The sequence below is a fragment of the Pseudomonas sp. NFACC16-2 genome (assembly GCF_900119205.1).
In the GTDB taxonomy this organism is placed as follows: Bacteria; Pseudomonadota; Gammaproteobacteria; order Pseudomonadales; family Pseudomonadaceae; genus Aquipseudomonas; species Aquipseudomonas fluorescens_Q.
In genome coordinates this window covers 57,672-107,240 of record NZ_FPIX01000020.1, presented here as the reverse complement: position 1 = coordinate 107,240, position 49,569 = coordinate 57,672, and the positions used below count along the sequence as shown (strand labels likewise).

General features: G+C 62.1%; 41 protein-coding genes, 5 tRNA genes and 2 pseudogenes (1 of these 48 cut by a window edge). 13 read left to right on the top strand and 35 right to left on the bottom strand.

Annotated elements, in window-relative coordinates; translation table 11 throughout:
- The 8 genes from BT116_RS17430 to leuC all read right to left on the bottom strand — a co-directional run.
- Positions 1-266 (bottom strand): transposase domain-containing protein (locus BT116_RS17430; RefSeq protein ID WP_175497170.1); only part of this gene is annotated, 266 nt, incomplete at its 3' end.
- A gap of 117 nt (positions 267-383) precedes the next feature.
- Positions 384-2,978 (bottom strand): FimV/HubP family polar landmark protein, encoded by a 2,595-nt coding sequence (locus tag BT116_RS17425; protein ID WP_072345902.1) that lies wholly within the window; start codon positions 2,976-2,978, stop codon positions 384-386.
- 210 nt (positions 2,979-3,188) lie between these two features.
- Positions 3,189-4,199 (bottom strand): aspartate-semialdehyde dehydrogenase, encoded by a 1,011-nt coding sequence (locus BT116_RS17420; RefSeq protein ID WP_072345900.1) that lies wholly within the window; start codon positions 4,197-4,199, stop codon positions 3,189-3,191.
- A gap of 159 nt (positions 4,200-4,358) precedes the next feature.
- Positions 4,359-5,471 carry an aspartate-semialdehyde dehydrogenase gene (asd, locus tag BT116_RS17415; protein ID WP_063320313.1) on the bottom strand — a complete coding sequence of 371 codons (1,113 nt, stop codon included), beginning with the start codon at positions 5,469-5,471 and terminating at the stop codon, positions 4,359-4,361.
- Positions 5,472-5,525: 54 nt separating this feature from the next.
- Complete coding sequence (leuB, locus tag BT116_RS17410) at positions 5,526-6,608, bottom strand: 3-isopropylmalate dehydrogenase (protein WP_072345898.1); 1,083 nt, start codon at positions 6,606-6,608, stop codon at positions 5,526-5,528.
- A gap of 66 nt (positions 6,609-6,674) precedes the next feature.
- A complete protein-coding gene (locus BT116_RS17405) occupies positions 6,675-7,439 on the bottom strand; it encodes a class I SAM-dependent methyltransferase (RefSeq protein WP_072345895.1) in 765 nt (254 codons plus the stop codon).
- 138 nt (positions 7,440-7,577) lie between these two features.
- Positions 7,578-8,222: a 3-isopropylmalate dehydratase small subunit gene (gene leuD / locus BT116_RS17400; RefSeq protein ID WP_003203864.1), complete on the bottom strand. Its 645-nt coding sequence runs from the start codon at positions 8,220-8,222 to the stop codon at positions 7,578-7,580.
- 11 nt (positions 8,223-8,233) lie between these two features.
- Positions 8,234-9,652, bottom strand: a complete 1,419-nt coding sequence (leuC, locus tag BT116_RS17395; protein WP_072345893.1) for a 3-isopropylmalate dehydratase large subunit — start codon at positions 9,650-9,652, stop codon at positions 8,234-8,236.
- Between the two features lie 158 nt (positions 9,653-9,810).
- Between leuC and BT116_RS17390 the strand changes: the two genes are divergently transcribed.
- The gene (locus BT116_RS17390) at positions 9,811-10,701 is read left to right on the top strand and encodes a LysR family transcriptional regulator (protein ID WP_072345891.1); all 891 of its coding nucleotides are present in this window, start codon (positions 9,811-9,813) and stop codon (positions 10,699-10,701) included.
- A 69-nt stretch (positions 10,702-10,770) separates the two neighbouring features.
- Positions 10,771-14,049 (top strand): PAS domain S-box protein, encoded by a 3,279-nt coding sequence (locus tag BT116_RS17385; RefSeq protein ID WP_072345889.1) that lies wholly within the window; start codon positions 10,771-10,773, stop codon positions 14,047-14,049.
- A 239-nt stretch (positions 14,050-14,288) separates the two neighbouring features.
- Here the strand turns inward: BT116_RS17385 and BT116_RS17380 are convergent, their stop codons facing one another.
- The 11 genes from BT116_RS17380 to uvrB form a co-directional block, all read right to left on the bottom strand.
- Complete coding sequence (locus BT116_RS17380; RefSeq protein ID WP_072345887.1) at positions 14,289-14,741, bottom strand: Hsp20 family protein; 453 nt, start codon at positions 14,739-14,741, stop codon at positions 14,289-14,291.
- Positions 14,742-14,860: 119 nt separating this feature from the next.
- Entirely contained in the window at positions 14,861-15,820 is a 960-nt protein-coding gene (locus BT116_RS17375) for a tRNA dihydrouridine synthase (protein WP_072345884.1), read from the bottom strand.
- A 112-nt stretch (positions 15,821-15,932) separates the two neighbouring features.
- Positions 15,933-16,382, bottom strand: coding sequence for an acyl-CoA thioesterase (locus tag BT116_RS17370; protein ID WP_072345882.1), 450 nt, complete (start codon positions 16,380-16,382; stop codon positions 15,933-15,935).
- A 45-nt stretch (positions 16,383-16,427) separates the two neighbouring features.
- Entirely contained in the window at positions 16,428-17,261 is an 834-nt protein-coding gene (locus tag BT116_RS17365) for an alpha/beta fold hydrolase (protein ID WP_072345880.1), read from the bottom strand.
- A gap of 28 nt (positions 17,262-17,289) precedes the next feature.
- Positions 17,290-17,829, bottom strand: a complete 540-nt coding sequence (locus BT116_RS17360; RefSeq protein WP_072345879.1) for a TetR/AcrR family transcriptional regulator — start codon at positions 17,827-17,829, stop codon at positions 17,290-17,292.
- Positions 17,830-18,010: 181 nt separating this feature from the next.
- A tRNA-Glu gene (locus BT116_RS17355) sits at positions 18,011-18,086 on the bottom strand.
- Between the two features lie 74 nt (positions 18,087-18,160).
- Positions 18,161-18,236, bottom strand: a tRNA-Ala gene (locus tag BT116_RS17350).
- A 53-nt stretch (positions 18,237-18,289) separates the two neighbouring features.
- A tRNA-Glu gene (locus tag BT116_RS17345) sits at positions 18,290-18,365 on the bottom strand.
- 79 nt (positions 18,366-18,444) lie between these two features.
- Positions 18,445-18,520, bottom strand: a tRNA-Ala gene (locus tag BT116_RS17340).
- 146 nt (positions 18,521-18,666) lie between these two features.
- Positions 18,667-20,148: a glutamate--tRNA ligase gene (gene gltX, locus BT116_RS17335; protein ID WP_014337445.1), complete on the bottom strand. Its 1,482-nt coding sequence runs from the start codon at positions 20,146-20,148 to the stop codon at positions 18,667-18,669.
- Positions 20,149-20,372: 224 nt separating this feature from the next.
- The gene (gene uvrB, locus BT116_RS17330; RefSeq protein ID WP_072345878.1) at positions 20,373-22,388 is read right to left on the bottom strand and encodes an excinuclease ABC subunit UvrB; all 2,016 of its coding nucleotides are present in this window, start codon (positions 22,386-22,388) and stop codon (positions 20,373-20,375) included.
- Between the two features lie 331 nt (positions 22,389-22,719).
- Here uvrB and BT116_RS17325 point away from each other — a divergent pair, with 331 nt between their 5' ends.
- Positions 22,720-23,916: an amino acid aminotransferase gene (locus BT116_RS17325; protein WP_072345877.1), complete on the top strand. Its 1,197-nt coding sequence runs from the start codon at positions 22,720-22,722 to the stop codon at positions 23,914-23,916.
- Positions 23,917-24,181: 265 nt separating this feature from the next.
- On the opposite strand, the gene BT116_RS17320 is transcribed toward BT116_RS17325, so the two are convergent.
- Positions 24,182-24,409 (bottom strand): hypothetical protein, encoded by a 228-nt coding sequence (locus tag BT116_RS17320; RefSeq protein ID WP_018612405.1) that lies wholly within the window; start codon positions 24,407-24,409, stop codon positions 24,182-24,184.
- 235 nt (positions 24,410-24,644) lie between these two features.
- Between BT116_RS17320 and BT116_RS17315 the strand changes: the two genes are divergently transcribed.
- The 3 genes from BT116_RS17315 to BT116_RS17305 all read left to right on the top strand — a co-directional run bounded on the left by BT116_RS17315 (position 24,645) and on the right by BT116_RS17305 (position 25,435).
- Positions 24,645-24,720: transfer RNA gene (locus BT116_RS17315), tRNA-Asn, on the top strand.
- Positions 24,721-24,967: 247 nt separating this feature from the next.
- A complete protein-coding gene (locus BT116_RS17310; protein ID WP_003203896.1) occupies positions 24,968-25,162 on the top strand; it encodes a hypothetical protein in 195 nt (64 codons plus the stop codon).
- Positions 25,163-25,252: 90 nt separating this feature from the next.
- On the top strand, positions 25,253-25,435 hold the full coding sequence (locus tag BT116_RS17305) for a hypothetical protein (protein WP_003203898.1): 183 nt from the start codon (positions 25,253-25,255) through the stop codon (positions 25,433-25,435).
- On the opposite strand, the gene BT116_RS17300 is transcribed toward BT116_RS17305, so the two are convergent.
- Positions 25,432-26,493 carry an AI-2E family transporter gene (locus BT116_RS17300; RefSeq protein ID WP_072345876.1) on the bottom strand — a complete coding sequence of 354 codons (1,062 nt, stop codon included), beginning with the start codon at positions 26,491-26,493 and terminating at the stop codon, positions 25,432-25,434. The genes BT116_RS17305 and BT116_RS17300 overlap by 4 nt on opposite strands.
- 147 nt (positions 26,494-26,640) lie before the next feature.
- Here BT116_RS17300 and yegQ point away from each other — a divergent pair, with 147 nt between their 5' ends.
- Entirely contained in the window at positions 26,641-27,978 is a 1,338-nt protein-coding gene (gene yegQ / locus BT116_RS17295) for a prephenate-dependent tRNA uridine(34) hydroxylase TrhP (RefSeq protein WP_072345904.1), read from the top strand.
- A gap of 289 nt (positions 27,979-28,267) precedes the next feature.
- Here the strand turns inward: yegQ and BT116_RS31865 are convergent.
- From BT116_RS31865 to BT116_RS17265, 7 genes and pseudogenes are all read right to left on the bottom strand, one after another.
- A pseudogene (locus tag BT116_RS31865) lies at positions 28,268-28,861 on the bottom strand (methyl-accepting chemotaxis protein); the annotation flags it as partial.
- 312 nt (positions 28,862-29,173) lie between these two features.
- Positions 29,174-29,884 (bottom strand): annotated as a pseudogene (locus tag BT116_RS31860) (cache domain-containing protein); the annotation flags it as partial.
- A gap of 273 nt (positions 29,885-30,157) precedes the next feature.
- Entirely contained in the window at positions 30,158-31,474 is a 1,317-nt protein-coding gene (locus BT116_RS17285; RefSeq protein WP_170845956.1) for a Na+/H+ antiporter family protein, read from the bottom strand.
- 164 nt (positions 31,475-31,638) lie between these two features.
- The gene (locus BT116_RS17280; RefSeq protein WP_072345870.1) at positions 31,639-32,952 is read right to left on the bottom strand and encodes a sensor histidine kinase; all 1,314 of its coding nucleotides are present in this window, start codon (positions 32,950-32,952) and stop codon (positions 31,639-31,641) included.
- Positions 32,949-33,617, bottom strand: a complete 669-nt coding sequence (locus tag BT116_RS17275) for a response regulator transcription factor (protein WP_063320294.1) — start codon at positions 33,615-33,617, stop codon at positions 32,949-32,951. The genes BT116_RS17280 and BT116_RS17275 overlap by 4 nt, the downstream gene beginning before the upstream one ends.
- Positions 33,617-33,928, bottom strand: coding sequence for a PepSY domain-containing protein (locus BT116_RS17270; protein WP_063320293.1), 312 nt, complete (start codon positions 33,926-33,928; stop codon positions 33,617-33,619). Before BT116_RS17270 ends, BT116_RS17275 begins: the two co-directional genes overlap by 1 nt.
- Positions 33,928-34,236: a PepSY domain-containing protein gene (locus tag BT116_RS17265; RefSeq protein WP_072345867.1), complete on the bottom strand. Its 309-nt coding sequence runs from the start codon at positions 34,234-34,236 to the stop codon at positions 33,928-33,930. Before BT116_RS17265 ends, BT116_RS17270 begins: the two co-directional genes overlap by 1 nt.
- 143 nt (positions 34,237-34,379) lie before the next feature.
- Here BT116_RS17265 and BT116_RS17260 point away from each other — a divergent pair, with 143 nt between their 5' ends.
- From BT116_RS17260 to codA, 5 genes are all read left to right on the top strand, one after another.
- Complete coding sequence (locus BT116_RS17260) at positions 34,380-35,459, top strand: patatin-like phospholipase family protein (protein ID WP_072345865.1); 1,080 nt, start codon at positions 34,380-34,382, stop codon at positions 35,457-35,459.
- 84 nt (positions 35,460-35,543) lie between these two features.
- Positions 35,544-35,900 (top strand): 6-carboxytetrahydropterin synthase QueD, encoded by a 357-nt coding sequence (gene queD, locus BT116_RS17255; RefSeq protein ID WP_003203918.1) that lies wholly within the window; start codon positions 35,544-35,546, stop codon positions 35,898-35,900.
- Positions 35,901-36,115: 215 nt separating this feature from the next.
- Positions 36,116-36,946, top strand: coding sequence for an alpha/beta fold hydrolase (locus BT116_RS17250; RefSeq protein ID WP_072345863.1), 831 nt, complete (start codon positions 36,116-36,118; stop codon positions 36,944-36,946).
- A gap of 186 nt (positions 36,947-37,132) precedes the next feature.
- On the top strand, positions 37,133-38,404 hold the full coding sequence (codB, locus tag BT116_RS17245) for a cytosine permease (protein WP_072345861.1): 1,272 nt from the start codon (positions 37,133-37,135) through the stop codon (positions 38,402-38,404).
- A 12-nt stretch (positions 38,405-38,416) separates the two neighbouring features.
- Positions 38,417-39,664, top strand: coding sequence for a cytosine deaminase (gene codA / locus BT116_RS17240; RefSeq protein WP_072345859.1), 1,248 nt, complete (start codon positions 38,417-38,419; stop codon positions 39,662-39,664).
- A 49-nt stretch (positions 39,665-39,713) separates the two neighbouring features.
- On the opposite strand, the gene BT116_RS17235 is transcribed toward codA, so the two are convergent.
- On the bottom strand, positions 39,714-40,706 hold the full coding sequence (locus BT116_RS17235) for a diaminopimelate epimerase (RefSeq protein ID WP_072345857.1): 993 nt from the start codon (positions 40,704-40,706) through the stop codon (positions 39,714-39,716).
- A 179-nt stretch (positions 40,707-40,885) separates the two neighbouring features.
- Here BT116_RS17235 and BT116_RS17230 point away from each other — a divergent pair, with 179 nt between their 5' ends.
- Positions 40,886-42,037: an MFS transporter gene (locus tag BT116_RS17230; protein ID WP_072345855.1), complete on the top strand. Its 1,152-nt coding sequence runs from the start codon at positions 40,886-40,888 to the stop codon at positions 42,035-42,037.
- A 248-nt stretch (positions 42,038-42,285) separates the two neighbouring features.
- Here BT116_RS17230 and BT116_RS17225 read toward each other — a convergent pair whose 3' ends face one another.
- The 6 genes from BT116_RS17225 to BT116_RS17200 form a co-directional block, all read right to left on the bottom strand.
- The gene (locus BT116_RS17225) at positions 42,286-44,724 is read right to left on the bottom strand and encodes a TonB-dependent siderophore receptor (protein ID WP_072345852.1); all 2,439 of its coding nucleotides are present in this window, start codon (positions 44,722-44,724) and stop codon (positions 42,286-42,288) included.
- Between the two features lie 98 nt (positions 44,725-44,822).
- A complete protein-coding gene (locus BT116_RS17220) occupies positions 44,823-45,806 on the bottom strand; it encodes a FecR family protein (protein ID WP_072345850.1) in 984 nt (327 codons plus the stop codon).
- A 37-nt stretch (positions 45,807-45,843) separates the two neighbouring features.
- Positions 45,844-46,344, bottom strand: a complete 501-nt coding sequence (locus tag BT116_RS17215) for a sigma-70 family RNA polymerase sigma factor (RefSeq protein ID WP_072345848.1) — start codon at positions 46,342-46,344, stop codon at positions 45,844-45,846.
- A gap of 194 nt (positions 46,345-46,538) precedes the next feature.
- Entirely contained in the window at positions 46,539-46,979 is a 441-nt protein-coding gene (locus BT116_RS17210; RefSeq protein WP_072345846.1) for a carboxymuconolactone decarboxylase family protein, read from the bottom strand.
- 293 nt (positions 46,980-47,272) lie between these two features.
- Positions 47,273-48,715: a mechanosensitive ion channel family protein gene (locus BT116_RS17205; protein WP_072345844.1), complete on the bottom strand. Its 1,443-nt coding sequence runs from the start codon at positions 48,713-48,715 to the stop codon at positions 47,273-47,275.
- A 108-nt stretch (positions 48,716-48,823) separates the two neighbouring features.
- Positions 48,824-49,569 carry the 3' portion of a pirin family protein gene (locus BT116_RS17200; protein ID WP_072345842.1) on the bottom strand. Its footprint extends 121 nt past the window's final position, so the window shows 746 of its 867 coding nt (coding positions 122-867); its start codon lies off the right edge, out of view — the gene reads right to left on this strand; it ends in the stop codon at positions 48,824-48,826.

The following is a 49,569-nucleotide window of genomic DNA, read 5'->3' as shown; positions in this document are numbered from 1 at the left end:
GGGGCCACCAACGGGCGCTGGCCCGGCAACATGATGTTCATGCGACTGACCACATCCCAAGCAGACATGCGCCGGAAGAACGCCATGGAAATCACGCACCAGAGCATCATTTCCAGCGGCAAACGACGCTTGCGCAGCGTCGCCACACCGGCTTGTTCAAGCGCCTGTTCGACCAAAGAAGGATCGAGCAAGGCATCTAATCCCTCGATGGCGTTGGGGGTAGAGGCGATGTTGTGGGTCAGTTCCAGTGCCCGAGCGAGACGCATAAAAAAATCCGATGCCAGTACAGGCATCGGATTTTGATTTCTTGCGGCCAAAGGTCAAGCGAGAAGGCTTAACTGACTGGCATTAGCCTCACCGGCTGCCGTTTTTGTATAACTGATTCACGCCAGGCGCGACAACATCTCCTGCGCTTCGCTCTTCTGGGTGGCGTCGCCTTCGCTGAGGACTTCGCCGAGGATGTCGCGGGCGCCGTCGTTGTCGCCCATGTCGATGTAGGCCTGGGCCAGATCGAGCTTGGTCGCCACTTCGTCGGTACCGCTAAGGAAGTCGAAGTCCGGTTCGTCTTCGGCGCCGACCAAGGCATCTTCGGCGGTAAACGTCGGCTGGCCCAGGCTGTCGGACAGGCGTTCCAGCTCGGCGTTCACATCGTCCAGCTCGGACTCGAAGGCATCCTTGGGCGCATCGTGCGCGTCCATTTCGTCAGACAGGGACAGATCGAAATCCGCTGGCAGTTCGAGATCGTCGGCAGGGATGTCGGCCAAGGCTGGCGTTTCAGTCGCAGGCAGATCCAGACCCTTGAGGTCGTCGTCCAGGTCCAGCAGGAAGTCTTCATCGTCGAGCGCCGCAACCGGCGTCGGCGCCTCGGCACCCAGGTCCAGGTCGAATTCCGACAGGTCGTCCAGGCTTTCGTTGGCTTCAGTCTGCTGCTTGAGCACCGACTCGAAACTCAGGTCGTCATCTTCCGGGAACGCGTCCAGCTCAGCGACAGGCTCTGGCGTCGGCGCAACCGGGGTCGTTTCCAGGTCATCCAGGCTCAGGTCGAAGGCGCTATCCAACTCCTCGTCGGTCGGCGTCTTGTCCTCCAGCAGGTCCTTGACGTACTGCGCGTCCAGCTCTGCTGCCACTGTCGCGGCGGCCAAGCCTGCGGCGGTGGCGACCACCATGGCCGGGAAACGGCTTTTCAGCTGTTCGACCTGGGCGAAATTCTCGCCATTGGCTACCAATTGGCGTTCTTGGGCAACGAAAGCGTCGCGGTCGCCCTGCTGACCGTAGACTTCCATCAGCTTCAGGCGCAGGTCGCTGCGCTGAGGCTCGGCCTTGATGCCTTGCTCAAGCAAGTCGGCGGCCTGGTTCAAGCGACCGCGGTCGATATGGGACTGGGCCAGGGGCAGCACGTCATCGGAGCGCTCGGCAGCCGGAGCCACCAATGGCGCCGCGATAGGCGGTGTGACCACCACAGGCGCGACCACCGGAGCCGGCGTGGGCACTGGCGCAGGGGCAGGCGCGGGTTTTGGCTCGAGTTTCACGCTTGGCGGTGGAACATCAATGCCCTCGAAGCTGCTCGGGGGCAGATCGAGCTCCGGGGAGAAGTCAGCCTCCTCCTCAAGGGCTCGAGCCATGCGCAAATGTTTTTCCGCTTCCTGTTGAGCCTTGCGGCGACGGGCGAGCAACAACAGCAGCAACAGCAGCAGCACTGCGCCGCCGCCAATCAATCCCAGCAGGATCGGATTGGTCAGCAGGTCGTTGTATTTTTGCTCGTTGGACGCGACAGGCGTCGGCTCGACCGGAGCGGCAGGCGGCGTCGCTTCCGGGGCCGCCTCTGGCGCCGGTGCAGCCGTCGGGGCCTGTGCCGCCGGCGCAGGGGTCAACTCTGCGGACATTGCAGGAGGTGCCTCGCCAGCAGGAGGAACGGCGGCACCTTCGGCCTGCATCTTGGCCAGTTGGTTGTTCTTCAGCTCGATCAGGCGCTGCAGTTTGTCCAGTTGGCTCTGCAGATCTGCCATGCGGCTTTTCAGTTCTTCGTTATCCCGGCGAGCCGAGTCGAGGCTTTCCTGGGTGACTGCAAGCTTGTTGCTAAGCGCCTGGGCATCGCCGGCAGCGCCTTTGCCCTTGCCGCCCGCCTTCGCCGAGTCGGCCGACACCAGGCTCAAGTTGTCGCGGCCGGCAGCCTGAGCCGGCGCGCCTTCGCCACGGCCACGCTTGGTGGCATCCAACTGCTGCTTGCCAGCACCCGCCACGCCACGGCGACCCGAGCGCCAGGCGGCATTCTGCGCAGCCACTTCGGCGATGGCCTGGGGTTGCGGCAGTGCAGTGCTTTGCACCGGGTCCGGCAGGCGCAAGACCTGACCGGTCTTGAGCAGGTTGATGTTGCCGTTGATGAATGCGTTCGGGTTCAACGCCTGGATCGCAAGCATGGTTTGCTGGACCGATCCACCATTACGCACCTTGGCGGCAATTTCCCACAGGGTATCGCGCGGCGTGGTGGTGTATTGGGAAGGCTTGGTGGCCCCGGTGACCGGCGTGGCCACGACCTGGGGCGGTTTCGCCCGGGCAGCGTCAGCGGCCTGTGGCGAGAATTTGGAAGGATCGAGCAATACGCTGTAGTCGCGCAGCAGACGGCCGTTGGGCCACATCACCTGCACCAGGAACTTGACCATCGGTTCAGACAGCGGCCGGCTGGACGTTACCCGCAGGACACTCTTGCCATTGGCGTTGATCACCGGGGTGAAGCTCAGGTCGTTGAGAAAGGCCTGGCGGTCGACGCCGGCCTTGGCGAAGTCATCGGGCGAGGCCAGGCTCGGCACGACTTCGGCAGCGGTCAGTTGCTGGACGTCGAGCAACTCGATCTCGGCGACCAGAGGCTGGTTCGGCGTCGACTTCAGGGTCAATTCCCCGAGCCCGAGCGCTTGCGCCATACCGGAGGACAGCGCCGAGGCGGCCGCTATTGCTAACACCAGTTTGCGAACTTGAACCATAGCCTCTTCCTTTGTTTGAACATTCCTCGGCCAGCGAGAAGGTATTGATGCCGCTGCCGTAAGGCATTGCGCGCAGCCCCGATGCGACGGTGCGCGCGATCATTTCACTCATGCCCCGGGAAAGTCCCCCAGAGGGATGTTCGCCTTCAGCACTCCGGCCAAGCATAGCGCCCAGCTAGAATCATTCGACAAATTGATGCCAAGTATCTTTTACAGCAAGTCTTTTATCAACAACTCAGCCACCTGCACGGCATTGAGTGCCGCGCCCTTGCGCACGTTATCTGACGTCAGCCACATATTTAGTTCCGCCGGATCGTCGATCCCACCGCGCACACGACCAACGTAGACCACATCCTGCCCCACCGCATCGCCCACCGCTGTCGGATAATCGCCTGCATCCACCAGCTCGATACCGGGTGCCGCTTCCAACGCCGCGTTGACCTTGGCCAGGTCGACGGGACTCGCAGACTGCACAGTCACGCTAAAGCTATCGCCAAAAAACACCGGGGCTTGAATGCAAGTTACGGAAATCTTTAACAAAGGTTGATTCAGCAGCTGGCGCAACTCGCGGACCAGGCGCCTTTCCAGCTGCGTATGACCCTGCTCGTCCGGGGTACCGACCTGGGCCAGCAGGTTGAACGCCATCTGTCGATCAAAGAATTTCGGCTCCAGCGGACGGGCGTTGAGCAGCTCGGCGGTCTGGCGCGCCAATTCGCTCACCGCCACGCGGCCCTGGGCCGACACAGCCAGGCTGGCGGTCAGGCTGATGCGCTGCAAGTCCAGGCATTCGCGCAGCGGCGCCAGCACCACCGCCAAGGCCGTAGCCGAAGCGCTGGGGCTGCTGACCTGCAACGGCTTGCTCAAACCGGCGAGCATCTGGGCGTTGGCTTCCGGCACGATCTGCGGCGCCTGCTCGGGCGGCAGGGCCCCGGACAGGTCGATCAGGGCACAGCCAGCCGCCGTGGCCCGCGGGGCGAAACTCAGGGTCACTGCCGGACCGGCGGCGAAGAACACCATTTGGACCTTGCTGAAGTCGAACTCATCGACCTCACGCACCCGCACGTTTTTGCCGCGGAACAGCACCGAGCTGCCTGCCGATTCGCCGCTGGCCAGCAGGTGCAGGTCGCCGACCGGAAAGTCCCGCTCTTCGAGAATCTGCACGAGGGTTTCGCCGACAGTACCGGTGGCGCCGATCACGGCAATATCAAAGGACTGGCTCATGGGTCTACCTCAGGTAAAACGTGGGGAGCGGCACTTTACCGGGTGGTTGGCGGGCAAGCAATTGAACACAAGAGAACCTGTGGCACTCACCCGACCGAGATAAAAAAAAAAAAACCCGCACCTCTCACAAGGCACGGGTTCTTTCACAGCAGCAATCGATCAACGCTCGAGCAGGATCCGCAGCATGCGACGCAGCGGTTCGGCCGCGCCCCACAGCAGTTGGTCGCCGACGGTGAAGGCACCAACGAACTGCGAACCCATGTTCAGTTTGCGCAGACGGCCAACCGGTACGTTCAGGGTGCCGGTGACCTTGGTCGGGCTCAGCTCCTGCATGCTGATTTCGCGGTTGTTCGGTACCAGCTTGACCCAAGGGTTGTGCTGGCTGATCAGCCCTTCGATGTCGGCGATCGGCACGTCTTTGTTCAGCTTGATGGTCAGCGCCTGGCTGTGGCAGCGCATGGCGCCGATGCGCACGCAGATGCCGTCCACCGGGATCGGGCTCTTGAAGCGACCCAGGATCTTGTTGGTTTCGGCCTGGGCCTTCCACTCTTCGCGGCTCTGGCCGTTAGGCAGCTCCTTGTCGATCCACGGGATCAGGCTGCCGGCCAGCGGTACGCCGAAGTTCTCGGTCGGGTAGGCATCGCTGCGCATCGCCTCGGCGACCTTGCGGTCGATGTCGAGGATGGCGCTGGCCGGGTTGGCCAGGTCATCGGCGACGGCAGCGTGGGTGGCGCCCATCTGCTTGATCAGCTCGCGCATGTTCTGCGCGCCGGCACCGGACGCCGCCTGGTAGGTCATGGCGCTCATCCATTCCACCAGACCCGCTTCGAACAGGCCGCCCAGGCCCATCAGCATCAGGCTGACGGTGCAGTTGCCGCCGATGTAGTTCTTGGTGCCCGCGTCCAGCTGCTGGTCGATGACCTTGCGGTTCACCGGGTCGAGGATGATCACCGCGTCGTCCTGCATGCGCAGGCTGGAAGCGGCGTCGATCCAGTAGCCCTGCCAGCCGGCTTCACGCAGCTTGGGAAAGACTTCGCTGGTGTAGTCGCCACCCTGGCAGGTCAGGATCACGTCGAGGGTCTTGAGCTCTTCGATGCTGTAGGCATCCTTGAGCGCACCGATGTCCTTGCCCACGGACGGGCCCTGGCCACCGACATTGGAAGTGGTGAAAAACACCGGCTCAATGAGATCGAAATCCTGCTCTTCCAGCATTCGCTGCATGAGCACGGAACCGACCATGCCGCGCCAACCGATCAGACCTACACGTTTCATCGCAACTACACCTATACAAAAGTGGGCCACCGTCGGAGCGGTGGGCCCGAAAGATTACAGATTCCGCAGCGCGGCGACTACTGCATCGCCCATTTGCTGCGTACCGACTTTGGTACAACCTTGCGACCAGATGTCACCGGTGCGCAAGCCTTGGTCCAGGACCACACTGACGGCTTTTTCGATCGCGTCGGCGGCATCGTTCAAGTTGAAGCTGTAGCGCAGCATCATCGACACCGACAGGATGGTCGCCAACGGGTTGGCAATGCCCTGCCCGGCGATGTCCGGCGCCGAACCGTGGCACGGCTCGTACATGCCCTTGTTGTTGGCATCCAGGGAAGCCGACGGCAGCATGCCGATGGAGCCGGTGAGCATCGACGCTTCGTCGGACAGGATGTCGCCGAACATGTTGTCGGTGACGATCACGTCGAACTGCTTCGGCGCACGCACCAGTTGCATGGCGGCGTTGTCGACGTACATGTGGCTCAGCTCGATGTCCGGGTAATCCTTGGCCACCTGCTCGACCACTTCACGCCACAGTTGGCTGGAAGCCAGTACGTTGGCCTTGTCCACCGAGCACAGCTTCTTGCCACGCACGCGGGCCATGTCGAAGCCGACCCGGGCGATACGGCGGATTTCGCTTTCGCTGTACGGCAGGGTGTCGTAGGCCTGGCGCTCGCCATTTTCCAGCTCACGGGTGCCACGCGGGGCGCCGAAATAGATACCACCGGTCAACTCGCGGACGATGAGGATGTCCAGGCCCGAGACGATTTCCGGCTTCAGGCTGGAGGCATCGGCCAGTTGCGGGTAGAGAATCGCCGGACGCAGGTTGCCGAACAGGCCCAGTTGCGCGCGAATCTTCAGCAGGCCGCGCTCAGGACGGATGTCACGTTCGATCTTGTCCCATTTCGGGCCGCCCACGGCGCCCAACAGCACGGCATCGGCCGCACGGGCACGGTCCAGGGTTTCATCGGCCAGGGGCACGCCGTACTTGTCGATGGCGGCGCCGCCGATCACGTCGTGGCTGAGTTCGAAGCCCAGGCCATACTTGTCGTTTGCCAGCTCCAGGACCTTGACCGCTTCGGCCATGATTTCCGGGCCAATGCCATCACCTGGGAGAATCAGAATCTGCTTGCTCATGCTTTCCTCGTTTGCTCTGTCGGCACACGCCTGGGCTTTGTACCCAACGCCTGGCCGGGAAAAATGCTATCGCTCGGCCCACAGCACCAGCACATCTGTACTGAACGAACCATCGGCCTCAATCTGAAAATATTCACGCACTTCGTCACCCATCGAGCGCTGCAGCTGGAGAATCGCCGCCCGCATCACCTCGGGGGTGCGCATGCGCTCGACCCAGGAGCGGTACTCCAGGCGCAGGCGCTGACGCGAAGTACTGCGGGTGTGCAGCCCCGCCTCGCTGACCTGCCGCAACCACTCACCGGCCGAATAATCGCGCACATGGCTGGTGTCACGCAGCACTTCGACGCTTTGCAGGTACGTGTCCAGCAACGGCATGCCAGGCGACAGGACGTCGATGAACGCCACCACGCCGCCCGGCTTGAGCACCCTGCGCACTTCCCGCAACGCCAGGCCCAGGTCGCTCCAATGATGCGCCGAGTAACGGCTAAACACGAAGTCGAATTCAGCGTCGGCGAACGGCAGGTGCTCAGCGGCGCCGCATACCGTGCCGATATTGCCCAGGCCACGCTCGGCAGCCGCCGTGGCAACCACGTCGAGCATCTGCTGGGACAAATCATAAGCCACTACTTCACCGGCCAGCGGGGCCACGTGGAAACTCACATGGCCGGCACCGCACCCCAGGTCCAGCACCCGGGCATCGCCACGACCGGCCAATGCAGCTTGTAGCAGCGCGAATTCAGCACCCTGGGCGTGCACGGCACTGCTCAGATAGGCCGAGGCCTGTTCACCGAATTGCTTTTGTACAACCTGACTGTGGGCGCTGCTGGTCATGGGATGTCCTTGTGGTTTTGTCTTGCCTGGGCCGGCCCCATCGCGAGCAAGCTCGCTCCCACGGGGGCTTTGTGAACGCCGCAAATCCAATGTGGGAGCGAGCTTGCTCGCGATGGTGTCTTTACGCCTTACGCAAAATCAAGCATCGCGAAACAGCCAAGGCTGGCTCGCCCGGTGCTTGGCCTCGAACGCGGCAATCGCCTCGCCGTCCTGCAAGGTCAGGCCGATATCGTCCAGGCCGTTGAGCAGGCAATGCTTGCGGAACGCGTCGATCTCGAAACCCAGCACCTTGCCGTCGGGACGGGTCACGGTCTGGGCGGCCAGGTCGATCTGCAACTGGTAGCCGGGGTTGGCCTCGACCTGCTGGAACAGCTCATCCACGTCAGCATCGCTGAGGATGATCGGCAGCAAGCCGTTCTTGAAGCTGTTGTTGAAGAAAATGTCGGCATAGCTCGGCGCGATGATGCTACGGAAACCGTACTCTTCCAGGGCCCATGGCGCGTGCTCACGGCTAGAGCCGCAGCCGAAGTTCTCCCGGGCCAGCAGCACGCTGGCGCCTTGGTAACGCTCGGCGTTAAGCACGAAATCCTTGTTCAACGGCCGCTTGGAGTTGTCCTGGTAAGGCTGGCCGACATCCAGGTAGCGCCACTCGTCGAACAGGTTCGGGCCGAAGCCGGTGCGCTTGATGGACTTCAGGAACTGCTTGGGAATGATCTGGTCGGTGTCGACGTTGGCACGATCCAAAGGCGCGACAAGACCGGTGTGCTGGGTAAAAGCTTTCATGCTGCGCTCCTTCAGATCAATTCGCGGACGTCGACGAAACGGCCGTTGACAGCCGCCGCCGCGGCCATGGCCGGGCTCACCAGGTGCGTACGGCCACCGGCGCCCTGACGGCCTTCGAAGTTACGGTTGGAGGTAGAGGCGCAATGCTCGCCCGACTCCAAACGGTCCGGGTTCATCGCCAGGCACATCGAGCAGCCCGGCTCACGCCATTCGAAACCGGCCTCGAGGAAAATCTTGTCCAGCCCTTCCGCTTCCGCCTGGGCCTTCACCAGGCCCGAGCCCGGCACCACGATGGCCTGCTTGATGGTCGAGGCGACTTTGCGGCCCTTGGCGATCACCGCCGCGGCGCGCAGGTCTTCGATCCGCGAGTTGGTGCAGGAGCCGATGAACACGCGGTCGAGCTGAATGTCGGTGATCGCCTGGTTGGCGCTCAAGCCCATGTATTTCAAGGCGCGGACGATGGAGTCGCGCTTGACCAGGTCCATTTCCTTGGCCGGATCCGGTACGTTCTGGTCCACCGCCAACACCATCTCAGGCGAAGTGCCCCAGCTGACTTGCGGCTTGATCTGCGTTGCGTCGAGCTCGACCACGGTGTCGAACTTGGCATCGGCATCGGAGACCAGGTCTTTCCAGGCCTCGACCGCCATGTCCCATTCCGCGCCTTTCGGGGCGAACGGACGGCCCTTGACGTATTCCACGGTTTTTTCATCGGCGGCCACCAGGCCGACGCGGGCACCAGCCTCGATGGACATGTTGCAAATGGTCATGCGGCCTTCGACGGACAAGTCGCGGATCGCACTGCCGGCGAACTCGATGGCATGGCCGTTACCGCCGGCGGTGCCGATTTTGCCGATCACGGCCAGGACGATGTCCTTGGCGGTCACGCCGAACGGCAACTTGCCTTCGACCGCTACCCGCATGTTTTTCATTTTCTTGGCGACCAGGCACTGGGTAGCGAGCACATGCTCCACCTCGGAGGTGCCGATGCCATGGGCCAGGGCGCCGAAAGCACCGTGGGTCGAGGTGTGCGAGTCACCGCAGACCACGGTCATGCCAGGCAAGGTCGCGCCCTGCTCCGGGCCGATGACGTGGACGATGCCTTGGCGCACATCGTTCATCTTGAATTCGACGATGCCGTATTCGTCACAGTTATCGTCGAGGGTCTGGACCTGCAGGCGCGAGACCTGGTCGGCAATGGCTTCGATGCCGCCCTTGCGCTCTGGCGTGGTCGGTACGTTGTGGTCCGGGGTCGCGATGTTGGCATCGATGCGCCAAGGCTTGCGCCCGGCCAGGCGCAGGCCTTCGAAGGCTTGCGGCGACGTCACTTCGTGGATGATGTGACGATCGATGTAGATCAGCGCCGAGCCATCGTCGCGCTGCTTGACCAAATGCGAATCCCAGAGCTTGTCGTAGAGCGTTTTGCCGGCCATCAGACGGTTTCCTCATCAGCTTGTTTCTATGCCCCCGGGCCCTGAACGAATCAATAACCCCTTGGCTTGTGAGGCTGATCCTATGGGGTTACATTAAATAACTCAAATTCATATTTTTCATACTTTGCATAACCAACTGGAATTCAACCGGAACCGCCATGGACCTCGCCAACCTCAATGCCTTTATAGCCATCGCCGAGACGGGCAGTTTCTCCGGTGCCGGCGAACGCCTGCACCTGACCCAGCCGGCCATCAGCAAGCGCATTGCCGGCCTTGAGCAACAGCTCAAGGTGCGCCTGTTCGACCGCCTCGGTCGTGAAGTGGGCCTGACCGAGGCCGGCCGGGCCCTGCTGCCACGGGCCTATCAGATCCTCAACGTGCTGGACGACACCCGCCGCGCCCTGACCAACCTGACCGGCGAAGTGACCGGGCGCCTGACACTCGCCACCAGCCACCACATAGGCCTGCACCGCCTGCCGCCGTTATTGCGGGAATTCACCCGACGCTACCCCCAGGTGGCACTGGATATCCAGTTCCTGGATTCGGAAGTGGCCTACGAAGAAATCCTCCATGGACGGGCGGAACTGGCCGTCATCACCCTCGCCCCCGAACCCCACACGCTGGTACGGGCCAAGCCAGTGTGGGACGACCCCCTGGATTTCGTGGTCGCCCCAGAGCATGCGCTGCTGGAAAACGGCGCGGTCAGCCTGGCGGACGTCGCCTTGCATCCGGCGGTTTTCCCGGGGGGCAACACGTTTACCCATCACATCGTGCAACGGCTGTTCGAAGCCCAGGGCCTGACGCCGAACATCGCCATGAGCACGAATTACCTGGAAACCATAAAAATGATGGTCTCCATCGGCCTGGCCTGGAGCGTCTTGCCGCGCACCATGCTCGACGAACAGGTGGCGCGCATTCCTTTGCCGGGCATACAACTCAGTCGCCAGCTAGGCTATATCTTGCACACCGAACGGACGCTATCGAATGCCGCACGGGCTTTCATGGCCTTACTGGACGCACAAATCGATTTGCCAGGGACAAAGGCATAGGTTGTGCCGCGCCTGTAGGGCCCGAACGCTTGTGCTTTATGCCCAAACCCGCTCAAGGCTCGCGAGATAATGCCCAAACCCGCTGACCACCTTCCGCCCTTGCCACGCATCCAGGCGCTCGACCCGAAACGGTCCGAACAAAGCTGGGACAGCGCGCCCCAGTTGCTGGCCGCCCTGAACGGTGCACGGCTGGGGGCCTGGTCGTGGGACATCGACAGCGGCCAGATCAGCTGGTCCCGTGGCACCCAGGCGCTGTTCGGCTTCGATCCGCGCCAGCCATTGCCAGCGGATGTGGATTATCTGGACCTGTTACTACCCGAAGACCGGGCCCGGGCCATGCGCGCCTTTCACGCAGCAGTGACCGGAGCGCCGCTGGAACAGGCCATGCACCACCGCATCGTCTGGCCCGATGGCAGCCTGCACTGGCTGGAGATCAGCGGCAGCGTGCTGCCCGACAAGCACGGGCGCCCGCGCATGATCGGGGTGATCCGCGAAATCACCCATCAGCGCGAGCGGGAACAGGCGCTGCGCAGTTCGGAAAAGCGCTTTGCCACGCTGTTCCACCTGAGCCCGAACATGGTACTGCTGACCCGCCAGGAAGACGGGATGATCAGCGAGGCCAACCAGTATTTCGAAAGCCTGTTCGGCTGGCCGCTGCACGATGTGATTGGCCGGACCACCCTGGAACTGGGCCTGTGGGTCGACCCCGGGCAACGGGTAAAACTGTTGGAAGCCATCAAGGCCAAGGGCGAACTGGCGAGCATGGAGGTGGAACTGCGAGCCAGCAACGGCCAGATCCACACCGGCCTGCTCAGCGCACAGAAAGTCGAGCTGGAGGGCCAGCCCTACCTGTTGAGCACCTTCCTAGACACCACCGAGCGCAAACTCGCCGAACAGGCCCTCAAGGACAGCCAGGAACGCCTGGACCTGGCCCTCGACTCGGCGCAACTGGGCACCTGGGACTGGCACATCCCCAGCGGCATGCTCTACGGCTCGGCCCGGGCCGCGCAGCTCCATGGCCTGGAGCCCAAGCCGTTCCACGAATCCTTCGATGCGTTTTTCGAAGGCGTTCCCACTGAAGAACGCAACAACATGCGCAATGCCTATCGCAGCCTGCGCGAAGGCCCGGCGGGCAACTATCAGTTGACCTACCGCGTGCAACTGCCGGACGGCAGCTCGCGCTACCTGGAAAGCCGCGCCCGCCTCTACCGCAACGACGACGGCAGCCCCTTGCGCATGGCCGGCACCTTGCTCGACATCACCGACCAGGTGGAGCGCGAACAGAGCCTGGCCGCCTCGGAGGAAAAATTCGCCACACTGTTCCAGGTCAGCCCCGACCCCATCTGCGTCACTCACCAGGACAGCGGCCGGTTCCTTGAGATCAATTCCAGTTTCACCCAGACCTTCGGCTGGACCGCCAGCGACGTGATTGGTCTCGACGCCGACGAAATCGGCCTATGGGATGCCTCGGGCAGCAGCCTGCAACGCATCGAACGGGTGATCCGCGAACAATCGCTGAACAATGTCGCCATCGTCGTTCACCATAAGAACGGCCAGCCATTGACCTGTGTGATTTCCAGCCGGCAAATCAACGTCGGCAACCAGCCCTGCATCGTCACGACCTTGCGGGACATCACGCAACAGCAACGCTCCGAAGCCGCCCTCAAGGCCAGTGAAGAGAAATTCGCCAAGGCGTTTCATTCCAGCCCCGACGCCATCACCATCACCGAGCTCGAAAGCGGTCGCTACCTCGAGGTCAACGACGGCTTCTGCCGGCTGACCGGCTACCGCGCCGACGAAGTGATCGGGCACACCGTCTACGAAGTGGGGATCTGGGCCGAAGAAAAACAGCGAGCCGCCTTGCTGGCCGAGCTGCGACTCAAGGGCCGCGTCGTTCACCAGGAGATGCTCGGGCGCAATAAACGGGGGGAAATCCTTACGGTGGAGGTCTCGGTCGAGCCCATCACCCTCAATGAAACGGCGTGCCTGCTGCTGACCGCCCGGGACGTGAGCCTGCTGCGCAATGCCGAAGCCCAGATCCGCCACCTGGCCTACCACGACCCGCTGACCAACCTGCCCAACCGCGCCTTGCTGATGGACCGTCTGAGCCAGCAGATCGCCCTGCTCAAGCGCCACAACTTGCGCGGCGCCCTACTGTTTCTCGATCTGGATCACTTCAAGCACATCAACGACTCCCTCGGTCACCCGGTGGGCGACACCGTGCTGAAGATAATCACCGCACGCCTGGAGGCCAGCGTGCGCCTGGAAGACACCGTCGCCCGGCTGGGTGGCGATGAATTCGTGGTGCTGCTCAGCGGCCTGGAAGGCTCGCGCAGCGATGTCAGCAAGCAAGTGCAGACCCTGGCCAACACCCTGCGCGAATTGCTCTCGGAGCCGATGTTCCTCGATGGCCAGCGACTGCAGGTCACGCCGAGCATCGGTATAGCGCTGATTCCCGACCACGGTTCCACGCCCACCGATTTGCTCAAGCGCGCCGACATCGCGCTGTACCGCGCCAAGGACTCAGGGCGCAACACCTCGCAGATGTTTCACACCACCATGCAAAAAGCCGCCAGCGAACGGCTGCGCATGGAGACCGACCTGCGCCTTGCCCTGGCCCGTGGCGAGTTCAGCGTGCATTTCCAGCCTCAGGTCGATGCCCGGGACAACCGCATCATCGGCGCCGAAGCCCTGGTGCGCTGGCATCACCCGGACCTGGGCGCCCAATCGCCTAACGAATTCATCAAAGTGCTGGAGGACAGTGGCCTGATCCTGGAAGTCGGGACCTGGATCCTCGATGAGGCCTGCGACGGCTTCAAGCAACTGATCGCCAAAGGCAAGATCGATCCCCAGCAATTCAGCCTGTGCGTGAACATCAGCCCACGGCAATTCCGCCAGAGCGACTTTGTCGAACGCATCGAAAATAGCCTCGTCACTCATGGCCTGCCCTTCTCCCTGCTGAAACTGGAGATCACCGAAGGCATCGTGATCCAGAACCTGGACGACACCATTGCCAAGATGCGCCGGCTCAAGAAACTGGGGGTGAGCTTCGCCATGGATGATTTCGGCACCGGTTATTCGTCGCTGACCTACCTCAAGCGCCTGCCGGTGGACACGCTGAAGATCGACCAGTCATTCGTGCGCGACGCCACCAGCGACCCCAACGACGCCGAAATCATCCGCGCCATCGTCGCCATGGCCCGCAGCCTCAACCTGATCATGATTGCCGAAGGCGTGGAGACCCTGGAACAATTGCATTTTTTGCAGGGGCTCGATTGCCATTTGTACCAGGGCTACCTGCACAGCCGGCCGTTGCCGCTGGAGGCGTTTGAGCGGTTGTTGCCGTAATACGCTATGAAACAAACCCTTGTGGCAATGACACTGTGGCGAGGGGATTTATCCCCGTTGGGCTGCGCAGCAGCCCCAAAGAAATTGAACGACACTGACCCACCTGACATACCGAGGCGGCTGGTTTTGGGGCCGCTTCGCAGCCCAGCGGGGATAAATCCCCTCGCCACAATTAATCTTCCACTGATCTGCAAAATGAAAAAGGGCGCCATCTGGCGCCCTTCTTCAACTGCGATGCATCAGTTTTGCAACGCGGGTTGCTGCTGCGCCCCGTTGATCGGGATGCGCTTGGCTTTCGCCTCTTCCGGAACCACTCGCAGCAGGTCAATGCTCAACAGACCGTTGCTCAGGCCGGCGGACTTGATCTCGATATGGTCGGCCAACCGGAAGGACAGCTTGAACGCACGCTGGGCGATGCCCTGGTGCAGGTAGGTGACGCTGTCGTTACTGGCTTCACGTTTGCCACCACTGATGGTCAGCACACCTTTTTCCACCTGCAAGTCCAGGTCTTCTTCCTGGAACCCGGCGGCGGCGACCACGATGCGGTACTCGTCATCACCATGTTTTTCCACATTGTAGGGTGGATAGCTGCTGCCCGGCTCGTTGCGCAGGGCGGTTTCGAACAAGTCGTTGAAACGGTCGAAACCTACCGAGGAACGGAACAGAGGGGCCAGCGAAAATGCAGTACTCATGATTCAAATCTCCTGAAAAATTCAGCAAGTTTTTTTGTCTCCGCGACCCGAATTCGGCATCGCGTAACCCTTATCTAGGGACCGCCAAAAACTTTTCAAGAGCTTTTTCTGAAATTTTTTCAAGCCGCTTCGGTGCGCTGCACACCCAGCAAATGGCCCACCGCGTCCAGGTCGGTTTCCCGGCGCAAAGCGCTAAACAGCGTCACCGCTTCGGGGTAATTGCGAGTCAGCATCGCCAGCCACTGCTTCAACCGGCCCGGGGCCTGGCGCGGCGTCAGCTGCTCGACCACTTGCACCCAGAAGTCGTGGAGCATCGGCTGCAGTTCGACCCAGGACATCTCGACCACCTCCTCACCGGCTCGAGCGGCGGCGATCTGCCGGGCCAGGTCAGGACGGGAAACGAGACCGCGACCGAGCATGATGTCTTCGACACCGCTGATTTCGCGGCAACGGCGCCAATCGTCCACGCTCCAGATATCGCCGTTGGCGAACACCGGCACCTTGACCACTTCCTGCACCCGCGGAATCCACTCCCAGTGGGCCGGAGGCTTGTAGCCGTCGACCTTGGTCCGCGCATGCACCACGATATGCGCCGCGCCACCTTCGGCCAGCGCCGTGGCACAGACCAGCGCACCGTCCGGGCTATCGAAACCCAGGCGCATCTTGGCGGTAACAGGGATATGCCTGGGCACCGCACGACGCACGTGTTCGACGATCTGGTTGAGCAACTCCGGTTCCTTGAGCAACACCGCCCCACCCCGGGATTTGTTCACGGTCTTGGCCGGGCAACCGAAATTCAGATCGATAACTTCCGAACCCAACTCGCACGCCAACGCCGCGTTTTCCGCCAGGCATACCGGATCGGAACCGAGCAACTGCACCCGCAACGGCACGCCGGCAGCCGTCTGGGCACCCGTCAGCAACTCAGGGGCGAGCTTATGGAAATAGGCCGGCGTGAGCAGGCGGTCGTTGACACGGATGAACTCGGTGACACACCAGTCGATCCCGCCAACACGGGTCAGGACATCCCGCAGGATGTTGTCGACCAACCCCTCCATGGGCGCCAGGGCAATTTGCATGAAAAAGACACACTCAAGGAAAAAACGTGCGGCAGTTTACCGGATTTTGCCTGCAAATCTGGCATTCACCACAAATCCTTGTGGGAGCGAGCTTGCTCGCGATAGCGGTGGGTCAGTCTATGCAGAGACCAGATGGATTCAGCGCCACACCATAGCCTTCAATGAATTCCGGCGGCATACGCTTGGGTCGGCCAGTGGACAGTTCAATGCAAACGAAGGTGGTCTGGGCCCGCAGCAACGTGGTGTTGTCGCTTGGCCGAATCAGCTGGAAATGCCGGGTCATCTTCAACCGTTGGTCCCAGTCGACGATCCAGGTCGCCAATTGCAGCTCGTCGCCTTCATAGGCGGCTGCCAGGTAATCGATTTCATGCCGCACCACTGCCATGGCCCGGTCGAGGCGCCGGTACTCCACCAGATCCAGGCCCAGGAGCTGGGAATGACGCCAGGCACAGCGCTCGAGCCAGGTAACGTACACCGCGTTGTTGGCGTGACCCAGCCCGTCGATGTCTTCGGCATTTACCTGAAGATCAATAATGAACGGTGTTGCGCGATCCCAGCCCATGCCCCTCTCCCGGTTGAATGTGGATCGGGGCAGTGTAACGGATGATCAAGCCGATTGCCGCGCTTGCAGGCTGCGCCCGGCCAGCAGTGATAACACACCATCAATGACACGAGGATCGGCCAGCACCCGCTGGTGCCCACCCTCGGGCAATCGCAGCAAGCGGCTGTCGAACCAGGCTTCGTGGATCAGTTGCGATTCCTTGACCGAGACGAATGTGTCGTCCTCGGCATGGACGATCAGCCCGGGCAGATCCAGCTGGTAGTGGGAGACGTCCATCTTTGCGGCCCGCATGCCGACGTCACGCTCCACTTCGCGAATGAAGGCCGAACGTGCCTTGGGTGGTAACCCCATCATTCGGGCAAACCCGCGCAACACGCCAAGAATGCGGCCGGGCGCGGCAACACTGACCAGGGTCTCGGTACGCAACCCCAACTGAACCGCCAGCATGGCACTGGCACCGCCCATGGAATGCCCGATCACGGCTTGCAGCGGCGGTAATTCAGCCGCTGCTTCAAGCATGGCCCTGGCGAACAGCAAGACATTCGCCTCGCGACCAAGAGAGCGACCATGGGCCGGGCCGTCCAGCGCCACCACCATGTAGCCGGCGTCCACCAACGCAGTGATCAACGCCCCGAACTGAGTAGGCCGCCCTTCCCAGCCGTGCATCAGCAGGACGACCGGGCCCCTGCCCCAACGTAACGCCGACAGACCGAAACGCAAGGTGATGCGCTCGGAACTGGCCAGCAGCGGCAACTCCCAGTCGCGGGGCGGCAGGTTCCGGGGCTGCATGAACACCCCACGCATCTTCTTCGCCACCAGGCGCGGAGCCACCCAACCAAGCGTGCCATTGACGCTACGAATCCAGCTCAACCTGTTCATCGCTCATCTCCAGGGCTTGCGCCTTAGCTCATCGCACCGCCGACTTGGCGGCGCGCAGCAAACGATCCGATAACTCTCCAGGGCCCAGTGCTCGCGCCAGGGCCAGGCCGCCCACCATCAAGGCGATATCGGCCAGGGCCTTGTCAGCGTCCTCCGGGCTGGCCGCCAATTGCGCGACCATCAACTCGATATGCTCATTGAGCACTTCACGAAACGCATCCGGCAGCCGGCCGAGCTCGCCGACCGACGCCGGGATCGGACAAGCGTTTTCGGTGGAATCGCGGTGCTTGCGCGACAGATAGAACGCCGCCACCAGGGCGCGCCGCTCTTCGCCTGTCAGCTCGCCGTCCATGTCGGCGATCAGGCCGCGGCGCCGATTGAGCAATTGCTTGAATGCCTCCAGCATCAAGGCATCCTTGCTTTCGAAATGGGCATAAAAACCACCCACCGTCAGGCCGGCCGCGCCCATCACCTCGCCCACACTCGGCTCAGCCGGCCCACGCTGGATCAGCGCATCGCTGGCGGCCTTGAGAATGCGTTCACGGGTTTGTGCCTTTTTATCGCTCATCGTCGCCTCCGAATATTACGACTGAAATATTATTCCTATAATAATTTTCCGCAAGCGGAAATTTTGACCGCCGGTCAGAAGTCTATTTTCAAGGATAAGGGAATTGGCCGAACGCCAGACAAACAAAAGGGCCATTCAAGAATTGAATGACCCTTATAAAATCCCGCAGAGCGGGTAATCGTGGCGTCCCCTAGGGGACTCGAACCCCTGTTACCGCCGTGAAAGGGCGGTGTCCTAGGCCACTAGACGAAGGGGACACAAACCTTCTGACTGATCAGCGCTGAGAGCTGATCGATTCAAGGACGGTGTGGCCAGACCTTGAACCTGTAATTGGTGGAGCTAGACGGGATCGAACCGTCGACCTCTTGCATGCCATGCAAGCGCTCTCCCAGCTGAGCTATAGCCCCGGATTTTTCGCCTCGCGGCGGAGCGACATCTTGCAACATCGCTTCTGTAAAACTGGCGTCCCCTAGGGGACTCGAACCCCTGTTACCGCCGTGAAAGGGCGGTGTCCTAGGCCACTAGACGAAGGGGACGCAAACCCTTCTATACAACTGATCAACGCTGAGTGTTGATCGCTTCAAGACCGGTGTGGCCAGGCCCTGAAGTGTAAATTGGTGGAGCTAGACGGGATCGAACCGTCGACCTCTTGCATGCCATGCAAGCGCTCTCCCAGCTGAGCTATAGCCCCTCATCGCTGAGGACGGGGCGAATCTTAAGGGCGTATCGGAGGGCTGTCAAATTTATTTTCAACAAATTTGAAAATTTTTTGCCGGGATAACAATCACTTACCGACAAACCCCGGAAAACCGGGGTATGTCCTGCCTCATCGAGCGCTTACGCGATCGCGCCCAGCAGTTTTTCCCACTCCTTGTTTTCCTTCTTCGACACACCACCGAGCAGATCGATGGCCTGGCGCAGGCGGAAACGGGTCAGGTCCGGCCCGAGGATTTCCATCGCATCGAGCACCGACACCGAGCTGGCCTGGCCGGTAATGGCGGCGAACATCAGCGGCATGGCATCGCGCAATTTCAACTCCAGCGATTCGACCACGGCCTGGATGGTCGCGGTGATGCTGTCCTTCTCCCACTGACGCAGGCTTTCGAGCTTCCACAGGATCAGTTGCATCAACTGGCGCACCTGGTCACCGGAGAGCTTCTTGGACTCGAACAGCTTCGCATCCGGCGTCACGCCGCCGGCGAAGAAGAAACCGGCCAGAGGGGCGATCTGGCTGAAGGTCTCTACCCTGCCCTGCACATGAGGGGCGATCTTCATCATGTACTCAGGGTTCAATGCCCACTTCTGCACACGTGCGGCGAACTCTTCCACCGGCAGGTCCCGCAGCCACTGGCCGTTGAGCCACGACAGTTTCTCGACGTCGAAGATCGGCCCGCCCAGGGATACGCGCGACAGATCGAAATGCTCGACCATTTCCTGCAGCGAGAACTTCTCGCGCTCGTCCGGCATCGACCAGCCCATGCGTCCCAGGTAGTTGAGCATCGCCTCGGGCATGAAGCCCATGCGCTCGTAGAACGTCACCGAGGTCGGGTTCTTGCGCTTGGACAGCTTGCTCTTGTCCGGGTTGCGCAGCAGCGGCATGTAGCACAGCTGTGGTTGCTCCCAGCCGAAGTATTCGTAGAGCAGGATCAGTTTCGGCGCCGATGGCAGCCACTCTTCACCGCGCAGGACGTGGGTGATGCCCATCAGGTGATCGTCGACCACATTCGCCAGGAAGTACGTTGGCAGGCCATCGGTCTTCATCAGCACTTGCATGTCCATGCGATCCCACGGGATCTCGACATCGCCACGCAGCATGTCCGGCACCACGCAGACGCCTTCGGTGGGCACCTTCATGCGGATAACATGAGGCTCGCCAGCCGCCAGGCGACGGGCGACTTCTTCCTTGGACAGCAGCAGCGCCCGGCCGTCGTAGCGCGGGGTTTCGCCACGGGCCATTTGCTCGGCGCGCATCTGGTCCAGCTCTTCGGCCGTGCAGAAACACGGGAACGCATGCCCCATGTCCACCAATTGCTGGCAATACTGCTGGTAGATGTCACCACGCTCGCTCTGGCGGTACGGACCGTGCGGGCCGCCGACGTCCGGGCCTTCGCTCCAGTCGATCCCCAACCAGCGCAGGGCGTCGAAGATCTGCTGTTCGGACTCGCGGGTCGAACGCAACTGGTCGGTGTCCTCGATCCGCAGAATGAACTCGCCGCCATGCTGCTTGGCAAAGCAATAGTTGAACAAAGCGATGTAGGCGGTGCCGACATGGGGATCGCCAGTGGGCGAAGGCGCGATGCGGGTGCGGACGGTGGTCATGGCATGTCTCGGAAAGAATATAAAAGCGAAGAACAAACAGGGGGCGAATGGTAACAGGCGATGGCGGGCGGGCTCCAGTGAGAGCGGGATTTGTGTCGGCAGTCGCCAGACCGAATCGCCCCCATCGCGGGCAAGCCCGCTCCCGCAAGGGATCATTGGGCGATTCGATCGAACTGTGGGGGCGAGCTTGCTCGCGATGACGCCCTTAAGGTCGCCACACAACCTCAGACAACCAGCAATCGCTCGCGCAACTTGCCAATCTCATCACGCAATTGCGCCGCCGCTTCGAACTCCAGGTCCCGGGCCAACTGGTACATTTTCTCTTCCAACTGGCGTATGCGCTTGGTGATTTCGCTTGGCGAGCGCAGTTCGGCCTCGTAACGAGCGCTCTCTTCGGCCGCCTTGGCCATGCCCTTGCGCTTCTTGCTGCGCGAGCCGGGCACGGTGGCGCCTTCCATGATGTCGGCGACATCCTTGAACACGCCCTTGGGGGTAATGCCGTTGGCCAGGTTGAAGGCGATCTGCTTGTCGCGACGGCGCTCGGTCTCGCCGATGGCCCGCTCCATGGAGCCGGTGATGCGGTCGGCATACAGAATCGCCCGGCCATTGAGGTTACGTGCCGCGCGACCGATGGTCTGGATCAACGAACGCTCGGAACGCAGGAAACCTTCCTTGTCGGCGTCGAGAATCGCCACCAGCGACACTTCCGGCATGTCCAGGCCTTCGCGCAGCAGGTTGATCCCCACCAACACATCGAAGGTCCCCAGGCGCAGGTCGCGAATGATCTCGACCCGCTCCACCGTGTCGATGTCCGAGTGCAGGTAGCGCACCCGCACGCCGTGGTCGGCCAGGTAATCGGTAAGGTCTTCGGCCATGCGCTTGGTCAGCGTGGTGACCAGCACCCGCTCCTCCACCGCCACGCGCTTGGTGATTTCCGAGAGCAGGTCATCGACCTGGGTCAGCGCCGGACGCACTTCGACCTGCGGATCCACCAGCCCGGTCGGCCGCACCACCTGTTCGATCACCCGTCCGGCATGCTCGGCCTCGTAGTTGCCAGGGGTGGCCGAGACAAAAATCGTCTGCGGACTGACGCTTTCCCATTCATCGAAGCGCATCGGCCGGTTGTCCAGGGCCGAGGGCAGGCGAAAACCGTACTCCACCAGGGTTTCCTTGCGCGAACGGTCGCCTTTGTACATGGCGCCGACCTGGGGCACGCTGACGTGGGACTCGTCGATGACCAGCAGGGCATCGGCTGGCAGGTAGTCATACAAGGTAGGGGGTGGCGCGCCCGCCGGACGGCCCGACAGGTAGCGCGAATAGTTTTCGATGCCGTTGCAGTAGCCCAGCTCCAGGATCATCTCCAGGTCAAACCGGGTCCGCTGCTCCAGACGCTGGGCTTCCACCAGCTTGTTGTTCGAACGCAGGTATTCCAGGCGCTCCTGCAACTCGGCCTTGATCCCTTCGATGGCGTCCAGCAGGGTTTCCCGGGGCGTCACATAGTGGCTCTTGGGATAGAACGTGAAGCGTGGCAACTTGCGGATCACTTCACCGGTCAGCGGGTCGAACGCCGAGAGGCTCTCCACTTCATCGTCGAACAGCTCGATGCGAATCGCTTCCAGGTCCGATTCCGCCGGGTAGATGTCGATCACATCGCCACGCACCCGGAACGTCGCCCGGGCGAAATCCATGTCGTTGCGGGTGTACTGCAAGTCCGCCAGGCGCCGCAGCAAGGCGCGTTGGTCGAGTTTGTCGCCACGGTCCACGTGCAGCACCATCTTCAAGTACGTTTCCGGGCTGCCCAGGCCGTAGATGCACGACACCGTGGTGACGATGATCGCGTCCTTGCGCTCGAGCAAGGCCTTGGTCGCCGACAGTCGCATCTGTTCGATGTGATCGTTGATCGAGGCATCCTTCTCGATGAAGGTGTCCGACGACGGCACGTAGGCCTCGGGCTGGTAGTAGTCGTAGTAGGAAACGAAGTATTCCACGGCGTTATTCGGGAAAAACGCCTTGAACTCGCCGTACAGCTGCGCCGCCAGGGTCTTGTTCGGCGCCAGTACCAGGGTCGGGCGCTGAATCTGGGCGATCACGTTGGCGATGCTGAAGGTCTTGCCCGAACCGGTCACACCGAGCAACGTCTGGTGCGCCAGCCCGGCCTCGATGCCTTCGACCATCAGGCGGATGGCTTCCGGCTGATCGCCGGCGGGCTGGAAGCGGGTGACTAGCTGGAATTCAGACATGACATAACCTCTGGATTCACCCCTGTCGGCCAGCCGACAGGAACGAGAAAGACCGAAACGACGGGTGTTGCCCGAGGAAAAAGCTGGGATGCACACAATGTGGAGGTGAATGCCTTCGCTTTCAAGACGAACGTCCTACACGCCTTGAAGACTTTGACGCGGCGAAAGGACTAACGGTCGAAAAAAATCGAAAAAACTTAGCCTGAAAGCCGAATCGCCTGTCGCCGTGCCGAGTGATGGCCTCTATACTAGCTCCCCGTTTGTGCACCGCTCTAGTGCATTCGGCTGGAGCGCCACACCTCCCCTCACTCTCCATTAGAGCCGCGCAATAATGAGCCTGTTTTCCGCTGTCGAATTGGCACCCCGCGACCCCATCCTGGGCCTCAACGAAGCTTTCAACGCCGACACTCGTACCAACAAGGTCAACCTGGGTGTAGGTGTTTACTGCAATGAAGAGGGGCGTATTCCACTCCTGCGCGCCGTTGTCGAGGCCGAGACGGCTCGCGTGGCTCAGCACGTTTCCCGTGGCTACCTGCCGATCGACGGCATTGCCGCCTACGACCAGGCCGTGCAGACCTTGCTGTTCGGCAAGGATTCGCCGCTGATCACCTCCGGTCGCGTCATCACCACCCAGGCCGTGGGCGGCACCGGCGCACTGAAGATCGGTGCCGACTTCCTCAAGCAACTGCTGCCTGACGCCGTCGTCGCCATCAGCGACCCAAGCTGGGAAAACCACCGCGCCCTGTTCGAAACCGCTGGTTTCCCGGTGCAGAACTACCGCTACTACGACGCCGCCACCCACGACGTGAACCGCAGCGGCCTGCTGGAAGACCTCAACGCCCTGCCCGACCGCTCGATCGTTGTGCTGCACGCCTGCTGCCACAACCCGACCGGCGTGGACCTGAGCCCGGAAGACTGGAAAAACGTGCTGGCCGTGGTCAAGGCCAAGAACCACGTTCCGTTCCTGGACATGGCCTACCAGGGCTTTGGCGCCGGTATCGACGAAGACGCGGCAGCCGTGCGCCTGTTCGCCGAGTCGGGCCTGACCTTCTTCGCCTCCAGCTCGTTCTCCAAGTCGTTCTCCCTGTACGGCGAGCGCGTCGGCGCCCTGTCGATCGTCAGCGAATCGAAAGAAGAAAGTGCCCGCGTGCTGTCCCAGGTCAAGCGCGTGATCCGCACCAACTACTCCAACCCACCGACCCACGGCGCCAGCATCGTCGCCGCCGTGCTCAACAGCCCGGAACTGCGGGCCCAGTGGGAAGCCGAGCTGGCCGAAATGCGCCTGCGCATTCGCGGCATGCGCGTCCAGATGGTGGACATGCTGGCCAAGGCCGCCCCGCACCACGACTTCAGCTTCGTCGCACGCCAGAGCGGGATGTTCTCCTACTCCGGCCTGACCGTTGAACAAGTGACGCGCCTGCGCAACGAGTTCGGCATCTACGCCCTGGACACCGGCCGCATCTGCGTGGCCGCGCTGAACCAGAACAACATCGACGCGGTGACCAAGGCTATCGTCCAGGTGATCTGAAGGTCGCTGGAATGAAGAACGGGAAGCCATGGCTTCCCGTTTTTTTGGCTGTCTAAGCCTATGAAAACAGGCACACACCAAAACCTGTGGCGAGGGGATTTTATCCCCACTGGGTTGCGAAGCAGCCCCAAGGTGCTTGAAGTTATTAACCTACTACATCCGTTGCTAATTTCAGGGCTGCTACGCAGCCCAGCGGGGATAAATCCCCTCACCACAAAAAGCATCCAGCCCCCCCGCATTCCCTATACAAGCAAATGCATCGAGACTACAACTCCGTCGCCCGCTGGCTCGCCGCATCGTCATAGATGACATACAGCGACTCGGCCACCTGGCTCTTGATCGCCTTGGTGCTTTCCAACCCCAGGACAAAACCCTCGGCCTTGCCCCCGGCACGGTTCAATTCCTCAGCCGTGCTCGCCTGGGTGATGGCGTCGTACAGTTTCTCGGCATGAGGCCCCACACCCTTGGGCAAGCTGATCTGGGCGGTACTCACAAGAGCACCTCGGCGCGGCGGGCACTGAGAAGAGGTAACAGGTGGTTCATGGCGCATACCTTAGTGTCGGCGAATGGCCGGCAGCGCATCCTGCCACTTCCGGGCGACCATGGTAGTCCTCTCCTGCCCTGACGGTAACTGCCAATCGTTGATTGACCGTCAAAGGCCACCAGGAACGCGCCGTCCGCCAATGGACGCTTGACTTCTCTTTTCCAATCAGTAACATACGCGCCATTCCGCGATAGCTCAGTTGGTAGAGCAAGTGACTGTTAATCACTGGGTCCCTGGTTCGAGTCCAGGTCGTGGAGCCAGATAGCAAGTAATCAAGCCCCTGAATCGAAAGGTTCAGGGGCTTTTTTGTGGGAAAAATAAAGCGCAGCTGGTTGAAAAGACTTGCCGAGGTCGCTACAGGAACAATAATCCGGCGCCAAAAAGGCATTATGGTCTGAATCCTGCTTTCTTTTTTCCAACAACCCAAGCTGTCACGTGAGCGTCATGACAGGGCCGCAAACTGGCTCTGTCCGCCAACAACAGCTTCATAAGAACAAGGACGAAGGTATGCCCACACAAAACCCCCATCGCATCGTCGGCCTGTGCACCTCAAGCAAGGTGTACAACGTGCTGACCGAACTCAAGCAACTCGAAGGCCACCGCAGCGCCAAGTTTCTTTCCCTGTTGGCGGAAAACCTGGTGCGCAAGGGCCTGCTCAACGAGCAGGAAGTGGTGCACATGCTCGATCTGGTCGTCGATTGAGCGGCATCGATTCCTACTATTGAGCCGGTTGATTTTTCGTTACCCCCACTGAGTCGTAAGGTAACCCCCATCGATTGATGGAGGTGTTCCATGCCCAAGGTTCAAATCATGTCTGTCATTGGCAGCGCCGTCCCTGCCCCACTCCGGGAGCTCGGGTTGCTGGCCTGCTGGTATCTGGTGCAAGACGGCGTGACCATCAGCGGCCCGCTGACTTCACTGCCCGCCGCCCAGGCCCTGTCGCAACGCATCGGCCCGTACCTGCTGAGCGCCTAGGGCAACTGCACCCGCGGCGTGGTTTCGACGAACAGGGCCCAACTCGACATGAACAGCGCGGCGATCAGCGGCCCGATCACGAAGCCATTGAGCCCGAACACCGCCAGCCCGCCCAATGTCGAGACCAGCACCATGTAGTCGGGCATCTTGGTGTCCTTGCCCACTAGGATCGGGCGCAGGAAATTGTCCACCAGGCCGATCACGAACACCCCGAACAGCGTCAACACCACGCCCTGCCAGATCGCCCCCGAGAGCAGGAAATACACCGCCACCGGCGCCCAGACGAGGCCCGCCCCCACCGCTGGCAACAACGACAGGAACGCCATCAGCACCGCCCAGGGCAACACCGTCGGAATCCCCAGGATCCAGAAGATCAGCCCACCCAGCGCCCCTTGGCTGATGGCGACCAGCAGGTTGCCCTTCACCGTGGCGCGCACCACTCGATTGAACTTCAACTGCAGGCGGCGCTTTTGGTGTTCCGCCAAGGGAATGGCCATGCGCACCTTGCGCACCAGCTCCGCGCCGTCGCGCAGAAAGAAGAACAGCAGGTAGATCATCACGAAGAAGCTGACCAGGAACTGAAAAGTGCCCTGGCCGAAACTGAAGGCCTGGGTGGCGAAGAACTCGCTGCCTTGCATCGCGCTCTTGACGATCTTGTCGCGCAAGCCGTTCAGGTTGCCCAGGCCGAAGCGGTCCAGCAGGTGCTGGAAGTACGGCGGCAAGGCATCCTTGAAACGGGCCAGGTAATCGGCAATGTCCAGTTCTCCGCTTTCCAGGCTCTTGTACAGCGCCGCGCCTTCCTGGACCAACAACGTACTGATGATGATCACCGGCAAGATCGCGCTGACCACACAGATGCTCAACGTGAACAGCGACGTGACATTGCGGTGCCAGCCGAATTTCAACTGCAGGCGGCGCTGCATCGGCGCAAAGACGATGCCCAGGATCACCGCCCAGAACACCGCGCCGTAAAACGGCAGCAGAATCCAGATGAACGCGATGGTGACCAGCACCAGGAGCAGCATCTGGGCTTTGTTTTGCAGCATCTTTCGATTCATCAGCTTTCCATGTCCAAAGGCGGGATAAACGTTAGTCAGCCAGGACTCGTGGGAGTGCCTTCTCGTTTGCGTCGTGCATTGATTCAGATCAATAAAGCCTGGCCGACCATGGGCTACCCTCGCCGCCTTTTGCGATCCGACGCCATCATGACCCTCGCCGCCCCCGAACTGCTGGCTCCCGCCGGCACCCTGAAAAACATGCGCTATGCCTTCGCCTACGGTGCCGATGCGGTGTATGCCGGCCAACCGCGCTACAGCCTGCGGGTGCGCAACAACGAGTTCGACCATGCGAATCTGGCCTTGGGTATTGCCGAGGCCCAGGCCATGGGCAAGCGCTTCTACGTGGTGGTGAACATTGCCCCGCACAACGCCAAGCTGCGCACCTTCCTCAAAGACCTTGAACCGGTGATCGCCATGGCGCCGGACGCGCTGATCATGTCCGACCCGGGGCTGATCATGCTGGTGCGCCGGCATTTCCCCCAGATGCCGATTCACCTGTCGGTGCAGGCCAACACGGTGAACTGGGCGAGCGTCGAGTTCTGGCAGCAACAGGGCTTGAACCGGATCATCCTGTCCCGGGAACTGTCCCTGGAGGAAATCGCCGAGATCCGCGAACAGGTGCCGGCCATGGAACTGGAAGTGTTCGTCCACGGAGCGCTGTGCATGGCCTATTCCGGGCGTTGCCTGCTGTCCGGCTATTTGAACAAGCGCGACGCCAACCAGGGCAGTTGCACCAATGCCTGTCGTTGGAAATATGCGGCACAACCGGCGGTGGAAAATGCCGTGGGCGACATTGTGCAGAGCTATCAGCCCGAGCCGACCCTGGGCCTCGGCGCGCCCACCGACCAAGTGTTTTTGCTCCAGGAAGCCAACCGCCCGGAGGAATCCATGCCGGCCTTCGAGGACGAACACGGCACCTACATCATGAATGCCAAGGACCTGCGCGCCGTACAACACGTCGAGCGCCTGGCGCGCATGGGCGTGCACTCGCTGAAGATCGAAGGCCGGACCAAGTCGCACTTCTATTGCGCGCGCACCACCCAGGTGTATCGCCGGGCTATCGATGACGCGGTGGCCGGGCGGGAATTCGATCGTGGCCTGATGACCGACCTGGAGTCCCTGGCCCAGCGCGGCTACACCGAAGGTTTTCTGAGGCGCCACGTGCACGACGAATACCAGAACTACCAAAACGGCAGCTCGGTGTCGGAGCGCCAGCAGTTCGTCGGTGAACTGACCGGCGAACGGCGCGAACGCCTGGCCGAAGTGCGGGTGAAGAACCGCTTTGGCCTGGGGGATCACATGGAACTGATGACCCCCAAGGGCAATTTCCACTTCGACCTGCATCAGTTGCAGAATGCCAAAGGCCAGGGCATCGAGGTGGCACCGGGGGATGGACACGTGGTGTACCTGCCCATCCCGGATGCGGTGGACCTGCGGTTTGGGTTGTTGATGCGCGATGTGCGTGAGTTGCCTGCCGGATCATGAAACTGTGGTGAGGGGATTTATCCCCGTTGGGCTGCGAAGCAGCCCCAAAAAAATCAAATACTGCTTACCTGAGGTACCACGCTATCTACCTTGGGGCTACTTCGTAGCCCAACGGGGATAAATCCCCTCGCCACAACGGTGTATGACTTGAGTAGGCGGAACGGCTTACGCGGCAGGAACTGCCGAAGGCTGCGATCCTTCTTTCTCGATAAGACCCGGTTGCCCGGGTGAAAACATCTGGATCGAGAGCAAAAGATCGCAGCCTTCGGCAGCTCCTGCTGCGATGGGATCAGATCCGGAACTGCCCCACCAGCTTGCCCAGGCGCTGGCCCAGGTCGGCCAGGCTGCGGGAGGTCTGGGCGCCGAGTTGGGTTTCGTCGGCGACGCTGTCCACGGCCACGGCGATCTGATGCACGCTGCGGTTGATTTCCTCGGCCACCGCGGTCTGTTCTTCGGCAGCGCTGGCGATCTGGGCGTTCATCGAGTTGATGGTGCCGATCAGTTGCGCCATGGTGTCCAGGGACGCCCCGGCTTCGTTGGCCTGCGCCGAGGTGCCGTCGCCCGCTTCGCTGGAGCGACGCATGGCCTCCACCGCGGCGTGGGTGCCGGATTGCAGGCGGTCGATCATGCCCTGGATTTCCTGGGTACTTTGCTGGGTCCGGCTGGCCAGGGCCCGCACTTCATCGGCCACCACGGCAAACCCACGCCCTGCCTCGCCAGCACGCGCGGCCTCGATGGCGGCGTTGAGGGCCAGCAGGTTGGTCTGCTCGGCGATCGAACGAATCACCCCGAGCACGCTGACGATCGAGGCCACGTCCTGCTGCAGGCTGTCCAGGGACACGCCGCTGCTGCGAATATCGTTCACCAACGCATGAATCTGCTGGATGCTGCCGGCCACCACGCGCTTGGCCGATTGTCCCTCCTCGTCGGTCTGCTGGGCCGCGACGGCGGCACCTTGGGCACTGCGGGCGACTTCCTGGGCGGCCGAGGACATCTCGTTGATCGCCGTGGCGACCTGATCGGTTTCGTGGCGCTGGCGTTCCATGGCCTGCTCGGAGCGCTGGGCCTGCTCGGAGACTTGCGTCACCAGCCCGGTCAGTTGCGAGGTCATGTCGGTGATCTGCCGCACCAGGCCGTGGATCTTGTCGACGAAGCGGTTGAACGAACCGGCCAGTTGGCCGAGTTCGTCCTGGCTGGTGATGGTCAGCCGACGGGTCAGGTCACCCTCGCCTGCCGCGATATCGTCGAGGTTGTCCTTCATCAGGTGCAGGGGACGCAGGATCGCATTGGCCAGCAACAGGCCCACGACCGCGATCACCAGCAACACCACGGCGGCGATCCCGACGATACTCAATATCACGCCTTGTACACGATCGTGGACCTTGGCTTCCACCAGGGCCACCTGGGCCTCGATGCCGTCCAGGTTGACTGAGCTACCGACTGCCAGGTCCCACTTGGACAGGTACTCGGTGTAGCCGAGCTTGGGCACCAGGTCCTGGCTGCCGGGCAGTGGCGAGCTGTATTCCAGATAATGCGTTCCGTCCTTGGCGACTTTCACCAGGTCGCGGTTGACGTAGACACCGTTAGGGTCGCGGTTGTCCTTGAAACTCTTGCCAACGCCATCGGGGCTGTTGGCCTTGAACAGACGAATGGTCTCGGAGTCGTAGCCGAAGAAATAGCCGTCCTTGCCATAGCTGATGTTCGACAGCAACTTGATCGCCTGGGCACGCGCTTCATTATCGCCAGGCGCAGCGGCATCGTAGAGCGGCTTGATCGCGGTCAGGCCCACTGCCACATAGTTCTGCAGCGTGGCCTTGGCCTCGCTGAGCAGGCGTTCGCGGGTCTGCTGGACCTCTTTGCTAGCTTGCTCCTTCAAGATGAAAGCCGTGGTCAGGCTGATGATCATCGCGGACAGCAATACAGGCAGTATTGCCAGGGACAGGACTTTAGCCTTCAGGCTCAGGCGCATGCTGTTCACTCTTGTAGGTGTTATTGGCGTGGTTAGCTGTATTAACGGCACCGCACGGAAAAACTGTAGGACAAGGTGAGCGGTCCGTCGGCAGGGTTGCCCTGCAACATGGAATCTCCCACAGTGAATCGGTATGAACACAAACATTGTGGACACCGCCGAACCCTGTGGGAGCGAGCTTGCTCGCGATGCAGGCGACTCGGTCTTGCGTTACAACACCATCGCCGCCACCCAACCAAACACCAGCAGCGGCAGGTTGTAGTGGATGAAGGTCGGGACCACGGTGTCCCAGATGTGATGGTGCTGGCCGTCGATGTTCAGGCCGGAGGTCGGGCCCAGGGTCGAGTCCGAAGCTGGCGAACCGGCATCGCCCAGGGCGCCGGCGGTACCGACAATGCAGACGATCGCCAACGGACTGAAGCCCAGTTGCAGGCACAGCGGCACGAAAATCGTCGCCAGGATCGGCACCGTGGAAAACGACGAGCCGATGCCCATGGTCACCAGCAATCCCACCAGCAGCATCAGCAGCGCGCCGACGCCCTTGTTGTGGCCGATCCAGGCCGCCGAAGACTCCACCAGGCTCTGGACTTCGCCGGTGGCCTTCATCACTTCGGCAAAGCCCGAGGCCGCGATCATGATGAAGCCGATCATCGCCATCATCTTCATGCCTTCGGTGAACAGGTCGTCAGTCTCGCGCCAGCGCACCACACCCGATACCGAGAAAATCAGGAAGCCGACCAAGGCGCCAATGATCATCGAGTCGACCAGGAGCTGGATGGCGAACGCCGCGACAATCGCCAGCCCCGCCACCAGTAAGGTCATGGGGTTGTAGCGCACCGCCACTTGCTCGACCCGGGCGATCTTCTTCAGGTCATAGACGCGCTTCTTGCGGTAGGAAAACAACGACAACAGCAGACCAAACACCATGCCCAGCGCCGGAATGCCCATGGCATGGGTGACGTTGATGCCGCTGACGTCCACACCGCTGCGGGCGATGTTGGCCAGGAGGATTTCGTTGAGGAAGATATTGCCGAAACCAACCGGTAGGAACATGTAGGGCGTGATCAGGCCGAAGGTCATGACGCAGGCGATCAACCGGCGGTCCAGCTGCAACTTGGTCAGCACATAGAGCAGCGGCGGCACCAGCAGCGGAATGAAAGCGATATGGATCGGCAAAATGTTCTGGGAGGCGACCGCGACCGTTCCCAGCAAACCGATCAGCACCCATTTGACGCCCCTGCCGCCGGCAGTGTCCTGGCGATCCACCAGGGCCAGGGCTTTGTCCGCCAGGGCGTGGGCCATGCCGGACTTGGCAATCGCCACGGCGAAAGCGCCGAGCAAGGCGTAGGACAGCGCCACCGTCGCACCACCACCCAGGCCGGCGTTGAACGCCTTGAGCGTCGCCTCGATGCCCAGGCCGCCGACCAGGCCACCCACCAATGCGCCGACAATCAGCGCGATTACCACATGCACGCGGGACAGGCTGAGCACCAGCATGACGCCAACCGCGGCAATTACTGCATTTATCATCGTTACCTCAAAGCACAGCGATGGAAAGCCACCGGACAAAAAGGTCGCGACTTTGCAGCAAGCGGCGGCAAGCTGCAAGGGCCGTGGGGCGGGTTTTCAAATCTCGCAATATTGACGACCACCACCGCCCCCACAGGAGGGGCGGCGCCATGCGATAGAGGTCAGCGCTTGGGCAACTCAATCACGACCTTCAATCCACCCCACTCGCTGTCGTCCAACGCCAGCAGGCCGCCCCAGGTGTCGACGATGTCCCGCACGATGCCCAGGCCCAGGCCGTGTCCATCGGTCTGTTCATCCAGCCGCGTGCCGCGGCTGAACACCTGGTCGCGGCGATCCCTGGGGATGCCCGGGCCGTCGTCTTCCACGGCCAGACTGAATCCGTCGGCTGTCTCGGTCATGGTCAGGCGCACTTCGGCGTCAGCCCATTTGCAAGCGTTGTCCAGCAGGTTGCCCAACAGTTCCAGCAGGTCTTCACGATCCCACGGCAGGTGCAGGCCCGGCGGGGCGGCGTAGCTCAGGTGCAGGTGTTCGCCGTGGATCATGTTCAGTGTGGCCAGCAAGCCCGGCAGCTCGGCATCGCAGTCCAGGTGCGCGCCGGGCAAGGCATCGCCGGACAAGCGGGCGCGGTTGAGTTCCCGGTTCAGGCGCTGGCGGACCTGCTCCAGTTGCTCAAGCAGCAGCTTGCGCAACTCGGGATACGGATCGAGCTTCTCGTTCGAAGCCAGGCTTTGCAGCACCGCCAGCGGGGTCTTCAAGGCATGGCCGAGGTTGCCCAATGCGTTGCGCGAACGCTTGAGGCTGTCCTCGGTGTGGGCCAGCAGATGGTTGATTTGCGCCACCAGCGGTTCCAGCTCCCGTGGCACCTGTTCGTCGAGTTGCGAACGCTGCCCGCGCTGCAACTGGGCAATCTGCTCCCGCGCCCGGTCCAGCGGACGCAAGGCGCGGCGCACCGTGATGCGTTGCAGCAACAGAATCAACAGCAGCCCCGCCAACCCGAGCCCCAGGCCGATCTGCTGCATTCGGCGGAAGCTGTCACGCACCGGCGTGTAATCCTGGGCCACGCTGATGGAGATCGCCTGGCCCAACCGTCGATAGTCGGTGCGCAGCACCAGCAGTTTCTGGCCCTCGGGCCCCAGTTGCAGGTTGCTGTGCAGGCCCGGGTGATCGAGCCGGGGCAATTCCTGGTCCCACAGGGAGCGGGAGCGCCAGTGCACGTCGGCAAAGTCGATACGGAAATAATGCCCGGAAAACGGCCGCTGATAGGCCGGCGACAAGCGTCGTTCATCCAGTTGCAAGCCCTGCGGGCCGCGCACCAGGGCCACCAGCAGGTTTTCGCTGTCGTTGCGCAGCCCGGCTTCCAGGTAACGCTGCAGGCCCAGTTCGAACAACCACAGGCTGGTCTGAGCGAGGACCAGGCCGACCACCACCATCACACCGATCAACCCCAGGCTCAGGCGCCGCTGGATGGATCTCACTGCGCCTGCCCACCGAACAGGTAACCCTGGCCGCGACGGGTTTCGATCACGCTGCGTCCCAGCTTGCGCCGCAGGTGATTGACGTGGACTTCGAGCACGTTGGAATCGCGCTCGGTCTCACCGTCGTACAGGTGTTCGGCGAGATGGCTTTTGGAAAGGATCTGCTCGGGATGCAGCATGAAATAGCGCAACAGGCGGAACTCGGCCGCCGTGAGCTGGATGTCGGTGCCGTCGCGGACCACGCACTGGCGACTCTCATCCAGGTGCAACCCGGCCGATTTCAGCGTCGGCTGGTTGACCTGGCCGTGGGAGCGGCGCAGCAACGCCTGGATCCGCAACTGCAGCTCTTCAGGATGAAAAGGTTTGGTCAGGTAATCGTCGGCCCCGGCCTTGAGGCCTTCGATGCGCTCGGCCCAGGAACCGCGCGCGGTAAGGATCAACACTGGCGTGCTCAAGCCACCGGCACGCCATTGGGCGAGCACCTCAAGCCCCGGCACGCCCGGCAGGCCGAGATCGAGGATGATCAGGTCGTAGGGTTCGCTGCTGCCCTGGTACACCGCGTCGCGACCATCGGCGAGCCAGTCGACGGCGTAGCCCTGGCGTGCAAGCCCGGCCATCAGTTCGTCGGCCAGGGGCACATGATCTTCCACCAGAAGCAGGCGCATCAGTCTTCCTTATCTTTGAGTAAGCGGCCGGTCGCGGCCTCCAGGTCCAATTCGCGCACGACGCCGTCGGTGTCCAGCAGCTCGACCTCATAAATATAGACGCCGTGTTTCTCCTCCAGCTCGGCTTCCAGCAGTTTGGCGCCGGGGTGCAGGTCCAGCGCCTGTTGCAGCAGTTGCTCCAGCGGCAAGATCACACCCTGCTGGCGCAGTTGCAGGGCCTCGTCCTGATCCAGGTCCCGGGCCACGGCCAGCGAACAAAACGCCAGCAGCGCCAGCGCCCATCGATTATGGGCGCGCAGATTAAGCTTCATTACGTATCCTGATGATTCTTGAGCACCTTGCCGTTGGTGGCGTCCAATTCCAGATCCCACTCAATGCCCTTCGTATCGCGCAAATCCACCTGGTAAATGTACTTGCCGTACTCTTCGTCCAGCTCGGTATCGGTCAAGGTGGCGCCAGGGTGTTCGGCCAGGGCAGCGGCGTTGAGTTTTTCAAAGGAAAGGATGGTACCAGCGTCTTGCAGTTTGCGGGCTTCGTCCGTGCCCAGGTCTCGTGCGTGAACCAGGCTGGTTCCCAGTGCCATGAGGGTCGCGATGAAAAAGGCAGTCAGGCGGTTCATGGGGTATCTCCTTCTTATAATCTTTACCGGGGGGACTGTATCGGGGTGAACTTAACTGAAACTGAATGGCCATCATGGGACCCACATCAATAACAAGGTCTTGTATCGTTATAATCAGCCGCTTACCCGCATTCGAGACCGGTATGACCGCCATCCACATCAAGTTTCCCGCCCTCACCCTCAAGGCCGGCCCCCGTGCGTTCGCGCGGATTCGCCAGGCCGGCTTGAGCGCCGCCGACGTCGGCATCCTGCCGGGCGCTGCCGGTGGTCCCAAGGCCCTGGGCATCCAGGGGCTGGACCTGGCGCTGTTCGCCGAATGGCTGCCCGCCGCGCCCCGGGAGCGCTCGCTGATCGGGGCCTCGGTGGGTGCCTGGCGCTTCGCCAGCGCCTGCCTGCCGGACGCCGTCGAGGGGATCCGGCGCCTGGGCACCTTGTACAACGAACAAAGCTTCGCCAAAGGCGTGACCATGGCCGGTGTCAGCCAGAGCTCGCAGCGCATGCTCGATGATTTGCTCGACGGCCGCGACGCTTCGATCCTCGATAACCCGCGATACCGGCTCAACATCATGGTGGTCAAGAGCCACGGCCTGCTGGCCCAGGATCATCGCGGTCGACTGGGCCTGGGCTTGTCGTCGGTGATCGCCGACAACCTGCGAGGTCGGGCGCGGCTGTCGCGGCATTTCGAACGGCTGATCATCCATGACCCGCGCCTGGCCCCGCCCCTGCACCCGTTGACTGACTTTCCGTCACGCTTCGTTCCGCTGGCGGCCGGCAACCTGCGCCAGGCCCTGCTGGCCTCGGGCTCGATCCCGATGGTGATGGAAGGCGTGCGCGACCTGCCGGGCGCCGGTGCCGGCACCTACCGCGACGGCGGTCTGCTGGACTACCACCTCGACCTGCCCTACAGCGGCGAGGACATCGTGCTCTACCCGCATTTCACCGACCGGGTCATTCCCGGCTGGTTCGACAAGGGCCTGCCGTGGCGCCGTGGCAACGTCGACCGCCTGCAAGACGTGCTGCTGCTGGCACCGTCCCGTGAATACCTGGCGCGCCTGCCCTACGGCAAACTGCCAGACCGCAACGACTTCAAGCGCTTCATGGGTGATGACCCGAGCCGCCGCCAGTACTGGCGCACGGCGATGGATGAGAGCCGCCGGCTCGGTGACGAGTTCCTGGAGCTGACGGCCAACGGTGGCTTGGGCGAGCGTTTGCTGACCCTTTAGTCAGCACGGTCGCGCAACACCGTTATCAAACTGATAAACTCCGCCGCCTGCCTTGCGACCGCTACCTTCAAAGAGCCCGAACCTGTGGAAATCTTCAAAGAATTTACCTTCGAATCCGCCCACCGCCTGCCCCACGTGCCGGACGGCCACAAGTGCGGCCGCCTCCATGGCCACTCGTTCAAAGTGGCGATCCACCTGAGCGGCGACATCGATCCGCACACGGGCTGGATTCGCGACTTCTCGGAAATCAAGGCGATCTTCAAGCCGCTCTACGAGCGCCTGGACCACAACTACCTCAACGACATTCCTGGCCTGGAAAACCCCACCAGCGAAGTCTTGGCCAAGTGGATCTGGAATGAATTGAAGCCATTGCTGCCGGAACTCAGCGCCATCCGCATCCATGAAACGTGCACCAGCGGTTGCATCTATCACGGCGAATAACCGAATCCCTTGTGGCGAGGGGATTTATCCCCGCTGGGCTGCGCAGCAGTCCCCAAACCGCCACTCGGTGTGTCAGGCAGATTGAGTCCATTGCTTTGGGTCTGCTGCGCAGCCCAGCGGGGATAAATCCCCTCGCCACAGGTTCCTGTTTGCTGACTGACATTAGCTTTTTGTGTCTATGCTCTTTGGCTCGAACATGCCGAGAGGACACGATCATGACCCACTGGCCGCTGGATCAAACATACGACTTCAACGGGCACTGCATCCGCTACGCCATCCACGGCGATGGCCCGCCGTTGGTGTTTGTCCACGGCACGCCCTTCTCTTCCTACGTGTGGCACCGGATCGCCCCGCTGTTCTTCGCCACCCACCGGGTGCATTACTTCGACCTGCTGGGGTATGGCCAATCCGCGCAACCCGATGCCGACGTGTCCCTCGGCGTGCAAAACCTGTTGTTCGCACAATTGCTGGAGCATTGGCGCCTGGATTGCCCGGACGTGGTGGCCCATGACTTTGGCGGTGCCACGGCCCTGCGCACGCACCTGCTAAACGGCAAGGATTACCGCAGCCTGACCCTGATCGACCCCGTGGCGCTGTCGCCCTGGGGTTCGCCCTTTGTGCAGCATGTCCGCCAGCATGAAGCGGCCTTCAGCGGCCTGCCCGACTACATTCAACGGGCCATCGTACCGACCTATGTCCGCGGCGCGATCAAACGGGACATCCCGGACGCGGAACTGGCGCCCTACGTGCAGCCGTGGCTTGGCGAGCCGGGCCAGGCGGCGTTCTACCGGCAGATCGCGCAGATGGACGAACGCTACACCCGTGAAGCCGAGGGCCTGTATCCGAACGTGCGCTGCCCGACCCAGATCCTGTGGGGCGAGGATGATCAGTGGATTCCCATCGAGCGCGGCCGGGCTCTGCAACGGATGATCCCGGGGGCACAATTTCACCCCGTTCCAAATGCCGGGCACCTGGTCCAGGAAGACGCGCCGGAAGCCATCGTCGCGGCGATGTTGCGGTTCCTGCCATTGCATCTTGGTCCCTGAAGAAACCGCATCCACAGGGGATTCCCTGCGAGTGAGATCCGTGTTCCAACTTGAATCACTTGCGCACCGCTTTTGGTCCCTGCGCCCACCCAATCCCCAGGATTGTCTATAAATAACCTCGCGATCACTCGCTTGGCACGGGCGCTGCACGTTTGCGATATCCCCCTCATCCGCAAGGACCGCCACATGACTCAGAACGATCCGGGCAATGACTATCCCTTGAGCGAAGTCCCGATGCACGCTCGCAAGGGCCTGGCCTCCACGGCCATGGTGCTGCTGGGTTTCACCTTTTTCACCGCCACCATGTTTGCCGGCGGCAAGCTGGGGGTAGCGTTCGGTTTTGCCGAAATGCTCACGGTTATCGTCATCGGCAATCTGCTGCTGGGCCTCTACGCCGCCGGCCTGGGCTACATCGCCTTCAAGAGCGGGCTCAATTCGGTGTTGATGGGGCGTTTCTGTTTCGGCGAGGTGGGCAGCAAGCTCAGTGACTTGATCCTGGGGTTCACCCAGATCGGCTGGTACGCCTGGGGCACGGCGACTGCCGCGGTGGTGCTGGGCAAGTATTTCGAGTTGAGCGAGAGCACCGTGCTCGGGTTGATGGTGCTATTCGGCCTGGGGTTCTGCGCCACGGCCTACATTGGTTATCGCGGCTTGGAAATCCTCTCCTACATTGCCGTGCCGGCCATGATGTTGCTGCTGATGCTGTCGATGTGGGTCGCGACGGTGAAGGTCGGCGGCTTCGAAGGCTTGTTGGCGGTGGTGCCGACGGGCAGCCTCGACTGGTCCACCGCCATCACGTTGGTGTTCGGCACCTTCGTCAGCGGCGCGACCCAGGCCACCAATTGGACGCGGTTCTCCCGATCAGCGAAGGTCGCGGTGCTGGCGAGCCTGATCGGCTTCTTCCTGGGTAACGGCCTGATGGTGCTGATCGGCGCCTACGGGGCCATCGTCTATCAGCAACCGGACGTGGTCGAAGTGTTGCTGCTGCAGGGCTTCGCCATGGCGGCGATGGCGATGCTGCTGCTCAACATCTGGAGCACCCAGGACAACACCATCTACAACTTCGCCGTGGCCGGTTGCAACCTGCTGCGCACCCGTCGGCGCAAGACCGTAACCCTCGGCGGCGCGGTGATCGGCACGTTGCTGGCGCTGCTGGGCATGTACGATCTGCTGGTGCCATACCTGATCCTGCTGGGCACCGTCATCCCACCCATCGGCGGGGTCATCATGGCCGATTTCTTCTTCCGCTGGCGTGGTCGTTATCCGCGCCTGGCCGAGGCGCAACTGCCGGCGTTCAACTGGCCCGGGCTGTTGGCCTATGGGGTTGGCACCGTCGCGGCGTTCAATTCACCCTGGGTCGCGCCACTGGTAGGAATCGCTGCCGGCGCGCTAACGTATGTGCTATTGATCAGCGTAATGGGTACTCGCACCGCTGATGCGTCCCTACAAAACCTCTAAAGGATTCGCCTGATGCACATCATCAACGCCCGTCTGCGTAACCGTGAAGGCTTGCATGAACTGCACCTGGAAAACGGCTTGATCGCCAACATCGCCCGCCAGACCGAGGCACCCAGCCTCGGCCCGGAAGACCTCGATGCCGGCGGCAACCTGGTGGTCCCGCCCTTCGTCGAACCACACATCCACCTGGACGCCACGCTCACCGCCGGTGAACCGCGCTGGAACATGAGCGGCACGCTGTTCGAAGGCATCGAGTGTTGGGGCGAACGCAAGGCCACCATCACCGAGGAAGACACCAAGACCCGCGCCAAGAAAACCATCCAGGCCCTCGCCGCCCATGGCATCCAGCATGTGCGCACCCACGTCGACGTGACGGACCCCGAGCTCACGGCGCTCAAGGCGCTGCTGCAAGTGCGCGAGGAAAGCCGTCACCTGATCGACATGCAAATCGTCGCGTTTCCCCAGGAAGGCATCGAGTCCTATCGCAACGGCCGCGAGCTGATGGAAGAGGCGATCCGCATGGGCGCCGACGTGGTGGGCGGCATTCCCCACTTCGAGTACACCCGCGACCAGGGCGTCAGCTCGGTGAAATTCCTCATGGACCTGGCCGAACGCACCGGTTGCCTGGTGGATGTGCATTGCGACGAAACCGATGACCCGCACTCACGTTTCCTCGAAGTGCTCGCCGAAGAAGCCCGCAGCCGCGACATGGGCGCGCGTGTCACCGCCAGCCACACCACGGCCATGGGCTCCTACGACAACGCCTACTGCGCCAAGCTGTTCCGCCTGCTCGGGCATTCGGGCATCAGCTTTGTCTCGTGCCCGACCGAAAGCATTCACCTGCAAGGGCGCTTCGATAACTTTCCCAAACGCCGCGGTGTCACCCGGGTCAATGAACTGCTCGAGGCCGGGATGAATGTGTGCTTCGGCCAGGACTCCATCGTCGACCCGTGGTACCCGCTGGGCAACGGCAATATCTTGCGAGTCCTCGAAGCCGGCCTGCACATCTGCCACATGCTCGGCTACCGCAACCTGCAAAGCGCCCTCGACCTGGTCACCGACAACAGCGCCAAGGCCATGGCCCTGGGCGAGCGCTATGGCCTGGAACCCGGGCGTCCGGCTAACCTGCTGATCCTGTCGGCGGACAGTGACTACGAAGTGATCCGCAGCCAGGGCTTGCCGCTCTATTCGATTCGCAACGGTGAAGTGCTGATGAAGCGCCAGATGCCGGTGGTGGAGTTTGCGCACCAGCCAGGCTGATTTCCCTGCGGGAGCGGGCGTGCTTCGCGGTGAAAACCATCAGAAAGCTCTAGGGCACAGACCGCGCCGCCCCAAACAACCTGACCCGCAACCACTCACCCGCCTCTTCTTCCAGCAAAATCGGCGCAGTCCCCCCTGGCATCATCACACTCACCAGCCCTGCCTTCACCCACCCCGCCCGCCACGCCGCGCAGGCCACGGCGCTGGCGCTGGTGCCCGAGGATGCGGTGGGACCTTCGCCCCGCTCGAACACCCGGGCGGCGATTCGCCCTTCGGCTTCGAGCCAGGCCCATTGCAGGTTCACCCCCATAGGGCACGGCATTCCAGCCCCACCCGGCGGAGCATAGGCGATGCGGGTCAGGCTCTGGCACAGCGCCGGCGCACGCATCTGCCGATTGCTCGGCAGCGCCTCGGCACTGTCCACCAGCGTCACGCAATGCGGGTTGCCAATGTTCACGAACTGGCTGTTGCCCCACGCCGGGTTCAACCGTTCAAGCGCCGCCACACGGCTGACATCGCACTGGTTGAACATCACACGCTCGACGTTCTGGGCACCGACGGCGCCGGGCCCGAACAGCGGTTTGCCCAGGTCCAGCCAGAAGCCTTGGGCGCCTTCGAATTCAGCAGCGCGAACCGAGGTTTGCAGCGGCGACAAGCCGTCGGGTTTATCGTGATAGACCTGCAGCAGGCAATCACCCGTCCCTGCCATCAAGCCCTGCTCTTGCAAGGCCTGGGAGAAAATCGTCAAGCCGTTGCCACTGCGCTCGGCCAGGGTGCCGTCGGTATTGACGATCAACAGATCAAAGGGCGGTTCGTTCTGGAACGGGCCGATCAGCAAACCGTCACTGCGATGAGCCTTGGCGTCCGGCGGCGCTTCGCCCGGCGCCCAGGCGCAGAACGCGTGCACGGCAGCCGTTGCCCAAGACTCGCGTGTCTGTGCAGCCTGGGCAGCCGACTGAGGCAGCGCGATGCCGTGGTCTCGGACCTGCCGAGGGGAAATGACGCCATAGATATTGCCGCGCGCGTCATAAAACTTCGTCATGGATCAGTCCGGTATCAGCCAACGAGGCCCGCTACTTTATGCCGGCAAAGGCCAGGGAGCAAAGCTTGCTGGCAACCGGATATTCGCGTCGGCACCTTGGGGTCGCGGTGCGGTCAGTGGATATGCAAGCATAGGCTCCTGCCTGCACCACCGCACCGCACGTAAGCCAAGGACGTTTCATGACAGCCATTACGCCCCCGCCCACCTTTATCCCCGGACGCCTGGAACAGATGTCCACCCGCATCGCCTATCTCATCGCCGGCATCGGCATCGCCGCCTGGGCGCCGCTGGTGCCTTACGCCAAGGTGCGGGCGAACCTGGATGAAGGCACCCTCGGGTTGCTGCTGTTGTGCCTGGGGGTCGGGTCGATCCTGGCGATGCCGATTTCCGGTGCGCTGGCGGCGCGGTTCGGCTGCCGGCGGGTGCTCAGCGGCGGCACGATTCTGATCTGCCTGGCGTTGCCGTTGCTGGCGACGATGACCTCCCTGCCCTGGCTGGTGGCCGCATTGTTCCTGTTTGGCGCCGGGCTCGGCACCGTGGACTCGACCGTGAACCTGCAAGCGGTGATTGTCGAACGGGCCAGTGGCAAGACCATGATGTCGGGTTTCCACGGCATGTTCAGTCTCGGTGGGATCATTGGCGCGGCGGGTGTCAGTGCCCTGCTTGGCCTGGGGCTTTCGCCGCTGGGGGCGACGCTGGTGGTCAATGGCGTGCTGCTGGTAGCGTTGTTCAAGGCTGCGCCGCACCTGCTGCCCTACGGCAGTGAAAGCTCGGGACCGGCGTTCGCCATTCCCCACGGCGTGGTGCTGTTTATCGGCATCCTGTGTTTCATCGTATTCCTGGCCGAAGGCGCGGTGCTGGACTGGAGCGCCGTATTCCTGACCACCGAACGCGCGGTGGATACCGCCTATGCCGGGCTGGGTTATGCCGCCTTTGCGCTGACCATGACCGTCGGCCGGCTGACTGGCGATTCAGTGGTACATCGCCTCGGAGCCAAACGCGTGATCATCTATGGCGGATCGATCGCGGCAGCCGGGTTCCTGTTGGCGACCCTCGCACCGATGTGGCAAGCCGCGCTACTGGGCTATGGGTTGGTGGGCGCCGGGTGTTCGAACATCGTGCCGGTGCTGTACACCGCCGTCGGCAAACAGACCCTGATGCCGGAAGCGATCGCCGTACCGGCCATCACCACTATCGGCTATGCCGGTATCCTCGCCGGCCCGGCGCTGATTGGTTTCGTCGCCCATGGCAGCAGCCTGAGCTTTGCGTTTGGGTTGATTGCGGTGTCGCTGGTGATAGTGGCCGTCAGCGGGAAAGTGTTGAAGGTCTGATGCCTCAACACAACTCTTTGTGGGGAGGAGATTTATCTGTGGCGAGGGGATTTATCTGTGGCGAGGGGATTTATCTGTGGCGAGGGGATTTATCCCCGCTGGGCTGCGCAGCAGCCCTGACACCAGCCACCTCTGTATGCCAGACAGACCGCATCGGCAGGATTTGGGGCTGCTTCGCAGCCCAGCGGGGATAAATCCCCTCGCCACAGGATTGGGTTCCAAGCCACAGAATCTTGCTTGACTCTCGATCAGAACCCCACACTCGCCTGCACAAAGAACGTACGCGGTGCGCCCACGTACATGCCCGAGTTGTTGTCACTGGAACGGGTGTAGTACTGATGGTCAAACAGGTTCTTCACCCCGGCGCCGACTTTCAGGTTCGACAGCTGCGCGCCAAAGTCATAACCGGCGCGTACGTTCCAGAGCACGTAGCCCGGCATGTCGCCGTACTGCCCATCGGCGCTGCCATCGGTGATGTAGTCGCCGCTGAAGCTGCCATCGGCGTTCACACTGTTGCCCGGTGAGCGCTGCTTGGACTGGGCAAAGGCGTCGAGGTTGTAGGTCCAGCGATTGACGTCGTAGCGCAGGCCCAGGTTGGCCACCTGACGGGAATAGAACGGCAGGTCGCGGCCCTTGAAGCTGGGGATCTCGCCTTCATAGGTCGCACGGGTGTAGGTGAAACCGGCATTGGCGGTGAGGCCTTCGAGGCGTGGGTCGAGCGCGGCCATGTCGTAATGCACCGAAGCCTCCAGCCCCTGGTGCTTGGTCGCGCCCATGTTGGTCCAGCCCACGTCGTTGCTGATGTACTGCAATTCGTCGTCGAAGTCGATGTAGAACAGCGTCACTTCCCCGCCCCACACGTCATCGTTGTAGCGCGTGCCGATCTCGTAGGTCTTGGCCTTTTCCGGGCTCAGGCCATTGGCGGTGTTGTTGCCGTCACCGCCCTGGCCGAGCTGGAAATACTGCAGGCTGCCGAACGAGGTCTCGTAGTTGGCGAACAGCTTCCAGGCATCGGACAGGTGATACATCACGCTCAGGGCCGGCAACGGTTCGTTGCTGTCGATGCTGCGGCGTTTTTCCTGCACCGGGCGACCGGCTGTGTCGAGCACCGGGCGGTCATGCCATTCGGTGCTGATGCTTTCGAAGCGGATGCCCGGGGTGATGGTCCACTTGCCGACATCGATCTTGTCATCGATATACACCGCGTGGGCTTCAGTGCCACCGGTACGGTCCTGGTAGACGTGACCGTCGGCCCCCGGACGCACCACTGGTTCGTTATTACGCAACGCCAGGCGACTGGCCTCTTCGTGCATGCCTTCCTTGAGGTAGCGATAACCCACGCTGGCCTCCTGGGTGGTGGGGCCCAGGTCGAACACATGGGACACCCGCGGCTCGATGCCGAAGGTGTAATAGGTGCGCGGGTAGGACACCAGGTTGCGCTGGTCCCGGGAAGCGATGGTGCTGCCACGGTAGCTGTCGGAGTAATAGGTCAGCACTTCGGCCTGGGTGCGGTCGTCGATCTGGCGCAACCATTTGAACGACACGTCCTTGCGCCGGCCGCTGAAGTTGTCCCAGTCGCGGTCGGACTGGTACGGATCGGCGTCGTATTGCTTCTGGGTCAGGCCACCGGGCATGTCGGCCTTGGCGTCGTAGTAATGGAAGTTCAGCGAGAAGTCGTCCACCTCGGTGGGTGCCCAATGGGTCTTGAGGATGACGTCGTCGATGTCGTTGTCGTTGTTGCTCCGGCGATAACCGTTGCCGTTGACGCCGGAATACAACAGCGCCACGCCCAGGCCATTGTCCGCCGTGCCGCCGAGGAACGCCGTGTCGATGTGCTTCCAGCCGCCGCGCTGGGAAGTTTCCAGGGTGCTGCCGATTTCACCGGTGGCTTTTTCCGGAATCGCACGGGTCACGAAGTTGATCACCCCGCCGACGTTCTGCGGCCCGTAGCGCACGGAACCGGCGCCGCGCACCACGTCGATACTGTCCAGATTGCCCGAGGAAATCGGCGCCATGGACAGTTGCGGTTGGCCGTAGGGCGCGAACGCTGCGGGCACGCCGTCGATCAACACCGTGGAGCGTGGCGACAAGCGCGAAGTCAGGCCGCGCACGCCGACGTTCAGGGAGATGTCACTGCCGCCTGTGCCGTTGGCGTCCTGCACCTGCACCCCCGGCACACGCCGCAGCACGTCGCCGACGTTCATCGCGCCCTGCTCCACCATCGCTTCGCGGCGGATCACCGTCCGCGCACCGGGGTGGTTCTGCACCACCTCGGCGTTGGCATCGCCGAGCCAGTCACCGACCACCTGGATTTCAGTAGCGCCGAGCTCCAGCGGGCCGGTGCTGGAGGCCGAAGGCGCCGGCAATATAGTCGCCGAACCCTCATCAATCTGGTATCGCAGGCCACTGCCCTGCAGCAGTTGCTGCAAGGCCGCTTCCGGGGACAGGGTGCCGTCCACGGTCGGCGCTTGTTTACCGGCCACCAGTTCGGGGCTGAAGAACACCTGCAACGCGGTTTGCTGGCCGAGCTGGCTCAAGGCTTGCCCCAACGGCTGCGCCTGGATGTGAATGGCGGTGGTAGCCTGATCGGCGTACACCGGGGGCACAGCGGCGCTGACCGCCAGGGTCAGGGCCAGGGGCAGCCAGCGTACGTGGGTACGGTTGTTGTTTTTGGCGGTTGTTTTCACGTCGAACCTTGTCCTGTCGAATCGCAAGAATACGCGTCTGTTAATGCAAACCAGTTGCAGTTGGACAAGAAGACGAAGAACTCGAAAAAAACCTGAATTTATCGCGCAATTATTTCCTGGCTGCCGTCATCCAGGTTGCGCACGGCCACCGGCAGAATGCTCGGCAGCGCCTTGAGCAGTGCCTCGGGATCGTCGGCGCGGAACACGCTGGTCAGGCGCAGGTTGCCCACCGCCGCGCTGCCGACCCGCAGGGGTTGAGTGCGATAACGGGAAACCTCTTCGGCCACTTCCTTGAGCGGCGCGTTGTCGAACACCAGTTTGCCGTTGCGCCAGGCGGTGAGCGCCTCGGCGTTGACCGCGTAAGGTGTGGCGACTTTGCCCTGGGCATCGATCTGAGTACCGAGGCCCGGCGTAAGGCTGACGAACTGGGCTCGCGACGCATCGCGTCCCTGGACCTTGACGCTGCCCTGCGCCACCGCCACCCGGGTCTTGTCGGCATCGCGACGCACGTCGAAGCGCGTCCCAGTCACCGTCACCTGGCCGTTGCCCGCATCGACGGTGAAGGGTCGGCCGGCATCATGCTCGACCGTGAACAAGGCCTCGCCTTCGGCCAGCTCCACCCGGCGCTGATGGTGCGCGAATTCAATACGCACCCGGCTGCGGCTGTTGAGGTCGATCACCGAGCCGTCCGGCAAGGCGATGTGCCGACGCTCGCCGAGGGCGGTGGCGTATTCGCCGCGGTAGTCGGTGGAAGAACTCAAACCGCTGAACAGCCCCAACCCCAGCGCCACCGCGAACAGTCCGGCGGCGACGGCATAGCGCAGCAGCGGCCGACGCTTGGGACGTTCGGCAGGAGGTTCGCACAGCGCTCGCAGGCGTTCCTTGGGCAGCAGGTCCGTGGCGCTCCAGATACCCTGGAGCAATTGAATTTCGTCACGGTGGTTGGCATGTTCGTCCAGCCAGGCTTCGAAACGCTGGCGCTCCTCGACACTCATGGCGGGCGCTTGCAGGCGCACGAACCATTGCGCCGCCGCGTCGCGAACCCTGTCCTGCCCGCACGGGCATTCACGGCTATCCATCATGGAAGGTCCTGTGGCTCAGGTGGAAGAGGACGACGGATCATTGGCCAGGCCCGTCCAGGCAATCGCGCAGATGCCGCAGGGTGCGGATCATATATTTTTCCACCATGTTTTTGGACAGGCCCAAACGCTCGGCGATTTCCGCCTGGGTCAGGCCTTCGATCTTCTGCCAGACAAACACCGTACGGCAGTTGGCCGGCAGCTCGGCAAGCGCTCGCTCGATGGAGTCTGCCAGCTGGATCGCGTGCATGTAGTGCTCCGGGTCGCCCGACAGCGACTGGCTATGGTCGACGGCCGCCTCTTCCATGGCCCCCCGTCGATCTTCGCGCCGATAGCCATCCACTGCAATGTTGCGCGCCGTCTGATGCAAATAGGCCCGTGGCTGCTCGACCCCACTCGAATCGGACTCAAGCACCCGCACGAAGGTGTCATGGGCCAGGTCCTCGGCCTGCTGGCGATTGCGCAGGCGACGGGTCCAGGTGCCGATCAACTCTTCATAATGCTCGAAAAAGCCGGGTCTGCGGGGCAGCTTGGAGGTCATCGCGGCGCGCTGTGGAAACGGGGCGTGAATAGTAATGGTTACTATTCATGTAACGCAAACCTATTACGGTGCCTGTCGTCCGAAGCTGTCCCAGGCGAAGACGGACTCCTATGGGAGCGAGCTTGCTCCCACAGGGCGGGTGTTTCTATTGAGGACGGTGGGCGCATGCCCTGTCCGTATAGAGGGGGGCAATATCAGGCCTCAGGCATCTTGCGAAAGCCCACCGCCAAACGGTTCCAGCCATTGATGGCGTTGATCGCCACGGTCAGGTCGACCATTTCCTTGGGGCTGAACTGCTCGCTCAGCAGGGCATAGTCGGCGTCCGGTGCGTGGGTGTCGCTCAGGCGGGTCAGGGCTTCGGTCCAGGCCAGTGCGGCGCGCTCGCGTGGGGTGAAAAACGGTGCTTCGCGCCAGGCGGTCACGGCGTACAGGCGACGTTCGGTCTCGCCGTCCTTGCGGGCGTCGGCGGTGTGCATGTCGATGCAGAAGGCGCAGCCGTTGATTTGCGAGGAACGCAGCTTGACCAGCTCCAGCAGGGATTTTTCCAGGCCCAGTTTCGAGACGGCATTTTCCAGGGCCAGCATGGCTTTGAAGGCGTCGGGGGAAGCGGTGTAGAAATCGATACGCGGTTGCATGGTGAACTCCAGAACAATTGGGTGTAGCGCTACGTTAGTCGTGCAGTGGCGCGGTACAAATAGCCAATTGTTGGGAAGTTCGGGTGGCCAATGGGTGACGGATGCCTATCCCTTGTAAATGAACATCGCACCACTGTGGCGAGGGGATTTATCCTCGCTGGGCTGCGAAGCAGCCCCAAAAAAGCTGACAACTCGGTATGTCAGGTTGATTGGGGTTGTTCTCTTGAGGGGCTGCTGCGCAGCCCAACGGGGATAAATCCCCTCGCCACAGGGTGCACACTTCAAGAGATGATTCAGGCCCGGCTGCGCAGCCACTGCAGGAAGCGCTTCTTGGCCACTGGCTTGGGCAGCTCGCGGGTGAGGTTCTGGGCGAGGTGGATGCGCACGTCCAACAGGTTTTTCATGGCGTCGTTGATGTCGTGACGGGCGTCGAGGCAAGGCTTGAGGTAGCTGTTCTCGATGCGATAAAGGGTGCAGAAGGTCTTGGCCGAAAAGCTCGCCAGCGCGGCCTGTTCGGAAACGATCCCGGCTTCGCCGATCACCTCTCCGGGCCCCATGCGCCCGGCCTCGAATGGCTGGCCGTTACGTACAAGGGTCACGCTGACCACGCCGGATTCAATGATGAATAAATGATCGCTGACCTCCCCCGCCGGCAAAATCATGTCGCCGGCGCGGAAGGTCTGCAGGGTCATGTTCTGGCTGAAGGTATCTTTCTCGTCCTGGCGCAAGGTAGAGAAGATGTTCGAGCTTTCCAACAACGCCCGGGGCCGCGACGCATCCTTGGTGGTGGCGCTTTCACTGTTGGACAACAGGCTCACGCCCGATGCCTGCAAATGCCGGAACGCCAGGTCGAACAGCTGGTTGCGCACCTCGCGCTTCTGGGCCCTGGAGGCGACGAACCCGCTGATCTCGTATTCCGCCCCGTCACTGCTGCTGCTTTTGAGCGTCACGCAGGGTGCCGGGTTGGCGAGCAAGGTCCGACAGCCGATCATCGCTCGCTCCAGCGCGTCGATCACGGTTTGCGGCCGCGCGTGAGGGCTGACCTGGACGCTGATGGACAACCCATGGACATCGCTGGGTCGACTGAAGTTGATGACCTTGGCTTTTGCCGCCAACGAGTTGGGAATCACCGCCATACTGCCTTGGGCGGTTTGCAACCGCGTGGCCCGCCAGTCAATGTCGGTGACCCGGCCTTCGGTGCCGTCGATGGAAATCCAGTCATCGAGCTGATAAGGCTTGGTGGTGTTGAGCACGATCCCGGAGAACACGTCGCTGAGGGTGCTCTGCAACGCCAGGCCGACAATGATCGCCATCGCGCCGGACGTCGCCAGCACGCCCTTGACTGGGAGGTCCAGCACATAGGCCAGCGCTGCGATGACGGCGATCAGGAAAATCACCGCGCCGAGCAAATCCTGCAACAAGCGCCCGGTGTGACCGACCCGCTGCATCATCACCGCGCCCATCATTACCGTCAGGGTTCGCGCGGCGAGCAGCCACCAGGCGATCTGCAACCCGGTGGCCGCCAGGTGCCGTGGCACGTCGTCGACCCACTGCGCCGGCTCCATGGGGTTGAGGCCCTCGTTGAACAGCAACATGCTGAACAAGGAAAAAATCACCAGCCGCGCGCCGATTTTCCAGTAGGTCCGATCCGCACTCACCAGCCGCCATATCAGGATGTCGAGCACAAGCAGCGCCAGGGCACAGAGCAGCGGGTGCTCGGAGATCAGAGACAGCATCGGACGGCTCCAGAAAGATCAATGAGGCGAAGATTGGCACAGAATGACCAAGCTGTAGAGATCCCCGCAGATCTCCATGTGGGAGCGGCGTGGCTGTTGTTTTCGCATTCAATCGTCCATTTGGCCAAAACGCCCCGAGTGGAAATCGTTGAAGGCCTGGTGGATTTCCTGCTCGCTGTTCATCACGAACGGGCCATGGCCAACGATGGGTTCGTCGATCGGCTCGCCACTGAGCAGCAGCACAACGGCATCGTTATTGGCTTGCAGGCTCAATTGGTCGCCAGCCCGGTCGAACAGCGCGAGCTGGCCGGCCTCGACCCGTTCGCGACCATTGACCTGGACCGAGCCATGCAGCACCACCAAGGCGGTGTTGTGGCCTTCATGCAGGTCAAGGACCAGGTCTTTACCGGCCTTCAAGCGAATGTCCCAGACGTCGATGGGGGTGAAAGTCTTCGCGGGCCCTTGATGCCCTTCGAAGCGCCCGGCGATCAACCGCAGGCTGCCGGCATCGTCCTTCAGCGCAATGTTCGGAATGTCGCCTTTGAGCAGTGTCTGGTAGCCGGCCGGGGCCATCTTGTCCTTGGCAGGCAGGTTGACCCACAACTGGACCATTTCCATGAACCCGCCCTGCCGGGCGAAGGCTTCGGAGTGGAACTCTTCGTGGATGATGCCGGACGCAGCGGTCATCCATTGCACGTCGCCGGGACCGATCTTGCCGCCGCTGCCGGTGGAGTCTCGGTGCTCCAGTTCGCCCTGGTAGACGATGGTCACCGTTTCGAAACCGCGATGCGGGTGCTGGCCGACGCCACGACGCTCGGTGGTGGCCGTGAATTCAGTCGGGGCGGCGTGGTCCA

What these genes read in the sequence shown, in the direction of transcription:
- BT116_RS17425 (WP_072345902.1), bottom strand. Translation starts at nt 2,978, where the DNA reads ATGGTTCAAGTTCGCAAACTGGTGTTAGCAATAGCGGCCGCCTCGGCG.
- BT116_RS17420 (WP_072345900.1), bottom strand. Translation starts at nt 4,199, where the DNA reads ATGAGCCAGTCCTTTGATATTGCCGTGATCGGCGCCACCGGTACTGTC.
- asd (WP_063320313.1), bottom strand. Translation starts at nt 5,471, where the DNA reads ATGAAACGTGTAGGTCTGATCGGTTGGCGCGGCATGGTCGGTTCCGTG.
- leuB (WP_072345898.1), bottom strand. Translation starts at nt 6,608, where the DNA reads ATGAGCAAGCAGATTCTGATTCTCCCAGGTGATGGCATTGGCCCGGAA.
- BT116_RS17405 (WP_072345895.1), bottom strand. Translation starts at nt 7,439, where the DNA reads ATGACCAGCAGCGCCCACAGTCAGGTTGTACAAAAGCAATTCGGTGAA.
- leuD (WP_003203864.1), bottom strand. Translation starts at nt 8,222, where the DNA reads ATGAAAGCTTTTACCCAGCACACCGGTCTTGTCGCGCCTTTGGATCGT.
- leuC (WP_072345893.1), bottom strand. Translation starts at nt 9,652, where the DNA reads ATGGCCGGCAAAACGCTCTACGACAAGCTCTGGGATTCGCATTTGGTC.
- BT116_RS17390 (WP_072345891.1), top strand. Translation starts at nt 9,811, where the DNA reads ATGGACCTCGCCAACCTCAATGCCTTTATAGCCATCGCCGAGACGGGC.
- BT116_RS17385 (WP_072345889.1), top strand. Translation starts at nt 10,771, where the DNA reads ATGCCCAAACCCGCTGACCACCTTCCGCCCTTGCCACGCATCCAGGCG.
- BT116_RS17380 (WP_072345887.1), bottom strand. Translation starts at nt 14,741, where the DNA reads ATGAGTACTGCATTTTCGCTGGCCCCTCTGTTCCGTTCCTCGGTAGGT.
- BT116_RS17375 (WP_072345884.1), bottom strand. Translation starts at nt 15,820, where the DNA reads ATGCAAATTGCCCTGGCGCCCATGGAGGGGTTGGTCGACAACATCCTG.
- BT116_RS17370 (WP_072345882.1), bottom strand. Translation starts at nt 16,382, where the DNA reads ATGGGCTGGGATCGCGCAACACCGTTCATTATTGATCTTCAGGTAAAT.
- BT116_RS17365 (WP_072345880.1), bottom strand. Translation starts at nt 17,261, where the DNA reads ATGAACAGGTTGAGCTGGATTCGTAGCGTCAATGGCACGCTTGGTTGG.
- BT116_RS17360 (WP_072345879.1), bottom strand. Translation starts at nt 17,829, where the DNA reads ATGAGCGATAAAAAGGCACAAACCCGTGAACGCATTCTCAAGGCCGCC.
- gltX (WP_014337445.1), bottom strand. Translation starts at nt 20,148, where the DNA reads ATGACCACCGTCCGCACCCGCATCGCGCCTTCGCCCACTGGCGATCCC.
- uvrB (WP_072345878.1), bottom strand. Translation starts at nt 22,388, where the DNA reads ATGTCTGAATTCCAGCTAGTCACCCGCTTCCAGCCCGCCGGCGATCAG.
- BT116_RS17325 (WP_072345877.1), top strand. Translation starts at nt 22,720, where the DNA reads ATGAGCCTGTTTTCCGCTGTCGAATTGGCACCCCGCGACCCCATCCTG.
- BT116_RS17310 (WP_003203896.1), top strand. Translation starts at nt 24,968, where the DNA reads ATGCCCACACAAAACCCCCATCGCATCGTCGGCCTGTGCACCTCAAGC.
- BT116_RS17305 (WP_003203898.1), top strand. Translation starts at nt 25,253, where the DNA reads ATGCCCAAGGTTCAAATCATGTCTGTCATTGGCAGCGCCGTCCCTGCC.
- BT116_RS17300 (WP_072345876.1), bottom strand. Translation starts at nt 26,493, where the DNA reads ATGAATCGAAAGATGCTGCAAAACAAAGCCCAGATGCTGCTCCTGGTG.
- yegQ (WP_072345904.1), top strand. Translation starts at nt 26,641, where the DNA reads ATGACCCTCGCCGCCCCCGAACTGCTGGCTCCCGCCGGCACCCTGAAA.
- BT116_RS17275 (WP_063320294.1), bottom strand. Translation starts at nt 33,617, where the DNA reads ATGCGCCTGCTTCTGGTGGAAGATCATGTGCCCCTGGCCGACGAACTG.
- BT116_RS17270 (WP_063320293.1), bottom strand. Translation starts at nt 33,928, where the DNA reads ATGAAGCTTAATCTGCGCGCCCATAATCGATGGGCGCTGGCGCTGCTG.
- BT116_RS17265 (WP_072345867.1), bottom strand. Translation starts at nt 34,236, where the DNA reads ATGAACCGCCTGACTGCCTTTTTCATCGCGACCCTCATGGCACTGGGA.
- BT116_RS17260 (WP_072345865.1), top strand. Translation starts at nt 34,380, where the DNA reads ATGACCGCCATCCACATCAAGTTTCCCGCCCTCACCCTCAAGGCCGGC.
- BT116_RS17250 (WP_072345863.1), top strand. Translation starts at nt 36,116, where the DNA reads ATGACCCACTGGCCGCTGGATCAAACATACGACTTCAACGGGCACTGC.
- codB (WP_072345861.1), top strand. Translation starts at nt 37,133, where the DNA reads ATGACTCAGAACGATCCGGGCAATGACTATCCCTTGAGCGAAGTCCCG.
- codA (WP_072345859.1), top strand. Translation starts at nt 38,417, where the DNA reads ATGCACATCATCAACGCCCGTCTGCGTAACCGTGAAGGCTTGCATGAA.
- BT116_RS17235 (WP_072345857.1), bottom strand. Translation starts at nt 40,706, where the DNA reads ATGACGAAGTTTTATGACGCGCGCGGCAATATCTATGGCGTCATTTCC.
- BT116_RS17230 (WP_072345855.1), top strand. Translation starts at nt 40,886, where the DNA reads ATGACAGCCATTACGCCCCCGCCCACCTTTATCCCCGGACGCCTGGAA.
- BT116_RS17220 (WP_072345850.1), bottom strand. Translation starts at nt 45,806, where the DNA reads ATGATGGATAGCCGTGAATGCCCGTGCGGGCAGGACAGGGTTCGCGAC.
- BT116_RS17215 (WP_072345848.1), bottom strand. Translation starts at nt 46,344, where the DNA reads ATGACCTCCAAGCTGCCCCGCAGACCCGGCTTTTTCGAGCATTATGAA.
- BT116_RS17210 (WP_072345846.1), bottom strand. Translation starts at nt 46,979, where the DNA reads ATGCAACCGCGTATCGATTTCTACACCGCTTCCCCCGACGCCTTCAAA.
- BT116_RS17205 (WP_072345844.1), bottom strand. Translation starts at nt 48,715, where the DNA reads ATGCTGTCTCTGATCTCCGAGCACCCGCTGCTCTGTGCCCTGGCGCTG.